Annotated in this window: 43 protein-coding genes (1 of these 43 running past the window's edge); 17 read left to right on the top strand and 26 right to left on the bottom strand. The window is 49.3% G+C overall.

Translation table 11 applies throughout. The annotated features are described in order from the left end of the window. From ACLUXO_RS04570 to ACLUXO_RS04545, 6 genes are all read right to left on the bottom strand, one after another. Positions 1-9,163 carry the 5' portion of a SpaA isopeptide-forming pilin-related protein gene (locus tag ACLUXO_RS04570; protein ID WP_412136504.1) on the bottom strand. It extends 3,839 nt beyond the left edge of the window, so the window shows 9,163 of its 13,002 coding nt (coding positions 1-9,163); the start codon lies at positions 9,161-9,163; the stop codon falls past the left edge of the window. Positions 9,164-9,601: 438 nt separating this feature from the next. Then, entirely contained in the window at positions 9,602-10,399 is a 798-nt protein-coding gene (locus ACLUXO_RS04565; RefSeq protein WP_412136503.1) for a hypothetical protein, read from the bottom strand. A 13-nt stretch (positions 10,400-10,412) separates the two neighbouring features. Further along, positions 10,413-11,243 carry a class C sortase gene (locus ACLUXO_RS04560; protein WP_412136502.1) on the bottom strand — a complete coding sequence of 277 codons (831 nt, stop codon included), beginning with the start codon at positions 11,241-11,243 and terminating at the stop codon, positions 10,413-10,415. Next, positions 11,233-12,846, bottom strand: coding sequence for an isopeptide-forming domain-containing fimbrial protein (locus ACLUXO_RS04555; protein WP_412136501.1), 1,614 nt, complete (start codon positions 12,844-12,846; stop codon positions 11,233-11,235). Before ACLUXO_RS04555 ends, ACLUXO_RS04560 begins: the two co-directional genes overlap by 11 nt. A 39-nt stretch (positions 12,847-12,885) precedes the next feature. Further along, entirely contained in the window at positions 12,886-15,876 is a 2,991-nt protein-coding gene (locus ACLUXO_RS04550) for a SpaA isopeptide-forming pilin-related protein (RefSeq protein ID WP_412136500.1), read from the bottom strand. 614 nt (positions 15,877-16,490) lie between these two features. Beyond that, positions 16,491-16,904 (bottom strand): cupin domain-containing protein, encoded by a 414-nt coding sequence (locus ACLUXO_RS04545; RefSeq protein WP_412136499.1) that lies wholly within the window; start codon positions 16,902-16,904, stop codon positions 16,491-16,493. Between the two features lie 144 nt (positions 16,905-17,048). Here ACLUXO_RS04545 and ACLUXO_RS04540 point away from each other — a divergent pair, with 144 nt between their 5' ends. Both ACLUXO_RS04540 and ACLUXO_RS04535 read left to right on the top strand, forming a co-directional pair. Further along, positions 17,049-17,924: a LysR family transcriptional regulator gene (locus tag ACLUXO_RS04540; RefSeq protein ID WP_412136498.1), complete on the top strand. Its 876-nt coding sequence runs from the start codon at positions 17,049-17,051 to the stop codon at positions 17,922-17,924. Positions 17,925-17,996: 72 nt separating this feature from the next. Continuing rightward, positions 17,997-18,182 (top strand): hypothetical protein, encoded by a 186-nt coding sequence (locus ACLUXO_RS04535; protein ID WP_412136497.1) that lies wholly within the window; start codon positions 17,997-17,999, stop codon positions 18,180-18,182. Between the two features lie 57 nt (positions 18,183-18,239). Here ACLUXO_RS04535 and ACLUXO_RS04530 read toward each other — a convergent pair whose 3' ends face one another. Next, a complete protein-coding gene (locus ACLUXO_RS04530) occupies positions 18,240-20,114 on the bottom strand; it encodes a beta-glucoside-specific PTS transporter subunit IIABC (protein WP_412136496.1) in 1,875 nt (624 codons plus the stop codon). Positions 20,115-20,327: 213 nt separating this feature from the next. On the opposite strand from ACLUXO_RS04530, the gene treR reads away from it, so the two are divergent. From treR to ACLUXO_RS04515, 3 genes are all read left to right on the top strand, one after another. Continuing rightward, on the top strand, positions 20,328-21,035 hold the full coding sequence (gene treR / locus ACLUXO_RS04525) for a trehalose operon repressor (protein ID WP_412136495.1): 708 nt from the start codon (positions 20,328-20,330) through the stop codon (positions 21,033-21,035). 10 nt (positions 21,036-21,045) lie between these two features. Next, positions 21,046-22,701 (top strand): alpha,alpha-phosphotrehalase, encoded by a 1,656-nt coding sequence (treC, locus tag ACLUXO_RS04520; protein ID WP_412136494.1) that lies wholly within the window; start codon positions 21,046-21,048, stop codon positions 22,699-22,701. Between the two features lie 290 nt (positions 22,702-22,991). After that, positions 22,992-28,145 (top strand): mucin-binding protein, encoded by a 5,154-nt coding sequence (locus ACLUXO_RS04515; protein ID WP_412136493.1) that lies wholly within the window; start codon positions 22,992-22,994, stop codon positions 28,143-28,145. 65 nt (positions 28,146-28,210) lie between these two features. Here the strand turns inward: ACLUXO_RS04515 and ACLUXO_RS04510 are convergent, their stop codons facing one another. Continuing rightward, positions 28,211-29,260: a P-loop NTPase family protein gene (locus ACLUXO_RS04510; protein WP_412136492.1), complete on the bottom strand. Its 1,050-nt coding sequence runs from the start codon at positions 29,258-29,260 to the stop codon at positions 28,211-28,213. Positions 29,261-29,980: 720 nt separating this feature from the next. Here ACLUXO_RS04510 and ACLUXO_RS04505 point away from each other — a divergent pair. Genes ACLUXO_RS04505 through ACLUXO_RS04495 form a run of 3 tightly spaced genes read left to right on the top strand, consistent with a single transcriptional unit; the run spans position 29,981 to position 32,761 of the window. Next, positions 29,981-30,970 (top strand): ABC transporter substrate-binding protein, encoded by a 990-nt coding sequence (locus tag ACLUXO_RS04505; protein WP_412136491.1) that lies wholly within the window; start codon positions 29,981-29,983, stop codon positions 30,968-30,970. A 46-nt stretch (positions 30,971-31,016) separates the two neighbouring features. Next, positions 31,017-31,964, top strand: coding sequence for an ABC transporter permease (locus tag ACLUXO_RS04500; protein WP_412136490.1), 948 nt, complete (start codon positions 31,017-31,019; stop codon positions 31,962-31,964). 2 nt (positions 31,965-31,966) lie between these two features. Then, a complete protein-coding gene (locus ACLUXO_RS04495; protein ID WP_412136489.1) occupies positions 31,967-32,761 on the top strand; it encodes an ABC transporter ATP-binding protein in 795 nt (264 codons plus the stop codon). A 52-nt stretch (positions 32,762-32,813) separates the two neighbouring features. Here the strand turns inward: ACLUXO_RS04495 and msrB are convergent, their stop codons facing one another. Continuing rightward, on the bottom strand, positions 32,814-33,239 hold the full coding sequence (gene msrB, locus ACLUXO_RS04490) for a peptide-methionine (R)-S-oxide reductase MsrB (protein ID WP_412136488.1): 426 nt from the start codon (positions 33,237-33,239) through the stop codon (positions 32,814-32,816). A 242-nt stretch (positions 33,240-33,481) separates the two neighbouring features. Between msrB and ACLUXO_RS04485 the strand changes: the two genes are divergently transcribed. Beyond that, positions 33,482-33,670 (top strand): HAD hydrolase-like protein, encoded by a 189-nt coding sequence (locus ACLUXO_RS04485; protein WP_412136487.1) that lies wholly within the window; start codon positions 33,482-33,484, stop codon positions 33,668-33,670. Between the two features lies 1 nt (position 33,671). On the opposite strand, the gene ACLUXO_RS04480 is transcribed toward ACLUXO_RS04485, so the two are convergent. From ACLUXO_RS04480 to rfbB, 5 genes are all read right to left on the bottom strand, one after another. Then, positions 33,672-34,955 carry a Fic family protein gene (locus tag ACLUXO_RS04480; RefSeq protein WP_412136486.1) on the bottom strand — a complete coding sequence of 428 codons (1,284 nt, stop codon included), beginning with the start codon at positions 34,953-34,955 and terminating at the stop codon, positions 33,672-33,674. A gap of 414 nt (positions 34,956-35,369) precedes the next feature. Beyond that, positions 35,370-36,344: a dTDP-4-dehydrorhamnose reductase gene (gene rfbD, locus ACLUXO_RS04475; protein WP_412136485.1), complete on the bottom strand. Its 975-nt coding sequence runs from the start codon at positions 36,342-36,344 to the stop codon at positions 35,370-35,372. A 13-nt stretch (positions 36,345-36,357) separates the two neighbouring features. After that, the gene (gene rfbC / locus ACLUXO_RS04470; RefSeq protein WP_270448701.1) at positions 36,358-36,966 is read right to left on the bottom strand and encodes a dTDP-4-dehydrorhamnose 3,5-epimerase; all 609 of its coding nucleotides are present in this window, start codon (positions 36,964-36,966) and stop codon (positions 36,358-36,360) included. Between the two features lie 26 nt (positions 36,967-36,992). Further along, on the bottom strand, positions 36,993-37,877 hold the full coding sequence (rfbA, locus tag ACLUXO_RS04465; RefSeq protein ID WP_412136484.1) for a glucose-1-phosphate thymidylyltransferase RfbA: 885 nt from the start codon (positions 37,875-37,877) through the stop codon (positions 36,993-36,995). A 19-nt stretch (positions 37,878-37,896) separates the two neighbouring features. After that, complete coding sequence (rfbB, locus tag ACLUXO_RS04460; protein WP_003620254.1) at positions 37,897-38,934, bottom strand: dTDP-glucose 4,6-dehydratase; 1,038 nt, start codon at positions 38,932-38,934, stop codon at positions 37,897-37,899. A gap of 149 nt (positions 38,935-39,083) precedes the next feature. On the opposite strand from rfbB, the gene ACLUXO_RS04455 reads away from it, so the two are divergent. Beyond that, entirely contained in the window at positions 39,084-39,383 is a 300-nt protein-coding gene (locus ACLUXO_RS04455; protein WP_412136483.1) for a hypothetical protein, read from the top strand. Here ACLUXO_RS04455 and ACLUXO_RS04450 read toward each other — a convergent pair. From ACLUXO_RS04450 to ACLUXO_RS04405, 10 genes are all read right to left on the bottom strand, one after another. Then, positions 39,367-40,539 carry a MerR family transcriptional regulator gene (locus ACLUXO_RS04450; RefSeq protein WP_412136482.1) on the bottom strand — a complete coding sequence of 391 codons (1,173 nt, stop codon included), beginning with the start codon at positions 40,537-40,539 and terminating at the stop codon, positions 39,367-39,369. The two genes, ACLUXO_RS04455 and ACLUXO_RS04450, sit on opposite strands and share 17 nt — an antisense overlap. 86 nt (positions 40,540-40,625) lie before the next feature. Continuing rightward, on the bottom strand, positions 40,626-41,150 hold the full coding sequence (locus ACLUXO_RS04445; RefSeq protein WP_412136481.1) for a TetR family transcriptional regulator: 525 nt from the start codon (positions 41,148-41,150) through the stop codon (positions 40,626-40,628). Between the two features lie 11 nt (positions 41,151-41,161). After that, complete coding sequence (locus ACLUXO_RS04440; protein ID WP_412136480.1) at positions 41,162-41,866, bottom strand: MIP/aquaporin family protein; 705 nt, start codon at positions 41,864-41,866, stop codon at positions 41,162-41,164. A gap of 1 nt (position 41,867) precedes the next feature. Beyond that, positions 41,868-42,245, bottom strand: coding sequence for a dihydroxyacetone kinase phosphoryl donor subunit DhaM (gene dhaM / locus ACLUXO_RS04435; protein WP_270448708.1), 378 nt, complete (start codon positions 42,243-42,245; stop codon positions 41,868-41,870). Position 42,246: 1 nt separating this feature from the next. Beyond that, positions 42,247-42,828: a dihydroxyacetone kinase subunit DhaL gene (gene dhaL / locus ACLUXO_RS04430; RefSeq protein WP_412136479.1), complete on the bottom strand. Its 582-nt coding sequence runs from the start codon at positions 42,826-42,828 to the stop codon at positions 42,247-42,249. A gap of 13 nt (positions 42,829-42,841) precedes the next feature. Then, entirely contained in the window at positions 42,842-43,837 is a 996-nt protein-coding gene (gene dhaK / locus ACLUXO_RS04425) for a dihydroxyacetone kinase subunit DhaK (protein ID WP_412136478.1), read from the bottom strand. Positions 43,838-43,946: 109 nt separating this feature from the next. Next, the gene (locus ACLUXO_RS04420) at positions 43,947-45,389 is read right to left on the bottom strand and encodes an oligosaccharide flippase family protein (protein WP_412136477.1); all 1,443 of its coding nucleotides are present in this window, start codon (positions 45,387-45,389) and stop codon (positions 43,947-43,949) included. 49 nt (positions 45,390-45,438) lie between these two features. Further along, positions 45,439-46,677: a polymerase gene (locus ACLUXO_RS04415; RefSeq protein ID WP_412136476.1), complete on the bottom strand. Its 1,239-nt coding sequence runs from the start codon at positions 46,675-46,677 to the stop codon at positions 45,439-45,441. A gap of 1 nt (position 46,678) precedes the next feature. Then, positions 46,679-47,641: a DUF6625 family protein gene (locus ACLUXO_RS04410; RefSeq protein ID WP_412136475.1), complete on the bottom strand. Its 963-nt coding sequence runs from the start codon at positions 47,639-47,641 to the stop codon at positions 46,679-46,681. Continuing rightward, entirely contained in the window at positions 47,634-48,626 is a 993-nt protein-coding gene (locus tag ACLUXO_RS04405; RefSeq protein WP_412136474.1) for a capsular polysaccharide synthesis protein, read from the bottom strand. The genes ACLUXO_RS04410 and ACLUXO_RS04405 overlap by 8 nt, the downstream gene beginning before the upstream one ends. A 300-nt stretch (positions 48,627-48,926) precedes the next feature. Between ACLUXO_RS04405 and ACLUXO_RS04400 the strand changes: the two genes are divergently transcribed. From ACLUXO_RS04400 to ACLUXO_RS04370, 7 genes are all read left to right on the top strand, one after another. After that, positions 48,927-49,739: a LicD family protein gene (locus ACLUXO_RS04400; protein WP_412136473.1), complete on the top strand. Its 813-nt coding sequence runs from the start codon at positions 48,927-48,929 to the stop codon at positions 49,737-49,739. 124 nt (positions 49,740-49,863) lie between these two features. Continuing rightward, positions 49,864-50,754 carry a phosphotransferase gene (locus ACLUXO_RS04395; RefSeq protein WP_412136472.1) on the top strand — a complete coding sequence of 297 codons (891 nt, stop codon included), beginning with the start codon at positions 49,864-49,866 and terminating at the stop codon, positions 50,752-50,754. Beyond that, a complete protein-coding gene (locus ACLUXO_RS04390; protein WP_412136471.1) occupies positions 50,754-51,644 on the top strand; it encodes an NTP transferase domain-containing protein in 891 nt (296 codons plus the stop codon). Before ACLUXO_RS04395 ends, ACLUXO_RS04390 begins: the two co-directional genes overlap by 1 nt. An 18-nt stretch (positions 51,645-51,662) precedes the next feature. Next, positions 51,663-52,598: an EamA family transporter gene (locus ACLUXO_RS04385; protein WP_412136470.1), complete on the top strand. Its 936-nt coding sequence runs from the start codon at positions 51,663-51,665 to the stop codon at positions 52,596-52,598. Next, positions 52,598-53,233 carry a sugar transferase gene (locus ACLUXO_RS04380; protein ID WP_412136469.1) on the top strand — a complete coding sequence of 212 codons (636 nt, stop codon included), beginning with the start codon at positions 52,598-52,600 and terminating at the stop codon, positions 53,231-53,233. The genes ACLUXO_RS04385 and ACLUXO_RS04380 overlap by 1 nt, the downstream gene beginning before the upstream one ends. A gap of 6 nt (positions 53,234-53,239) precedes the next feature. Then, positions 53,240-54,427, top strand: a complete 1,188-nt coding sequence (cps2T, locus tag ACLUXO_RS04375; RefSeq protein ID WP_412136533.1) for a beta 1-4 rhamnosyltransferase Cps2T — start codon at positions 53,240-53,242, stop codon at positions 54,425-54,427. Between the two features lie 132 nt (positions 54,428-54,559). Then, the gene (locus ACLUXO_RS04370; protein WP_412136468.1) at positions 54,560-55,129 is read left to right on the top strand and encodes a Panacea domain-containing protein; all 570 of its coding nucleotides are present in this window, start codon (positions 54,560-54,562) and stop codon (positions 55,127-55,129) included. Positions 55,130-55,141: 12 nt separating this feature from the next. Here ACLUXO_RS04370 and ACLUXO_RS04365 read toward each other — a convergent pair whose 3' ends face one another. Together ACLUXO_RS04365 and ACLUXO_RS04360 are read right to left on the bottom strand one after the other, a co-directional pair. Beyond that, positions 55,142-55,870: a restriction endonuclease gene (locus ACLUXO_RS04365; protein WP_412136467.1), complete on the bottom strand. Its 729-nt coding sequence runs from the start codon at positions 55,868-55,870 to the stop codon at positions 55,142-55,144. Between the two features lie 306 nt (positions 55,871-56,176). Continuing rightward, the gene (locus ACLUXO_RS04360; RefSeq protein ID WP_412136466.1) at positions 56,177-57,289 is read right to left on the bottom strand and encodes a hypothetical protein; all 1,113 of its coding nucleotides are present in this window, start codon (positions 57,287-57,289) and stop codon (positions 56,177-56,179) included. Positions 57,290-57,671: the final 382 nt, after the last annotated feature.

The following is a 57,671-nucleotide window of genomic DNA, read 5'->3' as shown; positions in this document are numbered from 1 at the left end:
CTTTCTTGACTGAGTAGCCGTCTGGACCAGTAATCGTGAACTCAACGCCCTTGACTGGCTTTGAAGTATCGACCTTGCTGTCTTCGCCCTTAGCGTACTTGCTGATTTCCAGGTTACCCTTCATCAGCTTGTCGCTAAACTGCACCGTTGACGTTTCCTTAGCCTTAACCGTTACGTTTTGGCTGGATTCAGCAGCGGTTGGAACTTCAACTACCGGACTAGACTTGAGCGTTGACGTTTCCTTGACTTGGTATTCACCAGGAGTCAGGCCAGTCAAGCTGATCTTGCCTTCAGCATCAGTCTCTTTCTTGACTGAGTAGCCGTTTGGACCAGTAATCGTAAATTCTACTCCGGCAATTGGCTTGGTCGTGTCAGCTGAGCCATCGTCTTTCTTAGCGTACTTGGTAATTTCCAAGCTGCCCTTGACTTGCTCATCGCTGAACTGGACTTGCGCCACTGCCGTCTTGTCCGCGGTAACCGTTACCTCCTGGCTCTTCTCAGCTGCTGATGGTTCTTCAACTGCTGGACTTGAGTCCTTTACGTTGCTTTCGGTTACCGTGTACTTGCCTGGGGCAAGCCCGGACAGGTTGGCCTTACCGTTCTCATCCGTCGTCACCGTCTTAGAGTAGTTATCTCCAGTTACGGTAAATTCAACACCTAAGACTGGCTTGCTCGTGTCGGCCTTACCGTCTGCGCCTTTGACGTACTTGGAGATTTCAAGGTTGCCCTTGGTCAGTTCGTCGCTGAAGGTTACGCTCGCGGCCGTTGTCTTGTCGGCCTTGATCGTTACCTTCTGGGACTTGTCGGCTTCCGCTGGTTCTTCAACCTTTGGAGCTGACTTGGATACATCGGTTTCAGTGACCGTGTATTCACCCGGAGTCAGGTTGGTCAGGGCCGCTTGCCCGTCTTCGCCAGTCGTGACCGTCTTAGAGTAGTCATCTGGACCGGTTACCTTAAACTCGACACCGGAAATCGGCTTGGTCGTGTCGACCTCGCCGTCCTTATCCTTGGCATACTTGTGGATAAGCAAGCTGCCCTTGGTTGCCAGGTCGCTGAAGACCAGAGAGGCCGTCTTAGTCGTGTCGGCTTCAACGGTGATCTTCTGAGTCCGCTCGCTGGCTGCTGGCTCTTCAACGGCTGGCTCTGCCTGACTTACGTCAATTTCAGTTACGGTGTATTCGCCTGGAGTCAGATCGCTCAAGCTGATCTTGCCGTTGGCACCAGTCGTGAAGGTCTTAGCGTAGTTGTCTGGGCCAGTGATCAAGAACTCAACACCCTTGATTGGCTTCGACGTGTCCGCCGTGCCATCGTCCTTCTTGGCGTACTTGGAAACTTCCAGGTTGCCAGTGACTTGCGTGTCGCTAAAGACTGCCTTGGCAGTTGCCGTTTCATCTTCCTCAACCGTGACTTCTTGAGTCTTTTCTGATTCAGATGGTTCCGCAACTACTGGGTCGGCCCCAGCCACGTTGATTTCTTCAATCTTGTACTTACCGGCCTTGAGGTCAGTCAGTACGATCTTGCCAGTCGCATTAGTCGTTCTGGTTACGGACTTGCCCGTAGACTCGTTCGTAATCTTGAACTCAACGCCCTTGACCGGCTTTGAGGTATCGGCTTCGCCATCTTCCTCCTTAACGTACTTGGAAATTTCCAGATCGCCGTGAGTTAATACGTCACTGAACTGAACCTTGGTTGTCGCCGTCTTGTCCGCGGAAACTGTCACCTTCTTCGTCTTCTCAGACTCGGCGGTTGGCAGTTTAACCTTTGGACTGGCATTAGCCACGCTCGTTTCAGTAATCGTGTAATCGCCTGGCGTTAAGTCGGTCAAGCTGATCTTCCCATTCTCATCCGTTTCTTTCGTTACGGAGTACTTGTTAGGACCAGTAATCGTAAATTCAACGCCCTTGATTGGCTTGGAAGTATCGGCCTTGCCTTCCTCAGTTTCCGCGTACTTGCTGATTTCCAGGTTCCCCTTCATCAGCTTGTCGCTAAACTGAGCCGTTGCTGTTTCCTTAGCCTTCACTGTTACGTTCTGACTGGATTCAGCAAGACTTGGTACTTCGACTACCGGACTAGACTTGACCGTTGAGCTTTCCTTGACCTGGTATTCACCAGGAAGCAAGCCAGTCAAGCTAATCTTACCGTTTGCATCCGTTTCTTTCGTCACAGAGTAACCAGCTGGTCCGGTAATCGTAAATTCAACACCGGCAATTGGATTAGAAGTATCCGCAGATCCATCCGCCTTCTTGGCGTACTTGCTGATTTCCAGACTGCCTGTGCTTTGCGTATCACTGAAGACTGCCTTGGCGGTTGTCGTCTCGTCTTCTTCAATCGTAACCTCTTGGGCCTTCTCTGAATCTGCCGGTTCTTCAACCACTGGATTTGCTTCAGCTACGCTGATTTCTTCAATCTTGTACTTGCCAGCCTTGAGGTCTGTAAGCAGGATCTTGCCAGTCTCGTCAGTCGTTCTCGTTACGTACTTGCCCGTAGACTCGTTCGTAATCTTGAATTCAACTCCAGAAACCGGCTTGGTAGTATCTGCCTTGCCGTCTGCTCCCTTGACGTACTTGGAGATTTCTAAGTTGCCATGGGTCAATACATCACTGAACTGAACCTTGGTCGTTGCCGTCTTGTCCGCGGAAACTGTCACCGTCTTCATCTTTTCAGACTCGGCGGTTGGCAGCTTAGCCTTTGGACTGGCATTAGCCACGCTCGTTTCGGTGATCGTGTATTCACCTGGAGTCAAGTCAGTCAAACTGATCTTGCCGTTCTCATCCGTTTCTTTCGTTACGGAGTACTTGTTAGGACCAGTAATTGTGAACTCAACGCCCTTGATTGGAGTTGCTTCATCAGCATCCCCATCATAATTCTTAGCATACTTGCTGATTTCCAGGTTCCCCTTCATCAGCTTGTCGCTAAATTGGGCCGTTGCCGTCTCCTTAGCCTTAACCGTTACGTTCTGGCTGGATTCAGCTGCAGTTGGAACTTCAACTACTGGACTGGACATAACCGTTGACGTTTCAACAACTTGATATTCACCTGGCGTCAGGCCAGTCAGACTGATCTTGCCGTCAGCGTTGGTCGTTGCCGTCTTTTGGTAGCCATCTGGGCCAGTAATCGTAAATTCAACGCCCTTGATTGAGTTGGACGTATCGGCAGTGCCATCGTCTTTCTTGGCGTACTTGGTAATTTCCAAGCCGCCCTTACTTTGCGTGTCACTGAAGACGGCCTTGGCAGTTGTCGTCTCATCTTCCTCGATCGTGACTTCTTGAGTCTTCTCTGATTCGGATGGTTCTTCAACTACTGGGTCAGCTCCAGCTACGCTGATTTCTTCGATCTTGTACTTGCCGGCCTTGAGGTCAGTAAGCAGGATCTTGCCAGTCTCGTCAGTCGTTCTCGTTACGTACTTGCCCGTAGACTCGTTCGTAATCTTGAATTCAACGCCCTTGACCGGCTTTGAAGTATCTGGTTTGCCGTCGGCACCCTTGACGTACTTGGAGATTTCCAAGTTGCCATGGGTCAATACATCACTGAACTTAACCTTGGTCGTTGCCGTCTTGTCCGCGGAAACTGTTACCGTCTTCGTCTTTTCAGATTCAGCAGTCGGCAGCTTAGCCTTTGGACTGGCGTTGGCCACGCTCGTTTCAGTGATCGTGTACTCGCCTGGGGTCAAGCCGCTCAGGCTGATCTTCCCGTTCTCATTCGTTTCTTTCGTCACGGAGTAGCCGTCTGGACCAGTGATCGTGTACTCGACGCCCTTGATTGGCGTGCTTTCATCGGCTTCGCCATTGTAGTTCTTAGCGTACTTGCTGATTTCCAGGTTCCCCTTCATCAGCTTGTCGCTAAATTGGGCCGTTGCTGTTTCCTTAGATTTAACCGTTACGTTTTGGCTGGATTCAGCAGCGGTTGGAACTTCAACTACCGGACTGGACATAACCGTTGACGTTTCAACGACTTGGTATTCACCTGGCGTTAGGTCAGTCAGACTGATCTTGCCGTCATCGTTGGTCGGTACCGTCTTTTGGTAGCCGTTTGGACCAGTAATCGTAAATTCAACGCCGGCAATTGGCTGAGACGAATCAGCGGATCCGTCATCTTTCTTGGCGTACTTAGAGATTTCCAAATTGCCCTTGGTCAATTCATCACTGAATTCGACCTTGGCTACTGCTGTTTTATCCGCAGTAACAGTAACTTTTTGGCTCTTGTCAGCAGCTGCCGGTTCTTCAACTGATGGATTGGCGTTCTTCACATCAGTCTCAGTCACCGTGTACTCGCCTGGGGCAAGCCCAGATAAGCTGGCCATACCGTTTTCGTCCGTCGTTACAGTCTTGGAGTAATTATCCCCCGTTACTGTAAATTCAACGCCAGAAACTGGTTGGGCCGTGTCCGCCTTGCCATCTGCGCCTCTGACATACTTGGAGATTTCCAGGTTGCCCTTGGTCAGTTCATCGCTGAAGGTGACGGTTGCAGCCGTGGTCTTATCAGCCTTGATCGTTACCTTCTGCGACTTGTCAGCTTCCGCTGCTTCTTCAACCTTTGGAACTGATTTAGATACATCAGTTTCAGTGACCGTGTATTCACCTGGAGCCAGGTTCGTCAAAGCTGCCTGGCCGCTTGAATCGGTCGTAACAGTCTTGGAATAACCATCTGGACCAGTAACCGTAAATTCAACGCCAGCAATTGGCTGAGACTTATCTGTCTTGCCAGCTTCGTCCTTGGCATACTTGTGAACAATCAAGCTGCCCTTAGTAGCCAGGTCACTGAAGACTAGAGAGGCCGTCTTGGTCTGGTCAGCTTCAACGGTGATCTTCTGGGTCCGCTCGCTGGCTACCGGTTCTTCAACAACTGGATCAGCTTGACTCACATCCGTTTCAGTAACGGTGTATTCTCCTGGCGTCAGATCGTTCAAGCTGATCTTGCCGTTGGCACCAGTCGTGAAGGTCTTGGAGTAATTGTCTGGGCCAGTGATCAAGAACTCAACGCCCCTGATTGGCTTCGACGTGTCAGCTGAGCCATCGTCTTTCTTGGCGTACTTGGAGACTTCCAAGTTGCCAGTGACTTGCTCATCGCTAAAGGTCAGCTGCTTCTTGTCCTTGGAATCCAAAGTGAAGGTTTGAACCCGGTCGCTTTCAGCTGCAGGCAGCGATACTACCGGGCTAGCGCCAGCAACGCTGGTCTCTTCAACCTTGTACTTGGCTCCCAGCTTGAGGCCGGTCAATTCGATCTTGCCGTCTTTATCAGTGGTTGCGGTCGTGCTCGTCCCCGTTTCCGTGTTGGTGATCTTAAATTCAACCCCGGAAACTGGCTTGCTCGTGTCGGCCTTGCCATCTTCGCCCTTGACATACTTAACGATTTCAAGATTGCCCGTCGTCAGCTTGTCGCTAAAAGTGACAGACGCTGTCGCGGTCTTGTCGGCTGAAACGGTGACCGTCTTGGTCTTTTCTGATGCTTCAGGCTCTTCAACCTTTGGATCTGCTCCAGACACATCACTTTCCGTGATCGTGTATTCACCTGGCGTCAGGTCAGACAGGTTGATCTTCCCCTTTTCATCAGTCGTTGCCGTCGTCTCGTAATTCTCAGGGCCGGTGATCGTGAATTTCACGCCTTTGATTGGCGTACTTTCATCAGCCTCGTTCTTGTAATTCTTCGCGTACTTACTGATTTCAAGGTTCCCCTTCATCAGCTTGTCGCTAAATTGTGCCGTTGCCGTTTCCTTAGCCTTAACCGTTACGTTCTGGCTGGATTCAGCAAGGGTTGGTACTTCAACTACCGGACTGGACTTGATCGTTGAGCTTTCCTTGACTTGGTATTCACCAGGAAGCAAGTCAGTTAAGCTGATCTTGCCATCGGCCCCAGTCTCTTTCTTAACTGAGTAGCCATCTGGGCCGGTAATCGTAAATTCAACGCCGGAAATTGGCTTACTCGTATCAGCTGAGCCGTCGTCTTTCTTGGCGTACTTGGCAATGTCCAAGCTGCCCTTGACCTGGTCATCGCTGAAGGTCAATTGCTTCGTTGCGCTGGAGTTCAAAGTAAAGGTTTGGACCCGGTCGCTTTCAGCTGCAGGCAGCGATACTACCGGGCTAGCGCTATCTACGCTGCTTTCTTCAACCTTGTACTTAGCGCCTAATTTCAAGCCGGTCAACTCGATCTTGCCGTCTTTATCAGTGGTTGCGGTCGTACTCGTCCCCGTTTCCGTGTTGGTGATCTTAAATTCAACCCCGGAAACCGGCTTGCTCGTGTCGGCCTTGCCATCTTCGCCCTTGACATACTTGACGATTTCAAGGTTGCCCGTCGTCAGCTTGTCGCTAAAAGTGACAGACGCTGTCGCGGTCTTGTCGGCTGAAACGGTGACCGTCTTGGTCTTTTCTGATGCTCCAGGCTCTTCAACCTTTGGATCTGCCCCGGATACGTCACTTTCCGTGATCGTGTATTCACCTGGAGTCAGGCCGGACAGGTTGATCTTCCCCTTTTCATCAGTCGTTTGCACGCTCGAGTAGTTGTCAGGACCAGTGATCGTGAACTTCACGCCTTTGATTGGCTGTGAAGTATCGGCCTCATTCTTGTAATTCTTCGCGTACTTACCGATTTCCAGGTTCCCCTTGACCAGTTCGTCGCTGAACTGAGCCTTGGCTGGGGCCTTGCCGGTTTCATCCGCCTTGACTTGGATCTTTTGGACCGTCTTGGTGGTGTCAACCTGACCGTCAACCGTCGGCAGAGCTACCAAGGGACTGGACAGGATTGCTGAAGTTTCACTGACTTGGTATTCACCAGGCGTCAAATCGCTCAGCAGGATCTTGCCTTCGGAATTGGTCGTGGCCTTTTGGGAGTAGCCATCTGGGCCAGTAACCATGAATTCTACGCCGGAAATTGGCTTATCCATATCAACTTTGCCGTCAGCACTCTCGCCATACTTGGATATCTCCAAGCTGCCTTTAACCGCTTCGTCGCTAAACTGGACTTTGTCCGGGTCAGCTGCTTCTGATTTTTTGTGGGCAGTGACGGTGACTTTCTTAGCAGCATCATCCCCGGCCGGCAATTTAACCACCGGATTTGAAGCAGTCACATCAGTTTCAGTAACCGTGTATTCGCCCGGCAAAAGATTCTTCAGCGTGGCTGTCCCGTCAGTTCCGGTCGTAATGGTTTCTTCAAAGCCCAGCGCCGTGCTGGTAACCTTGAATTTTACGCCAGAGACTGGCTTTGACTTATCCGCTGAGCCAGCGGCATCCTTGAGGTACTTGGCGACCTGCAGGCTCCCTGTTGCCAAGCTGTCGCTGAAAGTTACCACGACCGGTTCAGTTGAATTGGTAATAGTAACTTCCTGCGTTTTTTCAGTATCGCTTGGCTCATCAACCTTTGGGTCAGCCTTGGAGACGTCAGTTTCAGTGACCTTGTACTTGCCAGGTTTCAAGCTGTCGAGACTGATTTTACCGTTCTTATCAGTGTAAAAAGTAGTCTCTCCCTTGCTGTCCTTGATCAAGTCGCCATTTGCATCAGCAATGGTAAAGCCCACGTTGGCAATTGGCTTGGACTTGTCTGGGTCACTGGCATCATTGGTCTTTTTGGCATATTTGTAAATGTCAAGGTTGCCTTCGGTCAGATCATCAGTAAAGGTGACTTCAGCTGGACTGTTTTTGTCAGCAGTAACAGTTGCCGTTTGCGTCGTTTTGTTGAGTTCGACCTTTGGACTGGAATCAGTGACGTCAATTTCAGTGACCGTGTAGTCGCCCGGCTTCAAGCCTGTAATCGTCGCCGTCCCGTTTTCATCGGTGGTGACGGTTTGAGTCTTGGTCGGGTCATCCTTGCTGGCCACGCTGAACTTCACGCCTCTGATTGGCTTGGAAGTATCTGCCTTACTGTCAGATCCCTTAGCATACTTGTGGATCTTCAAAGCACCTTCGTACTTGACACTGTAGTCAGTACTTGTGGACACGCTAGCTGTAGCAAACCTTGCCCCAATCATTGACTGGTGCTTCGTATCCGTTGCCTCAGGGTGATAGATATTCGTTTCCGTCAGATAGATGATGTTAGCAGAAGCAGACAGGTTTAAGGAAGTAGCTGGTTCATAATCTGCGACCAGCTGAAATTCCTGTCCGCCTTTTACCGTCGTACCACCATCCTTCAGCTCCATCCCCAGTTGCATGAGGTTTAAGTTGTAGACCCCATTGTAGCCAGCTGGTTCTTCAATCTTGAGCTTGCCGCTGACCCACTTGCCATCTTGGTAAGTAAAAGTCTTATCCCCGGTGATCTTAATATCTGCCGAACTCGGCTTTGACTCTAAGACACTCAGTTTAGCCGCTTCATCAAGAATCTGCTGGCCAAAAGAATTCAAGCCGACATTGCCGTCATTCTGCTTGAAACCATACTGGTTCATCAAGGTCCAAACCGCTGCCTGCGTTTGCTCAGCTGCTGCCTGCGCGCTCATCACTGTCCCAATTGGGAAAGAACTCTGGTATTCAGAGATAGCCAAAGGATTCTTATTGTTCATGACCAGTAAAGCAGCTTTATAAAACGCTGTGGCATAAATTTGACTGAGTGTATGCCCAGATGCAGTCTTTCCACCAGTAAAGTAAAGATTAAACAATTCCGCTTGAAATTCTTGCAAAGAATCGTAGTTACTTACGCCACTTCCCTTAGTATAGGTGAAAGTCTTCGACCCAATGCTATCTGGAAAGTCCGTTCTGATGAAGTCCGGCGGAACCAATTTAGCATTCAGCTCAGCTTCTGACACTTCACCGTCATCTGAGCCCAAGGTGTACATGTCCAAAGCATTGTTTGGATAACCCAAAATCAAGATAGCTTTGAGCTGCTTCCAGAAGGTATCCTTGTTCTTCTGGAAGGCATCATAATCCGCTTGACTCTTAAAGTCCGCGGGAGTAACCGACTCATCACTTTTGGTGTATTTCACGCCGCCGTCATAGTCAGGCCACTTCAGCTTATTGTTCATACAGTAAACATAGAACGGATCATCATCGGTGCCCACATAATAACTGCCAGATCCCTTGTCCAAGTTAATGTAAAAAGGATCATCGTCAGCCGCTTTCGCCGTCGCCCCTTCACTCAGCAGCAAAGCCAATGAAGTTGGAAAGAGCGTCATCACTACAGTGAGAAGAGTGACGGCTTGGTGGACGAATTTCTTCATCTTACCTTTCAATTTGATATTATGCATACCTTTCCTCATTTCTATTGACTACAACATCACAACAATAAGTATTCCCCCCTTTTCTTTCTATAACACATGTTAAATAATTAACTTGATTTTTAATCCACTTTGTATAAGTAAATTCAAATCAACCCGATACTTATATTTTATCAACAGCTACCGGTTCTTTCCAAGAAAGCGCTTTTGTTTTTTCGTTAAAAACCGCCATTCTCCCCGCTGCTATTGACCTCTTTAATTATAAATCCATTCCTATCGCAATAGCAGGTCCTTGTTTATTTTTGTTCTATTTTTCTAATGGTAATATATCAATGCTTAATTAAGCACTTGATAATAAAAAGTAGTTTGCAAATAAAATAACACTTACTTTTGTATCGTAAAAAATATGCAAGAATTAAAAAAACAATCCCGAAGGATCGCTTTTCCACATGTCATATTCTTGCAATTCTACTGCCACTTTCTCTCCTGGGCCCAGCCCCACATAAAAAGGGTCATGCCTAAGAGGGCCAGAAGCGGGATCGGCCAGTTCAACTGCCCCGTCTGCGGCAATCTTGGCGATTGCGGCAGGGTCGGCACGTTTTGCCGGCTGCTAGTAGAACTAGATGACGTTGATGCCGTCACAGTCGGCGTATTAGGTGTCTGCGGCTTGGTGCCCACCTTCTTCCCCGAGCTGACAGATGAGGAAGATGATGAATTTGGCACGGACGGAGTCGACGGCGTTTCTGGCTTAGACGGTGTCGTCTTCTCCAGCTTCGGCTTGGCAATGATCTGACTCATGCTCTGCCCGTCCTGCACATACGGCAAGACCAGAGTAAAAGGCTTGATCTTTTCATAGCCGTTAGCCGCAGTCGTCTGCGTTACCAGGTAAACCGCCTGTTCGTCAGCAGCAAGCGTAGCCTCCCCGCTGCTTGAAATCTGGCTGGTCTGCCCGCTAACTTCATTAGCGGCCGCGTAAGATGCCAGGCTCTGGGCAAAGGACTCAGTCATGACACTGCTTTGCGTCTTTGCCGAGATATCCTCGTCCATTTTGGCAAAAGCCGCCGTGTACTGGTACTTTCCAGCTTTAACTTCAGCCACCTTGTAGACCGACAGCTGGCCGCCGGCAACCGCGTTTCCGCTCGTATCCTTCATCTGGACAGTGATCGAAGCCTGGCCGGCTGCCTGGACCGGGCTGATAGCAAAGGAAAGCAGGCCCAGCAGGCTGACGATGAGGCTGAAAATTTTTGCCAGGTGTAAATGTCTCATGTGCTCCCCCTCCTTATTCAGCCGGCTTCTCTTTTCTGCTCCGCCGGATCAAGGCGATCAGCCAAATTACGACCAGCAGGCCCAGCAAGGCCATGGTGCCGTAGTAGATCAGCTTCTTCGGGGAAATGAAGAAGCCTGACTTGCCCTTCTTATCTTCCGGCAGGTTCTTTACTCTGACCCCTCTGACTAAAAGCCGTTCGGTGTTGATCCCGTAAGGCGTGCAGGTGAGTAGGGTGCAGTAGTCCTTACCTTTTTCAATCTGTAAATACTTGACATTGTTGGGCTTGACGACATGGATAGCGTCAACCTTGTAGGTGATCTTTTTGCCTAAAGTGGTGACCGTAAAATAGTCCCCCTTCTTCATGGCATCCAGGTCGGTAAACAAGGTCGCGCTTGGCAGGCCCCGGTGGCCTACCAGTACCGAGTGGGTCGACTTGCCCCCGATCGGCAGACTGGTCCCCTTCAAGTGACCAATCCCGTCACCCAGGACGCTGTTGGCTGTCCCATGGTAGACCGGCAGATGGACTTTGATTTTAGGAATGTCAACGATAGCCATCACGTCCGTGTCCGCTACTTTAAGCTGACTCGCGTAGCCCGGGACCAGGTTTGGGTGGTAAAAGGTTTCCGGATCTTTAGCCAAGGCCTGGTTATAGGCTCTGGCCTTTTTAAAAAGCTGCTGGCGCTGCTGTTTAGTCGCTTTTTTAACGGAGCCGGCATAACTGTTGACCGCGTTGCCGCTGTTTTGCGTATTTACATAGTCACTAATGACCGGGTACAAAAGGATGATGAAGCCGGCAAGGATCACCAAGAGCCGGATGATCAGTGACTTTTTGCTAGTTTTCACGCTTCTTCTTCAGGCTTGGAGCGGCGATTGCCAGAACAACAACGAGGGCACCCAGGCCTAAGAAGATGTAGCGGCCCATCCCACCAGTACTTGGCAGAACAAAGGCACTGTCGGACTTGTTGTTCACAGTCGTTTCGATCACGCCTGAAGCCGCGTCAGCTGACAAAGCGGTGTTGTCAACGCTCAAAGTCTTCAAAGCAGCATCAGCTGAGTTTTGGTTTTCAAAAGTTGCTGAGATGGTGAAAGTGATGTCGTCAGCCTTCTTGTAGCCCTTTGGCACAGTACTTTCCACGATCTTGTATTCACCTTGGTCAAGGCCAGAGAATTCGAACTTGCTGCCGTCAACGATCTTGGCAACAATGCTGCTGTTGTCAGTCGTGTGGTCCGGGTCAATAGTCGCGATAGTCTTGTAAGTGTCGCCGTCCTTCTTTTGCAGGGTAAAGCCCGCGCCAGTCAATGGCTTATTGTCATTACCAGTCTTGTTAACAACCAGTTCGTAAGTGTAAACCTTGGCATTTCTTTCAGTAGTCGTGCCAGTGCCATCACTGTACGGGTTGTTGGAGTAAGTCAGCTTGACCTTGTTGATGTTGCCGGCCTGGCCAACTACGGCGTTTTCGTTCAGCTTGGTGTTGTAAGTTACAACGATGGTGTCGCTGGTCTTAACCTTGCCGTCAGTAACCAGCTTCTTAAGGTCAGTCAATTCTACCTTGAAAGTAGTCGTACCATCGTTATTCTTAGTCGTAGTAACGGTGTAGTCAGTATCCTTAGTCAGCTTAGTGGCGTCAGTTGCCTTGATGCCTTGAGCGTAACCGGAAGTTACGTTTTCAGCTTGAACGACGATTGAGCTTTCGTCCAAAGTCAGGCCCTTTGGCAGGGTGTCAGTGAAGTAGTAAGTGTACTTGTCGTATGACTTGATCTGGCTGGAAACAGTCCCAGTGATCATGAAGGGCACAGTGTCGCCGATGTTGTAGTCAGTAGCGTCTTCGTACTTAGTGCCTTCACTGTTCATGACCTTCTTGTGGACGTCTGGAGTAGTAGACTTAACGTTCAAAGTCACATCCTTGTTGACCAAGGCAGTCAGCAGAGTTGCTGAATAGTTGTGCGGAGTATCTGCACTGTCCGCGGTTGCGTCAGCCAGCAGGTAGTAACCAGCGTTGTCAGTAGACAGGGTGTTTTCCCCGCTCTTGAAAGTCTGGTCAGCTGCCAACTTGGCTGAGCTGATCCCCTTGTAAACAGCGTCGGCGAACTTCCGCAAAGTAGCGTCTTCACCGGCAGTTGAGTTGTCAGACTTAGTGTGGTCCTTGATGAAGTCCTTCAAGCCGTCAAAGTCGCTGACGGTTGAACCGCTGGCATCAGTTGCAGCCTTTAAAACGATATCCTTGTACTTGCTGTTCAGAGTGTAAGTTACGGCATCGTCAGAACCAACGTCAGCCTTTAAGAGCTGGTAGCCGCTGTAGTCTGAACCAGTGCTGTTGATCGTCACCTTGATTGAGCTGGCCGCGTGAGCAGTGCTGAGGCTGCCTGGAATTGCAGCCAGCAAGCCGAACAGGAGAACCAGCGCGCTGAACAAGCTGCCCAGCTTTTGCGTAAGTTTTTTAGTCATCTTCCTAATCTCTTTCTATTCTTTCTGTACTATATTCTACTATTTTTTCAAAAAATTAAACTTCCGTCCTAAGGCAAAGCCGCAGATTACGGTGCCCAGGCCGATAATCAAGTACAAATACAGGCCCGGCCCGCCAGTTGCCGGCAGGGTGTAGTCGATATTAGACTTCTGCTTGTTCTTGATTGTAATTTCACCGCTGGCAATACCGTCATTATTGCTGTAGCTGGTGATGTAGCCAGAAACGGCTTCTTCTTTAACCGTGTAAAGGAGGTTATTGCCGTTTTCGTCCTGCCGGGCCAGCTTGGACCAGGTGTACTGCCAGTTGTTAGCATCTGACAGGCTGACCGTGTCCACCAGGGTCTTGTCACTTGCGACAGTCGCGTCGGTCTTGGTGACTTCCGGGTCGCCCAAGTCGCCGGAGGACTTGACTACAATAGTTGTGTTTTCGTCCAGCTTGTCGCTGGTAAAAGTTTTAGCGCCGCTGGCCAGCTTTTGTTCTTCGCCATTGACAGTGACGGAGGACAGGCTGCTGGACCAGGAAAAGCCGATAGTAGTTCCCTTCTTGACTGAGTAGTCCTTGCTGGTCGTCTTGCCGCTGGCATCAGTCATATAGAGCTTAACGTTAACCCCATCAGTAGTCTGCTTGTAAAGGTTGACCTTGACGCTGGAGGCGCCGGCCTTGCTTGACTCTGAGCCATCGCTGTTCAGCCACTTTTTGGTCACCGTAAGATCAGTTGCGGCGTTCGGCACGTAGAGGGAGGCCGCGGCTTCTGTAAAGAAGCGGATCTTGCTCTGGGTGCCGATCTCCTTGCTGATTGCATCTGGCAAAGACGAGTAGATAGAATCTGCCGTCTTTTTCCCGCCCAGCCAGACCAGGTAGTAAGGCTGACTGTTGACCGTATAGCCGGCCGGAGCGGCAGTTTCAGTCAAGCGGTAGACCGCGTTCTTGGCCAGTTTAGCCAGGTCCAGCTGGCCCTTGCTGTCCGTCGTCAAAGTTGCCGCAGAGGAAACTGAGCTGGCGGAAACCTCCTTCCAAGTTGAGCCGGAAAGTTTTTCCAGCTTGAAGCTGGCTCCTGGCAGGGTCTTGGTGTAGTCATCGCTGTCGACCTTAGTGATGGTCAATTGGCCGTCGTCGCTTTCATCGCTGAAAGTGGCCTCAGCCGGACTGGATGCCGTGTTTTTGACGGTAACCGTCACCTTTTGGATCCGGTCACTGGTATCCGGCAGGATAACGACTGGGTCGGAATCTTCAACGCTGGTTTCTTCAACCGTGTATTCACCAGGCGCCAGACCAGTTAGGGTTGCCGTCCCGTCTTCGCCGGTTTCAACTTCCTTGGTCGTCTTGTCCGGGTAGGTCACCTTGAACTTAACCCCTTTGACTGGCTGGGAAGTATCTGCTTTTCCGTCTGCTCCCTTGACGTACTTGTAGATCTTCAGAGCTGATTCGTAGCCTTCGTCGCTGAAAGTTACAGACGCCGCGTTGTCGTCAGTGTTGCTGGCCTTGACCGTCACCTTTTTGATCCGGTCGCTTTCCTTGCTTGGCAGGACAACCTTAGGGTTAGCCCCGTCAACGCTGACTTCTTCAACCGTGTATTCACCAGGTTCCAGGCCGGACAGGCTGGCCACCCCACTGATGTTGGTCGTGATTTCCTTGGTCGTCTTGTCCGGGTAGGTTACCTTGAACTTGACGCCCTTGACTGGCTTAGAAGTATCTGCCTTTCCGTCTGCTCCCGTGACGTACTTGTAGACCTTTAAGCCAGCCGTGTTCTTAACACTGTAAGAAGTAGAGGCCGTGACCTTCTTTTTGCCAAACTTAGCCCCGACCATGGACTGGAATTCCGTCTTCTCTAGCTCATTGGTCGGTTCGAAGAGGTGGAAGTCAGTCAGGTAAAGCAGGTCTGACGTAGCGGTAATGGTCCCGCTCTTCGGCGGCTCAGTTGCTGAAATCAGCTTGAACTCGGTATTGCCGGCAACCTTGGTCTTGCCGCTATCCGTAGTCACCCCGCTTGGCAGGGTCAAAGTGTACTGACCGTGGTAGTTGCTTGGTTCGTTGACCTGCAAAGTTCCAGTTTCCCAGTGGCCGTTCTTGTAGGTAAAAGTCGCGTCACCAGTAAGTGAAACTTCGCCTTCATTTGGTGCTTCTTCCAGGAAATTCAGAGTCTTGGCCTTTTCGTAGATCTCCTTGCCAATCGTCCCTAAGGATACGGGGTTATTGTTGTTGTACTTAAAGCCATATTCCTTGTAGAGTTCCCAAACCGCGTTCTGGGTTTCGTTAGCCGCTGTTTTCCCGGTGATGACATTGCTGTCTTGGAAAAAGGCCGTGTAGGTGCTGTAATCAAGCGGGTCAAAATTTAACAGCTGGCAAGCCTTATAAAAATCAGTACCGATAATATCTTCATAGGTGTGGCCTGATGCTGTCGTCCCCTTTGACTTATAGAGTTCACTAACCTTCATTACGAAATCAGAAACCGCGTCCGCGTAGTTCACCTTTTGGCTGCTGGCATCGTAGGTAAAGACCTTGTCACCGATGATGGTCGGAAAATCGCTCCGCAGCCAGTCGGTTGGCACCAGCTTGGCGTTGAAGCGGTCAACATCGATTCTGGAACCAGAATTTTCGATTTGGAAAAGGCCCAGGGCATTGTTGGAATAACCCATGATCAAGATTGCCTGGAGTCTTCTCCAGAAAGTCGACTCATTCTTTTTGTAATTCTCGTAGTCGGCTTCGGTATTAAAGTAATCTGCCGTGTACTCCGGCTTGATTTCTGTATAGTCGTGGTCTTTTCCCTCATATCTCGGCCAGTGCAGGTCGATGTTCATACAGAAAACGTAGTAGGGATCACTGCTGTCGCCAATGTAGTAAACTGCATCGTCGTCGTTGTAACCGATCTTGATTGAATCAGCCGCCCCGGCTACTCCTCCTCCACTCAGCAATAGTGCCAGAGAAGTCGGGAGTAAAGTCACCAAAACGGTGAGAAGAGTGACGGCTCGGCAGACGAATTGGTTCGCCTTACTCTTAAACTTTTTTCTCATCTTGCACTCTCATTTCTACCATCCAATAACTAAAAAATTACAGTTTTCTCCAAGTCCACATCCTTTCATTTTCTTCCTCACTAAGTAATTTAAGTTCTTATTTACGGGTGTATAAGAAAATAAGAATCTCAACTTCCCTTGTAGGATAGCATAAAGGCGTAATTATTTTTTAACGTATTATTTGATAGCTATAAGGTTATAAATACTGATTTTTTGTTAGTAATCATTCTCCTTTAGCACTAGCAATTTTTGGCTAAAACTTATTTAATAGAGTTTTCATCCTTTTCTGAAATAATTGATTAACAATTAATCCGGTATGGAATATAAAATAAAAGAAATAAGCATCATTAACCGCCCGCTTTTCCCTTTAAAAACCGCAAACATTTGGCAAATCTTTTAAAGTTTAACCAGCAGTTTTTCTAAAATAATAAATATCAGCATGGAAAAATTAGAAAAAATCTTCCAAAAAACTGTTTTTTCTTTCTTTTGTTTGTGAAAGCATTATATAAGTCTAGCTATTTTGATTATGTTTAACTTATACAAATATAATTGTTATTATATTTAACCGATAAAAAAAGAATGCGACGCCTTAGCGCCGCATTCCTGCTTAGCAATTATTTTTCTCTGGTGATTTCGTCGTAGTCAGCGACTTCTTCCAGCCATTCGGTCTTGCCCTTGGTTACTGCCAGGTGGCTGAACCAGGAGTCCGGGCTGGCCCCGTGCCAGTGCTTAACGCCATCAGGCACGATCACTACATCCCCTGGCGTCATCTTCTGGGCCGGCTGGCCTTCTGCCTGGTACCAGCCTTCCCCAGCCGTGCAGATCAAGATCTGGAAGCCGCCCACATGCCGGTGCCAGTGGTTGCGGCAGCCTGGTTCAAAGGAAACCTGGCCCACGCCAATCCCGCTGTCTTCATCACTGGCCAAGCCCTTTAAAAAGCTGTCGCCTTCAAAATACTTGGCGTAAGCGGAGTTCAAATCCCCAAAACCAAACAGATTCTCTTTAACTTCTTGTTCGTTTCTAGCCATTTTTTGCCTCCCGCAAAAGCTGCTTAAATTTCTCTTTTTGTCTACTCTAAGTGTAGGCCGAGGGGTTAAAATTGAAAATTGCCGCTTGTTTATGCTAGTATACGTTTAAAGCATAGTAAGCTAAAACAGATACAAGAGGAAAAAATGATCGATCCACGACTACTTGAAGAACTCGTCAGTTTCGCTGAAACCGGGACCCTCAGCGGGGCGGCGGAGAAGCTGCACCTGACCCAGCCAACGGTGACGCGGGGGATGCAGAAGCTGGAATCAGAACTGGGCGTCGCCCTCTTCAACCGGTCCGGCAACAACAAAATCACTTTGAACACCACCGGGCAACTCGCCGCTAAAGAGGCCGCCAAACTTATCGCCATGGACAGCAGCATGCGGGAAAAGGTCCAGAACTTCGCTAAAGGCCAGCAGCGGTTCCTGGTCGGTTCAGACGCGCCTGGCCCGCTATTAATCAGCGGACGCTTGCAGCACAAATTACCGATCAAGGTTGAAATTGACAAGAACTTGCTTGAGGAAAAAGATCTCCTCCCTGCTGTCGAAAATTACCATTACCAAGTCGCCTTCAGCAGCCAGGAATACCAGACTGAGACTTGTGAATCCCGCTATGTTGGCTATGAAGAGCTTTTTCTCATGTGCGACAAGGACAGTCCTTTAGCCAAAAAGAAGTCAGTTACTTTCAAAGACCTGGCCGGGGTCAGCTTTATCGTCCTGCAGGACATCGGCCCTTGGAAGCAGATCAAGGAAAATGCCATCCCCAACGCCAACTTCATCTACCAGGACGACATGCATTCGCTAGCTGAACTAACCAAGTACTCCCAACTGCCAGTTTTTAGGTCCAACCTGTCTAGTCCCGACTATCCGGCACAGGATAACCGGGTTCCGGTCAGAATCGCTGACCCCAAGAACCGGATCGACTTCTACGCCGTCTACCGGAAGGACCAGAGAAAGTCGGCTGCCCCGCTTTTGGATCTTTTAAGCAAAAACTGGCCAAGCGACAATTTTTCAGATTAATTTTCAATTATCAGACTATTCCTGCTTTTTTAGAGTTAAAATTAAATTAACTTTGGGAGAGGAGGAAAGACTATGCAATTTACCAAGCAATTTGAAGGCACTTTTGCCCAAGTCAAGGAACAAATCGACAAGTTCGTTGCTAAAGGTGGCCACATCGACGCGGTCATCAGCAGCAACACTGGCGAAAAGGTTACCGAAGACCATACCTTTAGCTACAAGATGCGGGTCATCGCTATCTGCAGCGAAGAAGAAAGCTAAACAAGCGCAAAAGACGCCATCCCCAAAAGGAGGGATGACGTCTTTTTTGTCTATAAATTATTCAACGCTTGGTAACTTAATGTCTACGTCATGCTTGTCAGTAACTACCGTCATGACCGTTGGGTCGTAGCCGGCTTCCTTAATGCCGTCCAGGTCAAACTCGATCAGAGTCTGCCCGGCCTTAACCAGGTCACCTTGCGCAACCTTGACGTTAAAGCCCTTGCCCTTAAGCATAACCGTGTCGATCCCGATGTGGATCAGCACTTCCGCGCCGGCTGTAGTCTTCAGGCCAATCGCATGGCCAGTTTCAAACAAGGCTGCTACTTCACCGTCAACCGGAGCCTTAACCACGCCCTCAGTTGGCACTACCGCGAAGCCTTCACCCATGGCACCGGTTGAAAAAACTGGGTCGTTGACGCTTGACAAGGCAATCACCTTGCCAGCTACTGGAGCAGTCAAAGTTTCGCTCTTTGGCTTAGCTTCACTGCCTGGCCGTTGCTTCTTTTCAACCTTCTTACCGGCAACCATTTCGTCATTGTAGCCCCAAACCCAGGCCACGATGAAGGAAATTACCAAAGCTGCCGCGCTGGACAGAAGGAAGGCATAGAAGCTGGTCAAGTCACTTGGATTCTTCGGGTTGAAGAAGGATGAGAAACCGATCAAAGAACCGGTAAAGCCGTACATGGTCCCGTGCATCAAGCCAGTGATCAAACCACCGACTGCTGACCCGATCAAACCGGAGATAAAGACCTTCTTAAAGCGGAGGTTGATCCCGTAAATAGCTGGTTCAGTAACCCCGCAGAAGGCTGAAACAGCTGCAGAGATCCCCAGAGTCTTAGTCCCCTTCTTTTTAGTCTTCAAGGCTACAGCCAAAACTGCCGCCCCTTGGGAAACCATAGTGACAGAAATAATCGCGTTCAATGAACTCTGGCCGCTTTGGGCAATCTGCTGGGCAACCAGCGGCACAACGCCCCAGTGCAGGCCGAAGATAACCAGAACTTGGTAGAAGGCACCGATCAACAAACCGCCGATCCAGCCAGAAGCTGAAACAACCCAGTTGATCAAGTCCGCGATCCCGTTGGCCACGCCCTGGATCACCGGACCGGTAACCATCAAGGTAACTGCTGAAACCAGCAAGATGGTAATCATCGGCGTAAAGATCATCTGCAGGTAATCCGGCAGGTGGTCTCTCAGCCAGTCTTCTAGTTTCTTAGCCAGCCAGGCAGCCAGGATCATCGGGAAGATTGAGTAAGTGTAGTTCAAGAACTGGAAGTTGAAACCGCCCAGGCTGAACATGGTCTTGTACTGCCCGCCCCAAGTAACCAGCTGCGGGTAAGTTAGGACCCCGCCGATTACCGCGGCCACGATTGGATCACCGTTCAGCTTTTTAGCAGCGGCGAAGCCAACCAGAATTGGCAGGAAGTAAAAGGCTGAGTCCGCCATGGCACTGACTGTGATGTAAGCCGTGCTCTTCACGTTCAAAAGGGCGCCTAATTGCGGCAAAGTCAAGAGGGCCAGGATCCCCTTGATGATACCGGAAGCAGCAATAACGCCGACCACCGGGCTCATGGAGCCAGTAATGAAGCCGATCAAGTTGCCAAAAGCTTTGGAAACCGGGTTCTTGCCGTCATCTTCCTTAGCTTCGGCAGTTTCGGCTGCTTCGCCGCCTTCTGGCAGGCCGCCCAGTTCCGCCATCACGGCGTCGTAGACCTGGGTAACCGCGTTGCCGATGACCACTTGGTACTGGCCGGAAGCGTGCATTACGTCGATAACGCCGTCAGTTTCCTTTAAAACTTCATCGTTGGCCTTGCTTTCATCCTTAAGGTAGAAACGCAGGCGCGTGATGCAGTGAATCAAGCTGTTGATGTTCTCCTTGCCGCCGACGTTGGCGATGATCGTCTTCGCCAGGCCGCTGTAATCTTTCTTTGCCATATTCATTCTCCAAAAACTTTAGCGGCTGGTAACCGCTTTCTCTTAACTGTCTCTATCTTATACTTGTGCATACAGGTTGTCAACAACTTTTCTAAAATCTTTTATTGCCGGGTTTGTTTCCGGTTTCCATTTTCAGACCATCTTGTCCATACATGTTGAAAAAGCAGCTCCGCCCGGCTATAATGGAGGCAGAAAAGAATTTGGAGGCAAAAAATGACTGCCAAGCAAGACATGATTACCCAAGACCTGGCCGGCAAGATCCGGCACGGGATCTACCCACCCAAGAGCTTTTTGCCCAGCGAAAACGAACTGGCCAATCTCTACGGGGCATCCCGGAACACGGTCAGAAAGTCTCTGGAAGACTTAACCAGCCTGGGACTTATCCAAAAGATCAAAGGCAAAGGCTCGATCGTCCTCGACTTTTCCCGCTTGAGCTTTCCGATTTCCAGGATTACGACTTTTAACGAACTGAACCAGTCCCTGGGCTTAAAAGCTGAGACCAGGCTTTTGGAAATTAAGGAAGTCAAGGAAGTTCCCGACGACTTCAGCTGCGACAACACGGAGCCTTTTATCAAGGTCAAGCGGCTCAGAATCATTGACGGTGAGCCGGACGTTTTAGACGTAGACTACATCTCCACCAAGTACGTCAAGGAAATCAGCCCGTCTGTGGCGGAACATTCCTTATATGACTACTTTGAAAACGAGCTGGGCCTCAAGATTTCCTATGCGGTTAAAGACGTCAGTGTGCAGACCGTGAGCGAGGAACTAGCCAAGATGCTGGAATTAGACCCCGACCGGAAAGCCGTTTTAGTGAAAAGCATGGTCTACTTAGAGGACACCTCCCTCTTCCAGCTGACCGCCTCTTACCACAATCCCAACCGTTTCAGATTTATTGACTTTGCTCGCCGCAGCAAAATATAGGAGAAAAAACATGCAAAATTTAGGTCAAAAAGTCATCTACCAGATCTACCCAAAGTCCTTCTACGACGCTAACGGCGACGGGATCGGGGACCTCCGGGGGATTATCGAGAAGATCGACTACATCAAGAAGCTGAACGTAGACATGATCTGGTTCAACCCCTTCTATGTTTCCCCGCAAAATGACAACGGCTATGACATCGCCAATTACAGGGAGATCGATCCCCTTTTTGGCACAATGGCTGACTTTGAAGAGTTGCAGGCAAAATTAGCGGACATCGGCGTGGGCGTGATGCTGGACATGGTTTTGAACCACTGCTCAACTGAACATGAATGGTTCAAGAAGGCTTTAGCCGGGGATGAAAAATACCGGAAGTTCTTCTACCTGCGGCCCGGCAAGCCTGACGGCAGCCTGCCAAACAACTGGCAGTCCAAGTTCGGCGGCCCGGCCTGGTCCAAGTTCGGCGACACTGACCTTTACTACCTCCACCTCTATGACCCGACCCAGGCTGATCTGGACTGGCACAATCCGGAAGTCAGAAAGGAACTGGAAGACGTGGTCAACTTCTGGCGGGGCAAGGGGGTCCGGGGATTCCGCTTCGACGTCATCAACGTGACTGGCAAGAGCGAGGACCTGGTCGACTCCACTGACCCGACTGAAGAAAAGACTCTCTACACCGATACGCCAGTGGTTCACGACTACTTAAAGGAACTGAACCGGACGACTTTTGGCCAAGACGAGGACTCGATCACGGTTGGGGAAATGTCTTCAACGACTATCCCCAACAGCGTCCGCTACACCAACCCTAAGGAAAAGGAACTGTCCATGGTCTTCACCTTCCACCACTTGAAGGTCGACTACAAGGACGGGGAAAAGTGGACTAAGACGCCGTTTGACTTCATGAAGCTGAAGAGCCTGCTCAGTTCCTGGCAGACAGGGATGACGGCTGGCGGCGGCTGGAACGCGGTCTTCTGGAACAACCACGACCAGCCTTGGGCCTTGAACCGCTTTGGCGACCCGGTTCACTACCGGGAAAAGTCAGCTGAAATGCTGGCGGCCACGATCCACTTTTTGCGGGGAACGCCATTCATCTACCAGGGAGAAGAACTGGGGATGGTCGACCCGGACTACCAGTCAATGGACGAATACGTGGACGTGGAATGCAAGAACGCCTACCACGAATTGCTGGACAAGGGCATGAGCGAGGATGAGGCTTTTGCCATCATCAAGGCCAAGTCAAGAGACAACTCCCGGGTGCCAATGCACTGGGACGATAGCAAGTACGCCGGCTTCAGCCAGGTTAAGCCGTGGCTAACGCCAACCCACCAAGACGAAATCAATGTCAAAAAAGAACTGGCTGAGGGAGAAGTTTTCGCCTTCTACCAGAAGCTGATCGCTTTAAGAAAACAGGAATCAGTAATTTCTGCCGGCAGCTTCCGGGAAATTCTGCCGGATGACCAGCAAGTCTTTGCCTATGTCAGAGAGCTGGACGGGGAAAAGCTTGTTGTCTTCAACAACTTCTATGGAAAAGAAGCCGTGGTCTCCGTGCCAAGCGACCTGCAGGAATGCGGCCAGGTTCTTTTGGACAACTACCAAAGAGAGCTCAGCTGCCTGCCAGGTGAATTGAGCCTGCGGCCATACGAAAGTCTGGCCTTTAGAATTCAATAAAAATGAAAATACCTTGCAATATTTAGACAAAAGTCTCATGTTTGCAAGGTATTTTTACTAATATTCGTTATTTTTGGTATTTGATCATCTATTACGATGATTTTTTGCTAAAATCATTTATAAGGACTTACTTTAATATTGTTCATTTTGATTATAAGTAGAGGAAGTCCTTTTCTTATACCCAATTGAGTGTAATTTACAGAACTGTATATCGTTATTTGAACGGTATATTTAATTTTTTACCATAATGTATTGTTGTTTTAAGATAAAAGTATAGAGGACTGATAATTATGAGCCATAAACACGATCCCAATTTCAACGCCAAATTAAACGGGAAAGAAAAGTTTGGCTTTCGAAAATTATCGATTGGCCTGGCGGCAGTCGCGTTAGGCACCAGCTTTTTCGTAAGTAACGGGCAGCTGGTACACGCGGCTGACGATACGGCCACTGAAACTGTTGCGCAACAAAGCAGTGCGAGTGACAACAGCTTGGCTGAAACAAGCTCTAGTACTGCGGTTACGGAGAGCACAACTACAGAAAAAGTTTCTGCAGGGAAGACTAGCAGTGAAACTACTACAGAAACTACTCCTGCGGAGAAGACTAGCAGCGATACTGCCACGGAAGAAACTACTCCTGCAGAGAATACTAGCAGTGAATCTACTATAGAAGAGACGGCCCCTGCTGCTAATGAGCAAAAGCAAGCCGCTGTAACAAGCAGTCAGACTGCTTCAGCAGAAACTGCGGACAAGCAGGCGGCTGAACCAGCAAAAGCCAGCACGGCGGCTACGGAAACCAGCATCCCGGAAAAGCAGGCAAGCACTTCCCAAAGCAAGGCTGAAGTCCAGGAGGACAAAGAGAGCAGCGTCAACTACGACATCACTGTTTACGACAGCGCGGAAAATGCCAAAAGTGCCAACCCTGCTGGCAAAATCGAAAGTTCTCCGGACAAGCCGGCGAATTTGACGCCAGGCAATCAGAACATCTATCTGCGCTTTAACATTTCTGGCATAAAGGAAAGCGACAGCCCGCTCACGATTTCTTTTGACAACGCGGGCGGCTTAAGAAACAGTAGCAAGGATTTTGTCATTTCCTATAACGCGGGCACTACCACCCTGCTTGAGCAGCAAAAGGCGGTTTGGAAGCTGATTAACAACGGTGACGGCAGCCTTACTTTGAGCCGGGTTGAAAATACCAACGCTACTAGTGCGGATTTTTATATCCCTGTTCAAGCCAACCGGGCAATTAATCCCGGCTTAAGTGACGAAGGGAAAGACAGCAGTTTAACGCCGGTGATTACTACTAGCAACGGTTCAGTAGTTTCTCCAGCCACTTCCGGCCCGATTCTGTACGCTAAAATCACGCCGGCCAAGGATTTCATTCAACGTGCTGATATTCTGTACGGCTTTTCCATGGAAGAAAAATCCCTGACCGCTGAAATGGAATATAATCCAGGCTCAAGTGATGGCGACTCTACTGATATTTCGCTTGAACATGAATTAGAGCTGCTGAAGGCCAACAGCGATGACGATGTTAAGCAGTTTATCGACAGCGCGGTTGCTAATAATACTGTTTACCAGTGGGGCTACTACTTCAACTACCCTAAGACCAGTTTGGACAACGCGGCCTTTAGGTCATATTTTGACAAGATGCAGATCCCGCTTTACTCAACGCTTAAAGTTTTTGCAGTGCCTGATGATTTAGTCAGCTACACTAATAGCGCGGGTCAAACCCTCAGAATTGGAGAAGACCAGAAGTTAAGCGAGCTTCCAGAAGAAATTCAACAGCACTATATCGATGGCAAAAATATTACCAGGGACACGACTGTCTACAGTATCATCACTTCTACGCCGACTGTCACGGGCCTGCAAGACTATTTAAGAAGCTTGATCAAAAAGCAAACCAGAACGGCAAGCGATGGCTATGATTCAAGCATCCCTACTGAGGAGAATGGTTTTACCTACGACCAGACTGATTTGAGTCAGTACGCGGGCAAGGCCTACTTTTTCCAATTAGACACCCTGCCTTCTGCCGGGAGCGGCACTAGCATGCACTTTGAGGATGGCCGGGCCGCGACTTATAATGTTCCCCTGAACAGAAACGGGGATGCTGGCGGTTTTGGTGGTGGCAGCACGATCACGACCAGAGAAAGAAAGACGATCACCGAGCAGATCAAGTACGTTGACGAAAACAAGATCGGAACGGACGCTACTGCTGAGGAAATTTTTGACACAGCTTTTGGCAAAAATGGTGACCAATACTCGATCAGCAGCGACTACAAGTCTGGCACGGTTACTTTGACTAGAGAAATTATTACTGAGGAAGCAACCGGGATCCAGACTTACGGTGATTGGACTATTTCTAGCGGCTTTAGTGAGGTAAGCAATCCGGACCTTGCAGGCTATAAGATCGATGCAAGCAAGATCTACGAGCAGTTCATGGGGGCAGTCAGCGCTTTAGCATCAACTAGCGCAGACAGCGTCGGCAGTGTTCAAGCTGACGCAATCCTTAAGTCAGCCGATGACATTACTGACGGTGCAGTTCTGCAGATCGTTGTTCCATATAAGCAGAACATCTCTGTTTCCCAGGAAACTAAGACCCTTAGTGAACAAATCAAGTATGTCGATGAGGACAAGATCGGAACTGACTCTACTGCTGAAGAAATCTTCAATGCAGCCTTCGGCAAAGATGGTGACCAATACTCTATCAGCGGTGACTATAAGTCTAGTCCGGTAACCCTGACTAGAGACGTTTACACTAATGACGTCACTGGAGAAAAGACTTACGGTGACTGGACCGTTTCTGGCGGTTTTAGTGCGGTAAGCAACCCGGACCTTGCAGGCTATAAGATCGATGCAAGCAAGATTTACGAGCAGTTCATGGGTGCAGCCAGCGCTTTAGCAACGACTAGCGCAGAAGCTGTTGGCAGTGTTCAAGCTGAGGCATTCCTTAAGGAAGCCGACACCATCACTGACGGTGCTATCCTGCAAGTTGTCGTTCCGTATAAGCAGAACATCTCTGTTTCCCAGGAAAGCAAGACTCTCACTGAACAGATTAAGTACGTCGATGAAGACAAGATCGGGGCTGATTCTTCTGCTGTGGAAATCTTCAATGCGGCCTTCGGCAACAACGGCAACCAGTACTCGATTAGCGGTGACTACAGTTCTAACGTAGTTACCTTAACCAGAGACGTTTACACTAATGACGTCACTAGTGAAAAGACTTATGGTGACTGGACTGTCTCTAGCGGCTTTAGTGCAGTAAACAACCCAGATGTTGCCAACTATAAGATCGATGCAAGCAAGATCTATGAACAGTTCATGGGGGCGGCCAGTGCTTTAGCATCAACTAGCGCAGAAGCTGTTGGCAATGTTCAAGCTGACGCACTCCTTAAGTCAGCCGACACCATTGCTGACGGTGCTATCCTGCAAGTTGTCGTTCCATATAAGCAGGCGATTTCTGTCTCACAAGAAACTAAGACTCTCAGCGAACAAATCAAGTACGTTGACGAAGACAAGATCGGGGCTGATTCTACTGCTGAGGAAATCTTCAATGCAGCCTTCGGCAACAACGGCAACCAGTACTCGATTAGCGGTGACTACAGTTCTAACGTAGTTACCTTAACTAGAGACGTTTACACTAACGATGTTACTGGCGAAAAGATTTACGGTGACTGGACTATCTCTAGCGGCTTTAGCGCAGTAAACAACCCAGCCATCGATAGCTATAAGATCGATGCAAGCAAGATCTACGAGCAGTTCATGGATGTAGCCAGCGCTTTAGCATCAACTAGTGCAGACAGCGTCGGCAACGTTCAAGCGGACACGATCCTTAAGGAAGCTGACACCATTACTGACGGTGCTATCCTGCAAGTTGTCGTTCCATATAAGCAGAACATCTCAGTTTCTCAAGAAACTAAGACGCTTAGTGAACAAATCAAGTACGTCGATGAGGACAAGATTGGGTCTGATTCTACTGCTGAAGAGATCTTCAATACGGCTTTTGGCAACAACGGTGACCAGTTCTCTATCAGCGGTGATTACAAGTCTAGTGCTATCACCTTAACTAGAGACGTTTATACTAACGACGTTACTGGCAAAAAGACTTACGGTGACTGGACTATTTCTAGCGGCTTTAGCGCGGTAAGCAACCCAGCTATCGCTAACTATAAGATCGATGCAAGCAAGATCTACGAGCAGTTCATGGGAGCAGACAGTGCTTTAGCATCAACTAGCGCGGACAGCGTCGGCAACGTTCAAGCGGACACGATCCTTAAGTCAGCCGACACCATCACTGACGGTGCTGTCCTGCAAGTTGTCGTTCCATATAAGCAGAACATCTCAGTTTCTCAAGAAACTAAGACGCTTAGTGAACAAATCAAGTACGTTGATGAGGACAAGATTGGGTCAGATTCTACTGCTGTGGAAATTTTTAATGCGGCCTTCGGCAACAACGGTGGTCAATACTCTATCAGCAGTGACTACAAGTCTAGTACGGTAACCCTGACTAGAGACGTTTACACTAATGACGTCACCGGTGAAAAGACTTACGGCGACTGGACTATCTCTAGCGGCTTTAGCGCGGTAAGCAATCCAGCTATCGCTAACTATAAGATCGATGCAAGCAAAATCTACGAACAGTTCATGGGGGCAGCCAGTGCTTTAGCGTCAACTAGTGCGGAAAACATCAGCAGTGTTCAAGCCGAGGCAATCCTTAAGCAAGCTGACACCATTACTGACGGTGCTATCCTGAAGATTGTCGTCCCTTACACGGCAGTACCAACTAAGCCAGATAAGCCGACTACGCCAACTACGCCGACTACACCAGACGTGCCGACTACGCCGACTACACCGGACGTACCTACTACGCCAGACGTACCTACTACACCGACCACGCCGGATGTACCAACTACACCGACCACGCCAGACGTGCCGACTACGCCGACTACGCCAACTACACCGGACGTACCTACTACGCCGACTACGCCAGACGTGCCGACTACGCCGACTACACCGGACGTACCTACTACGCCAGACGTACCGACTACACCGACCACGCCGGATGTACCAACTACACCGACCACGCCAACGGTGCCTTCGAAACCAACTACACCGAATGAACCTACTACTCCAACGGTGCCTTCGAAACCAACTACACCGAATGAACCTACTACTCCAACGGTGCCGTCGAAACCAACCACACCTAACGAGCCTACCACTCCAACGGTGCCTTCGAAGCCGGCTACTCCTAACGTACCTACTACCCGGCAGCTTAGTCATGGTAGTGCGCCAAGTAAGCATAAACATGCCACTACCAGCAAGAGCAATGAAACTACTTTGCCACAAACTGGTGAAAAGAAGTCTAACTATAATCTTGCAGCAATGATTCTGACTTTGCTTAGTGCTCTTCTTTTTGTATTCACTGGCAAAAAGCACAAGAACGATTAGTTAAGTTAAAATTATTGAGATAAAAAAATCGCAGTACCGATAATGGTGCTGCGATTTTCATTTGACTAATAAGTTTCAAAACGAACAAATTCCGCAAATCTTGGCAGAGTAAAAGAGATGGTTCCATATTGACGGGTATCGATCAAACCCTGGTTCTTAAGCCGGCGCCGGTATTGGTTGAATAAGTTGGGATTCATTTCCAAACGTTCACGGAACTCCTTCACCTTCCCGCCTTCGTTTTCAGCAATCACGCTCAAAACACGCTTATCCAATTCAGACAGCTCACTCCATAACTTGGCGTATGAAGCATCAGCTAAGAGCTGATCGTATTCCTGCAGAGTATCCTCACCAAACTCACAATTTCCTTGTTCCCAGCAAACATAGCCCAGAGTCTGAAAAGCAAAAGGATAGCCCCGGGTCAACTTGGCCATTTTTATACTCTGCTCTTGATCAAGCTTGAAGATGCTGGCATACGCATTGGCCACCGCCATTTGGTTCAAAGGTGCCAACACAATTTTTGGCGACCGGTAAAGGAAAGTCAGATTTTTAACATCCTGCAGAGACATTATTTCATCATATAAACCAGTTGCCAAAAAGTACAAGGGACGATTATTGCTGATGAAAAATTGGAAAGCACTAGCAAATCTTTGCATCTGCGGGGTGTTGGTTGCTTCATCGATTGCTACTAACACTTTAATCCCCTGCTTTTGAAAGACGGCCAAAGTCTTGTCAATGGCATCTACCAAATTAAGCTCCGGCCGCTGGTGGTTAACCGTAACACTTGCGCCAAATAATGAAAGACCATAACTTGCTTCGTAATTGCTAGGATTGAAATAACGGCTGTTTTGCAAGTCGCTATACAAAGCTTCCAGAATATCATCTAAAGGACTAATCTTGATTACCAGCCAGTTTTTCATTCGACCGATTCGTTCACAGATGTCAGTCAAAAGCACCGTCTTACCGCTACCTCTGATACCCATCAAAATATATACTTGATCAGTTACAGGTGGCTGAGTAAACGTTGTAATTACTCTGTTGCTATCACTTAAACGGGTGATATATTCTACTGGTTTTCGTCCAAAAGAAATACTAAACGGTTTTTTACCTAAATACATGTCTACCCTCCCTCGAATGTTTGCCTTTTTATTAATTCTTATTATACAAGCTTTTACAACTGTATACAACTGACTACAACTTTTGATTTCTTATACAACTAGCTACAACTGTATACAACTTTTTCCGCAAAAATAGCAGCATCCCCGCGATGCTGGTTATGTCCCTTTCATCGCTGGCGACTGCTTGGTTGCCCTCTCCTTCGGCCTCTTCATGCCATGCGTTATGTCCACGGTCAACCGCAATTCTACCAAGGAAAACTCTGCCGGCTTGACCGATCTGGCCTTGCCAGCTTGATCTGTAGCCAACTTCGCGTCGACCTACTTCTACGCTGCTTTCGGGAAGATTGTCGGTAATAGCAGCTCCCAGTTTGGCTTTATCTTCGGCGGCATCTGCTGCGTTCCCCTGGTTATTGAAATGAGTTTCATGCTCAAGAAGATGATGCTGAACTAGCCTCTCCTTGATTCTTTTATTATCAATTTCTTTATCACCTTATTTATTCTCAGAATACAATCATTCAGAAATGCCGCTAGAGAGCTATTCTTTAGCGGTATTTAATTTTTCTTTCGAAATAATCAAGCAAGCTAATCAATAGAATCATTTTTTGTAATTAACCCCAAAAATCTATTGACACCAAGCAAAGTTCCTTTAAAATTAATACTATGAAATAAAGATTATAGAAATATTAAACCGCTTTTTGTCTGATATGGGAGGAAATCATCATGAAAGAAGTCAAGCGAATTATGGTCGCCGCTGCCGCTGCCGTCATGGCGCTCACGGCAGCTGGCTGCAGCTCATCATCGTCATCATCATCCAGCAAGTCTTCTTCCAAGGTCTACAAGATCGGTATCTGTCAGCTGGTCCAGCACGAGGCTTTGGACGCGGCGACTAAGGGCTTCAAGGAAGAAATTACCAAAGAGCTGGGCAAGAGCCATGTCAAGTTCGACACGCAAAACGCCCAAGGCGACTCTTCAACCGCCACTACGATCTGTAATAACTTCGCTTCTGAAAATGAAGACTTGATTTTGGCCAACGCTACTGCCTCCCTGCAGGCAGCCAGCGCGGCTACTAAGTCAATTCCAATCTTGGGGACGGCGGTCACCAACTACCAGGTGGCTTTGAACCTAAAGAAGTTCAACGGCACGGTTGGCGGCAACATTTCCGGGACTTCTGACCTTGCTCCTTTGGACAAGCAGGAAAAAATGATCAAGGACTTCGTTCCTAAGGCTAAGAAGCTGGGCATCCTCTACTGCTCTGCTGAGCCAAACTCCAAATACCAGGCTGATGAAGTGGCCAAGTACGCCAAGAAGGACGGCTTGAAGGTCACCAAGTACACTTTCTCTGACACTAACGACGTCAACTCTGTTACCCAGCAAGCTACTAGTGCCAGCGACGTCATCTACATCCCAACTGACAACACGGCTGCATCCTGCGCCAAGACCATCAACAACGTGGCTCTGAAGGCTAAGGTGCCGATCATCGCCGGTGAAGAAGGGATCATGAGCAAGTGCGGGGTTGCTACCCTGTCTATCGACTACTACGGCCTGGGCAAGCAAACTGGCAAGATGGCCGTGCAAATCCTTACTGGCAAGAAGAAGATCGCCCAAATGCCGGTTCAGTACTACAAGAACCCGGTCAAGGAATACAACCCAACCATCTGCAAGAAGCTGGGCATCAAGGTTCCAGCCGGCTACAAGGCTTACAAGAACTAGTTTTTAGTTTTCTTTTGTAAAAAGCTGCTTGAGACTGGAGGACATTATGGCAGGATACTTATCATCATTGAGCTTTCTCGACTTGGCTGGCCGTTTGCCAGCATCAGTCGCGCAAGGGCTCTTCTGGGGCATTATGGCCCTGGGCGTTTACATTACTTTCCGGATCTTGGACATCGCGGACCTGACGGTTGACGGGACTTTCGCTACAGGCGGGGCAGTCTCAGCCGTCTTGATCATGAAAGGGGTCAACCCCTGGCTGACAGTTCTGGTAGCCCTCGTAGCAGGCCTTTTGGCCGGCGCGGTTACCGGCTGGTTGCACACCCTCTTCGGGATTCCGGCAATCCTGGCCGGGATTTTGACCCAATATGCCCTCTACTCCATCAACTTAGCCATCATGGACTTCAAGGCCAACACGGCCATCAGTTCTATGACCCCTGGCCTGGTTATCTCAGGCTTAACGGTTAACGAGTCTATCTTGGTCTGCGGCTTGATCGTCATTGCCTTGGTGGCTTTGATGTACTGGTTCTTCGGGACTGAACTTGGGTCATCCCTTAGAGCGACCGGCTGCAACCCGGAAATGAGCAAGGCGCAAGGCATTAACATTAACCGGATGAAGGTTTTAGGCCTGGCCATCTCCAACGGCTTAGTTGCCGTGGCAGGTGCCCTGTCCTCTCAGTACTCTGGTTTTGCCGACGTCAACGCCGGCCGTGGGTCCATCGTTATCGGCCTGGCGGCTGTCATCATCGGTGAAGTTTTAGGCGAAGCTATTTTGGGCAAGAAGCTCAACTTTGCCGGCCACCTGGCCTTCGTAGTTATCGGGGCGATCATCTACTACATCGTCTACACTTTGGTTCTGTGGCTGAAGATGAACCCGAACATGATGAAGCTATTCACGGCCATCATCGTTGCCCTCTTCTTGGCGGTGCCATACCTCAGAAGCCGGGCCAAGAACTCCTTTGCCAAGGCGGGCAAGAATGCTAGAAAAGGGGCTTAAAAATGCTAGAACTGACCAACATTACCAAGACTTTTAACCCCGGAACCATTAATGAAAAGCATGCCTTGAACGGGGTCAACTTGAAGCTAGAAGACGGCGACTTCGTGACGGTCATCGGGGGCAACGGGGCCGGCAAGTCAACCACCTTGAACGCCATCGCGGGCGTTTGGCCGGTTGACACGGGTTCCATCGTTATCGACGGCCAAGACGTAACGGGCCTGCCAGACTTTAAGCGGGCGCCTTTGATCGGCCGGGTCTTCCAAGATCCAATGACCGGGACGGCGGCAACCATGCAAATTGATGAAAACTTGGCTCTAGCTGCCCGGCGGGGCAAGCACAGAGGGCTCAAGTGGGAAGTTACCGCTAAAGAACGGGCTGAATACAAGGAAAAGCTGAAGGTGCTCAACCTGGGTCTGGAAGACCGGTTGACTGCTAAAGTTGGCCTTTTGTCCGGCGGGCAGAGACAGGCTTTGACCCTGCTGATGGCAACTTTGGTCAAGCCAAAAGTTCTCCTCTTGGATGAACACACGGCGGCACTAGACCCGAAGACGGCAGAAAAGGTCTTGAAGGCAACTGACCGGATTGTTGCAGAAGGCAAGCTGACCACAATCATGGTAACCCACAACATGCGGGATGCCATTGCCCACGGCAACCGCTTGATTATGATGAACGACGGCAAGGTCGTTTTGGACATCAAGGGTGAAGAAAAGAAGAAACTGACAGTGGAGAAATTGCTCCACCAATTTGAAGTCGTATCCGGCGAGGAATTCGCCAGCGACAAGGCAATTTTAGGCTAGAAAAGACGAAAACTGACGATTTTCCAATCAAGGAAGTCGTCAGTTTTTTCGTTTATTCGAAAAGCTGCCGGTATTCGCCGTAACCTGCTGCTTCCAGCTGGTCGTAAGGGATGAACTTGAGGGCAGCAGAGTTGATGCAGTAGCGCAGACCGCCTCTGTCCAAAGGACCGTCGGTAAAGACGTGGCCCAGGTGGGAGTCAGCTTGACGGCTGCGGACTTCAGTTCTTTCCATGCCAAAGGACTGGTCCCGGCGCTGGGTCAGCTTGGTGAGGGGCTTGGTAAAGGCTGGCCAGCCGCAGCCGGAATCGTACTTGTCCAAAGAGGAAAAAAGGGCTTCCCCACTGACCACGTCGACGTAGATCCCTTTTTCAAAGAAGTCGTCATACTCACCTGTATAAGGCGGTTCAGTCGCCGCGTTTTGGGTCACGGCATACTGCATTGGCGTCAGCCGGTCTTTCAAATCTGCTTTTTCGTTCATCTTGGTCACCTCATCTTTAGAATAAGGCTATTGTAGCTTGGATGGATTCACGAGGCCTTGATCTGGATCAAGAAATTACTTGTTTAAACTTCGGTATATGGCTTAATAACTGATAATTCAGTGCTGAGCTTTTTCTTGGCATCCCCAAAAGAACTGTAAAATGGGCACAATTCTTGTCATAGTTTCCAAAAGCCGCTCTACTTATAATGAAATCCATGAGTAATAAAACGGAGGATTGTTATATGACTAAAGCAGCTTTATTTGACTTAGACGGCGTGATCGCTGACACGGCAGTTTACCACTTGCAGGCTTGGCGGAAATTGATACAAGACCACTTTAACCAGGATGTTCCAGCTGACTTGCTGGCCCAAACCAAAGGATTGAGCCGGGTGGACTCCTTAAACGCGAGCATATTCCAAGAGGGCGTTTAACTTAATCGATATCAAAAGCAAGGATATGTTGCTTTGGCCGGCTAGCAATTTTTTTGATCAAGCCAGACTCCTCAAGAGCCTTCAGCTCCCGCTTTATCTCCCGTTGAGACGAGCCTTCTTTTGAGACCAGTTCAACAATAACCCGGTCTTGAATACCCAAAGACGGGTTATTACCCGTAAATAGCTTGGATTCAGCCAGGTAAAATATAATACCGTAAACCGTTTTTTTATCATAACCCACTTCGGCAAGTTTGTTAGCCTTAGCACTGGCAGCTGATTTAACGCGGTTCAACTTCTCTTTAGCTGTAATCAAGGCATTTAAAACCTTATCTTGTTGGTCCGTCAAGATCTGCAACATTTTTTCAATGAAAAATGTCAGCTCTGCCCTATTTTCTTCTTTGTCAGCTTCTTTAAAGATCCGATAGTAGCTAGACACTTGAGCATGAATAGCAGTAGCAACCGAAAATCCCGTAAAGCGGTCATACTTGCTAGAAAGATATGTTGACAAAAGATAACGGCCCATCCGGCCATTGCCGTCCAGGAATGGGTGGGTATTTTCAAAAAAGAAATGAGTTACCAAAGCTTTGTAAACCGCCGGCAGATCATCCTTGCTCATAAAAGCAATCAAGCTGCTTAGTGCTTCAGAGATAGCCAGTTCAGAAATCGGTGGGACATGCACTGTTTTAGTCGCTGAGCCAACTCTGAGAACTCCATCTACTAACGTGTCTCGGAAAAGCTGACCGTTTGGCTGCTTTTCTACTGGAATTTCACCCTTCAGCAGTTTGTCATAGATATTACGGAAATCCTGCAGGCTCTCAATCTTGAGAAGATTACCTTTTTGAACTTCTCGATACATGCGAATGGTCGACCAAAGACGTTTTTCCTGTCCTTTTGGATGGCCATCTATGCTTCTAATGATCGTGCTGATTTCAGCCGCATCTGTTTTAATTCCTTCAATGCTGTTGGTATAGGTGATTTCACCCAGAAGGAGAGAATCCAAAAATTGATCAAGTGCGACTGGCGGCAGTTTCCGGCTGGCTTCTTTAATTTTTTGAGAATTAAGAAGAAACCGATTAAATAAATTGACCATGTTTGGCGTGTACACAAAGAAGATTGGGTACTGCTTGGTCTGTTCGTCACTCTTTTTAAAATTAAGCAAGGGATGCAGGTTAGTCACAACGGATGATACATTAGCCAACCGTTGTTGGTATTCCGCATCTAAAGAAAAGTTTGGATCATAGCCATGCTGATATTTAACGATTTCCAAGGGCTGATAGTGCTCCATTTGACTGCTCCCCTCTTTTTGCTCAAAATCACTTTTTTGTCAATTTATAATACCATTTCTAGTACTTTTTATCCTTATTTTTTGTCAAAAACGCCATTTTGATAAAAAAGGAATCGAAGTCCCCCCTCTTTTTCCCGCAAAAATGCAATTTTAAGATTTTTGGGCAAACGAAAACCCCCTTGGAAATTGAGAGCATATTCCAAGAGGGCGTTTATATCTTTTAGCAGCATCATGCTTAGCGCATGGTGCGCTCGGCGCTATCTACCTCATTACCTATAATATCATATTTTGCCTGTTTAGTCCTACGGTGTGCACTATTTTGATGCCGCTTGGACGATTACCATGAATAGGTGGATAAGCCTAAAAACAAGCAAAAAAGCACCGGATTTCACATCCAGTTCTCTTAAAAATTGCTTAGTCAAAGAAGCCGTCAGCCTTCAAGGCTTCCAAGTAGCGGTGCACGGCATCTGGCCAAGTTGGCAGCGGCTTGAAGCCATTCTCTTCCAACTTGCTCTTGTCCAAACGGGAGTTAAATGGCCGTACAGCCTTGGAGAGGCCGTATTCTTCCGTGGTAACCGGAGTTACCCTGGTCTTGTAGCCAGCCTGGCGGTAGATTTCCTTAGTGAAATCGTACCAGCTGATGTAGCCGGTCTTCGTGCCATTTTCGTCATAACCGCTCTCAGTTGCCGGCAATTCCGCGTTAGTTGCGTGGTAGTAGCCGTACTTGTCAGTTTCGATCATGTCGACCAAAAGCCGGGCCAAGTCTAAAGTATAAGTTGGCGTACCAATTTGGTCGCTGACCACCTTGACTTCATCATGGGTCTTGCCCACGTTGAGCATAGTCTTGATGAAGTTCTTCCCGTTCAAGCCGAAGACCCAGGCGATCCGGACGATGAAGTACTTGTCCAAAGTTTCAGATACGGCAAGTTCCCCGCCCAGCTTGGTTTCCCCGTAAACGTTCATTGGCTTGTAGCCCTTGAAGTCCGGGTCCCATGGAGTAGTGCCCTGGCCATCGAAGACGTAGTCAGTGGAGATGTAAACCATTGGCACGTCTAATTCCTTGGCTACGTTGGCAATGTTTTGGGTACCGTCAGTGTTGACCTTGCGGACAGCCGCAACCTTGTCGTCGTCTTCAGCCAGGTCAACTGCAGTCCAGGCAGCACAGTGAACGATCACGTCAGGGTTAACTTCAGTGATGGCCTGCTTTACGCCTTCCGCGTTAGTAATGTCCAAAGAAACGTAAGGAGCAGTAGTAACAGCTGAGCCGTCAGCGATCCCGCTGTATTCCGGAGCCAAGTCGCTGCCAACGCCTTCGTAGCCGCGCTTAGCCAGTTCGTTCATCACGTCGTGGCCCAGTTGGCCGTTGACGCCAGTTACGAAAACCTTCATTTTTTCCTCCTAATTAAAACTTGAAAGTGTCCTTAAGGCCCAGCCACTTTTGGTCCTTGTCGGACAAAGTCAGCTTAGTACCGTCTTCCAAAGCGTAGCCGCTAGCATCAGCTGAGCCCGGGTATTCGCCAACCAATTGCGGCCATTCAATCCCGATTTCAGGGTCGTTCCAAGCCATGCCGCCTTCATCGTTTGGGTGCCAGAAGTCGTTAACCTTGTAGCAGAATTCAGCCACGTCGCTCAAAACCAGGAAGCCGTGGGCGAAACCTTCTGGAATCAAGAATTGCTTCTTGTTTTCAGCAGTCAGTTCCACCCCGTACCACTTGCCGTAGGTCTTGGAGTCGCTTCTCAGGTCAACGGCAACGTCGAAGACATCCCCGCGAACAGCCCGGACCAGCTTGCATTGCGGGAAGTGCTTTTGGAAGTGCAGGCCCCGCAAAACGCCCTTGGTTGAGCTTGATTGGTTGTCTTGGACGAAGTTGATGTCAAAACCAGCTTCCTTCATGTCGTTTTCGTTGTAGGTTTCCATGAAGTAGCCACGGTCATCCCCGTGAACTGCTGGCGTAATCACTGCCAAACCTTCAATACCGCCGACATTCTTTTCAACTTTGATTTGACCCATTTTTTCTGACTCTTCTTTCTAAAAAATTAATACTTCAGCTTGCCTTCAGCCACTGCCTTGAGGTGCTGGCCGTAAGGGCTCTTGCCGTAGTGCTTGGCAGCTTCCATCAACTTGTCTTCGTCAATCCAGCCGTGCACGTAGGCAATTTCTTCTGGGGCTGAGATGCTTACCCCAGTCCGTTCTTCTACCATCTTAACAAAGTTGGAGGCGTCAACCAGGCTCTGCATCGTCCCGGTATCCAGCCAGGCGTAGCCCCGGCCCAAAAGCTGAACGTCCAAGGTGTTGTCGTTCAAGTACATCTCGTTCAAAGAAGTGATTTCCACTTCCCCGCGGGCACTTGGCTTAACCTGGGCGGCTCTTTCGCTCACGCCAGCTGGGTAGAAGTACAAACCAGTTACGGCGTAGTTGCTCTTTGGCTGAGCCGGCTTTTCTTCGATGGAAATCGCGTGGCCGTCCTTGTCAAATTCCACAACCCCAAACCGTTCCGGATCGTTGACGTAGTAGCCAAAAACCGTTGCCCGGCCAGCTTCCGCGTCCTTGGCGGCGTTTTCCAGCATGTCAGTAAAGCCGTTGACGTAGAAGATGTTGTCGCCCAAAACCATGGCGCAAGGTTCACCGTTGATGAAGTCTTCGCCCAAAGTAAAGGCTTGGGCCAGGCCGTCTGGACTTGGCTGAACCTTGTAAGAGAGCTTGACGCCGAATTGTGACCCGTCGCCCAAAAGTTCCTTAAAGCGCGGAGTGTCAGCTGGCGTGGAGATAACCAAGATGTCCTTGATCCCGGCCAGCATCAAAGTTGACAACGGGTAGTAGATCATTGGCTTGTCATAAACAGGCAAAAGCTGCTTACTGGTAACCAGGGTTAATGGATACAGACGAGTGCCTGAACCACCTGCTAAGATAATTCCCTTCATTTTTTCTCTTCCTTGCCTCTTACTTTTCGTCTAAAACCTGCTTCTTGCCATACATTTCCTGGTAGTAGTTCTGGTAGTCACCGGAGATGATGTTTTCCCACCATTCCTTGTTGTCCAGGTACCATTGGATGGTCTTCTTGATACCGTCCTTGAACATGGTTTCCGGCAACCAGCCGAGTTCGTCGTGGATCTTGGTTGGGTCGATAGCGTAACGTTGGTCGTGACCCTTGCGGTCAGTAACGTGTTCGATCAAGGAGTAAGGCTTGTCCAGGTAGTCACAGATCAGCTTAACGATGTCGATGTTGTGCATTTCGTTGTGGCCGCCGATGTTGTAGACTTCACCAACCGTCCCCTTTTCCAAAATGAGGTCGATGGCCTTGCAGTGGTCTTCAACGTAAAGCCAGTCGCGGACGTTTTGGCCTTCACCGTAAACTGGCAAAGGCTTGTCGTCCAAGGCTCTTTGGATCATCAATGGGATCAGCTTTTCCGGGAATTGGTAAGGGCCGTAGTTGTTTGAGCAACGGGAAATAGTTACAGGCAGGCCGTAAGTTCTGCCGTAAGCCCCGACCAAAAGGTCAGCGCTGGCCTTTGATGATGAGTATGGGCTGGAAGTGTGCAGCGGAGTGTCTTCGTGGAAGAAGAGGTCTGGCCGGTCCAGCGGCAGGTCGCCGTAAACTTCGTCAGTTGATACTTGGTGGTAACGCTTGATCCCGTACTTGCGGCAGGCGTCCATCAAAACAGAAGTACCGATGATGTTGGTTTGCAGGAAGATTTCCGGGTTTTCGATTGACCGGTCAACGTGGCTTTCTGCGGCGAAGTTAACAACAACATCCGGGTGTTCTTCTTCAAAAAGCTTGTAGACGCCTTCGCGGTCGCAGATGTCCAGCTTGACGAAGCGGAAGTTTGGCTTGTCCATGACATCCTTCAAGGTTGACAGGTTGCCCGCGTAAGTCAGCTTGTCCAGGCAGATGATCTTGTAGTCTGGGTGCTTCTTCATCATGTAGAAGACAAAGTTGGAACCGATAAAGCCGGCACCACCGGTAACGATAATTTTCATGTAATGAACCTCCGAGTTCAAACTAAGCAATTTTTCTTGACTGACTCAAAGTATAAAACATGACGTTACGTAAGCTTCAATAGAAAAAATAAAATAACCGTCGTTTTTTAAAAAGCTTTAAAGACTTGAGATGGAAAAATTACGTAGCCATGGCGATATTCGCAAAGTTCAGCCCCGTAATTTACGCAGCCATGACGATATTCGCAAAATTCTGCCCCATAATTTACGTAGCCATGGCGATATTCGCAAAGTTCAGACCCATAATTTACGTAGCCATGGCGATATTCGCAAAATTCTGCCCCATAATTTACGTAGCCATGGCGATATTCGCAAAATTCTGCCCCATAATTTACGCAGCCATGGCGATATTCGCAAAATTCTGCCCCATAATTTACGCAGCCACGCTAAATTCATCAGTTGCACAGCTGCCCGCTATTTGCGGCAGATAAAGGTCCCGGCGTCTTTAGTGATGTGGAAGCCCCCGGCAACCTCAGCTTCAACGAATTGCTTAAATTCCTGGTAGCGGTCCAAGAGAAGGGCGTTCTGGTTGCCGTGGCAGGACAAGATATAAGAAATAACGGGTTCAGCTTCGTCTAATTCGATGGCGTCCTCGTAGCACCGACAGGTCACTTGGGCAAAAAACGGAGCGAGGATCTCTTCCCCGTTGTCTAAGCCGAAGCGATCATAGAGGTTGACGGAAGAGAGGACGATTTGGGAGTTGAACTCCTGGACCAAGTCAGTGATTTCGTGCATGTGGCGCTGGCTGTAGGTTGACGCGCAGAAGCGGCCCCCTTTTTTCAAAACCCGGCGGACTTCTTTAAGGACCTGGGGGATGTCGTCGCAGTAAAAAAGCATGTGGTTGGCGACGACCAGGTCAAATTCTTCGTCGGCAAAAGGCAAGTGGGCCGCGTCGCATTGGTTATAGGAAAAGCGGCTGTCTTCACCGATTTCCTTTTTGGCATCGGCCAGCATCCCTTCTGAAATGTCGGTCAAGATGACCTGGCAATCCTTAGGCAGGCGGTCGTGGCTAGTAGCCCAGAGTTCGCCATTCCCGCAGCCGATCTCTAAAACTTTTAAGCCGGGAACTAAGTCGAGCTGGCAGAAAAGCCAAGGGAACCAGCCCTCCTTGTTCATGGAGTAGTCCCGGTGCAGGCGGATCCGGGCGGAGATGTTGGTGGCGTTCTGGTACTGGGTCTTGAGGCTCTGGGTCATGGTTGACCGGTGGAGCAGTTCCAGCATCCGGCTCCAGTCAACGGGCTTGCCAGCTTCCAGGGTTTGGGTGGTTGAGTCGATGGCGGCTTCAACAGCGGTCATTTCTTCAATCCGCTCTTCCACTAGGCGCCGCTGGATTTGGAGGGAATCCAGGAGGCGGCGCCGGTCGCTGGCCCCCAGGGTCAGGCCGCGGATTTCCCCTAAGGAAAAGCCCAGGTATTTTAACAGGAGGATCTGCTGGAGCTTGGCGAAGTCAGCGTCGCTGTAGCGTCTGGCCCCGCCCTTGCTTCTGGCTGAAGGTTTGAGGAGGTTCTGCTGGTCATAGTAGCGGATCGTTCTGACGGACACGTGGGCCCGCTTGGCAAATTCGCCGGATGTGTAGTAGTCGGTCATGGGAGCTCCTTTCTGCCTTAGATTATAACCGATTTTTTCTGGACAAAAATACCCTTGAGCTCAAGCCGGAGTTCAAGGGTAAATTTTTACAGATTCAAGGTGAAGTGAAGGGCATTGTCGACCTTGCTGGCGATAACATCGTATTCCAGCGGATGCGGCCGGAAAAGATTGTCAATCATTGTATAAGTCAGACCCAGACAAAAAGTTTCCACAAAGTCCTTGGCCTGCTGATCAAAATCCGCTCCTTCTTCTTCAATAATCTGCTTAAGCAAGACGGCGATATGGCTGGAAATTTCCCCAACCACATCAACCTCCGTCTGGCTTTCATAGACGCTCTTATAGAAACTTTTATTCAGTTCGATCCCGTAAAAGACCAAAAAGATGATGCCTTCCCAGTCCAGGTAGCCGATATTGCTCTCGATATCGTTTTCCATCATTGACTTGATCGTATAGTCCAAAAGATCGAACTTGTCCTTAAAGTTCTCGTAAAAAGTCTGCCGCCTAATCCCGCTTTGCTTCATGATCTTGGCAACACTTACATGGTTAAAGCCGTTTTTGGCCACCTCATCTTTAAAAACTTGCGAGATGTGCAGCTTTAAACATTCTGACATTGGCTAACACTCTACTTTAACAGAGCTTGCAGGCCGCTAGCTAAAAGACCACCGGCGATTGGCCCTAAGACTGGCACCCAGGCATAAGCCCAGTTAGCCCCGCCCTTGTTTGGCACTGGCAAAATCGCGTAAGCCAGACGTGGTGAGAAATCCCGGGCCGGGTTCAAGGCAAAGCCAGTCGTTGAACCCAGAGCTTGACCAACCACCATAATCAAGAAGCCAACAATTAATGGCTTCAAGCCTTGGGTGAAGTTGCCCAGGTTGAGCAAGGTGAAGATGAAGACAAAAGTCGCGATCGTTTCACTCAAGAAGTTGAAAACAGGGTTACTGATGGCTGGGCCAGTCGCAAAGATCCCCACGCTGTTGCCTTCGTCAGCCTTGGTTGCCTTGAAGTGCGGGTAGTAGTGCAGGATTACCAGAGCTGCCCCGACAAAGGCGCCCAGGAATTGCCCCAGCAAGTACGGCATTACCTGACTCCATGGGAAGAAGCCGAAGGCCGCGAAGCCAATAGTTACCGCTGGGTTGAGATGGCCTTGTGAGCCAAATTGGCCAGCCACGTAAACACCGAAGGTTACCGCCATACCCCAGGCCAGGGTGACAAACAGCCAGCCCTGCCCCTTGGCATAAGCCTTATTCAAGCTGATCCCGGCCCCGCAGCCGACACCCAGCACGATCAAAATCATCGTTCCTAAGAACTCTCCTAAAAAGCCGTTCATGTTAGTTATCTCCTTTAATCTTCAAAGGCGCCAGCTGGCTTTCAAGTTCAGCCAAGCCAACGCCGGCCTGCAAAAGTGAAGCCGCCACATAAGAGCCTTCGATCAAGGCCACATCATAAACGCGGACCTTTTTCTCGGCAAACTCCCCAGCCATATCCAGATTCATTCTAGCACTGCCCAGGTCGTAAAAAGCCAGTAGCTCGTCAGCCGCATTTTCTTCAATTGCCTGCCCAATCTTTTCCATACTGGTCCCAATATCGCCGTCATCAGTACCACCAGCAAAGGTAATTGGCACGTCAGCCGCTACCTGCTTAAGCAGTTTAGGCAAACCTGCCGCGATTTCGGGCACATGGGACACGATCAAAATACCGTAAGTCATCTTAACCCTCCGCTTCCAGCAAAGCGGTAAAGAGGTAGCCGCTAGATACTGAGCCTGGGTCCAAGTGGCCAATTGACCGCTCACCTAAGTAAGATGCCCGCCCCTTCTTGGCCTGCATCGGCTTGGTGCTTTCAACTGCCTCTTGAATGAGTTCGTTAGTTAAGTTTCCTTTAGCTAAAGCCGGTACGACTGCTGACCAGACATCAACCATGGTCTTATCGCCAGGTTCAGCGCCGCCCCGCTTCTTGATTCCCAAAAGGGCCGCTTCAGTCAATTTCGCCAGGTCAGTTTCACTATTGCTCAGCTTGGCCATTTCCAAGAAGGCTGTCCCATAGAGGGGACCTGAAGCCCCGCCGACCTTGCTGATCAGAGACATTGCCACCAGCTTTAAAGCTGAGGTCAAATCAGCTGGCTTTTTAGTCTGCAAGGCTTCTTCAACCGCGGCCATCCCTCTGGCCATGTTATTGCCATGGTCCCCGTCGCCAATCGGAGTGTCCAGGTCACTTAAGTAAGCCTTGTTGGCTTCGATTTTTTCTGCAAAAATTGCCATCCACTTGTCTAAAAGTTCAGTCGTCAGTTCCATTTTTTGCTCCCCCTTACCAAGCAATCGTCTTAACTGGATAGTTCAAGTAGTCCAGCCACTTGTCATCCGCGATTTCCATCACCGTCAAGGAAATACCAGCCATGTCGATGGAAGTCATGTAGTTGCCGGCCTTGGTGAAGACAGGCTTAATGCCTTTAGCACCCAGCCAGTCCAGGATATCCTTGCTAAAGATGTATTGTTCCATGAGTGGAGTTGCCCCCATCCCGTTAACCAAGATGGCGTACTTCTTGTCAGCAGACAGCTTCAAGCTATCATCGATCTTGCTGAGCAGTTCCTGGGCCAGGTCCTTAGATGGCTTGATCTTTTCTCTGCGATAGCCTGGTTCGCTGTGAATCCCGACCCCGTATTCAATTTCGTCATCAGCTAAAACGAAGCCCGGCTTGCCAACTTCTGGAACCGTAGCTGCTGACAAGGCAACACCAATCGTGTTAATGTGCGGCAATACTGCCTTGGCTAATTTCTCAATTTCATCCAAGCTAGCACCTTGGTCAGCAGCCGCACCTAAGATTTTATGCATGAAGACAGTCCCGGCCACCCCGCGCCGGCCTTGAGTATAAAGGCTGTTTTCCACGGCGATGTCGTCGTCAACCACGATAGAGCGGACTTCAATGTCGTCCATAGCTGCTAAGTCCTTGGCCATGTCAAAGTTCATCACGTCGCCAGAATAGTTCTTGACGATCAAGAAGACGCCCTTGCCTTGGTCGGCTGCCTTAATAGCTTCATAGATTTGGTCTGGAGTCGGGGAAGTAAAGACTTGCCCACAAACAGCCGCAGTCAGCATCCCTTTGCCAACATAACCAGCGTGGGCTGGTTCATGGCCGCTACCACCGCCGCTGACCAGACCAACCTTGCCGGTCATTGAGTCCTTGTCGCTGCGGACTAAAGCGGCCGTAGCCGGGATCCGTTCAACGTATTGCGGGTACATTCCGGCTAGGCCAGTTACCATTTCTTCAACAACATTGCTTGGGTCATTAATGATCTTTTTCATCGGAAAATCCTCCTTACTTCTTCCAACTTGTTTAACCACATCATATATTGTAAGCGTTATCTTTTCAACGGACAGTTTTCAGAACTTGTCCGGTCAAGTGGATTAATTCTTACTCCCATCTACTTCCACGCTTAAATTCCAGCAAGACCCGGTTGCCAAGCAGATATAAAATCACAAAGTAGCCGGGGATGGCCCAGAGAGCTGCCCAAAAGACCGTCGCTCCTGGCCCCATTCCTTTAGCTAAAGCGGCTTGGCAAACCAAGTAAACATAAAGGCAGCCGAGCAGGCTACTGGCCAGCTTTTTCATGCTGGGCAAGAGGCGGGCCGACTTTTTCGCCAAAAAGTAACAAGCCAGACAAGTCACCAGGTCCGCAAGCAAGGTTGCTAAAGCTGCCCCCGCCTCCTTAAAGGCCGGAATCAACAGGAAGTTCAAGCAAATATTGACTACAGAAGCGATGCTGATTGCAAGCAAAGCCACCTTCTCCTGCCTAGCCGGAACCAAAACCGCCGCCATGTAAAACCAGGCCAAGAGCGAGAAAACTAAGGCCAGACCCAGAAGCTTCATGGCCCCTGCAGCCGGCGCAAAATCTAAGTCCGCGGTTAAAATGACGACCTCCTCGCCTAAGGCAAACAAGGCGCAGGATGCTGGCAAAGCTAGCGTCACTAGCAAATCCGCAATCTGCCGGGCCAATTTTTGAAAAAATTCTCCGCCCTTTTGCCCATATAAGCAGGCCAGACGCGGCACGGTCACAACGATCACAGCACCTAACAATTGCTTAAGCAGGGCCGTAACCTTGCTGGCCACCGAGTAAAGGCCTACATAATAGTCGCCGGTCATCACTCCCAGCTGGGCTACATCCGCGCTTACGTAAAGCAAGTTGACCAGAGAGTTGGCGAATAAGACGAGGATGGGCAGGAGGTGCTTTTGCCAGGAAAAGCGCCAGGTCAAAGACCAGGTGCAGTACTTACGCAGCCGCAGAAAGTTGATCAAGTTGGCCCCCGCGCTGCCCGCCACCGTAGTCCAAGCATACAGCAATAGATCGCTTTCATCCTTGACATATGTCAAGAGCAGGATCAGAGACAAAACTTGAAAGCAGATGTTCCGCAGAGCCAGGTAGCCATATTCCTCGTGAATCGCGTAAAGCCACTCGCAGCCCAAGGTCGTAAAAATAATGCCGGAGCTAAGCGTCCAAATCAGCGGTCCATATTCCCGCAGCTTACTTGAAAAAAGCAGACAGGCCGCCAGGCCCAAATAGGCCAGCAAGGTCGAGGCCAGGTTGATGACCAGGACTTCCGAAGCAAAGCGGGACAGCTCTTCCGGGTCATCCCGCTTTTTTGCCCCTTCCCTGGTCGCGTAGGCGTAGATGCCCAGGCCTGCCACTAGCGCCGCCCAGCTGACAATGGTGGCCGCGAAGTCGTACTGGCCCAGTTGGTCAACCCGCAAGATCCTGGCCAAATAAGGGTAAGTCACCAGGGCACAAACTAAGCGGGTCCCCGTCTGCAGGCCGCTGGCCAGGGCATTGCGCGGCAGCGATTTCTCAACTTTTTCCATCCGTCACCTTCTCTCTATTCTCTCTATTTTCTTCTCTCTATCTTTCTTGTTACTTTTGCAAAAAATCACTGGTCAAACCCAAGGCCACCGCCAGAAAGACCCCAGAAGCACTGGTAAAAATCGGGTTGCCCACCGAGCTGATTAGGAAGAAGGCGATGAGGCCCAGAGCCCCGGCCCGCGGCTGACCCGGCGGAGCTTTTTTCAAACAATAGCCCAGCTGGACGACTAACCAGTACACATATATGAAAGCCCCAAAGAGGCCGAACTGGGCGAAAAGCATAGGCCAGAAGTTGTCGTTCATGGCAAAGCCCGTTTCCTGGGCCAAAGCGTAGTCGTGGTGGAAACCAAAGCGGACATATAGGGGCGAATAATGCTTAAAGGCCTGGTCTGACCCGTAAGTCGCGAAGCCGCTGCCTAAAGGAAAATAGTCCCGCAAAACGAGCAAGGAATGCCGGAGCAATTTCGACCTGACCGTTTCGCTGAAAAAGTACTCCTTGACCTGGGGATAACCCAGGCAAAAAGCCACGAAGGCCGCACTGACGCCTTTTCTCCAAGTCAAGCGGACTCCCTTTTTCTCAAAGTGCAGGCCCACAAGCAAAATCCCGCTGGCCCCGATTCCTCCGGCCCGCAAGGTCATGGCCACAGTTAACAAATATAAAAGGAGCCAGGCCTTGCTATAGCTAAGTCCGCGCTTATTTTTCTTACTCTTTTTTCCAATCCCATCCCCCAGCATGATCAGCACTAAAGAGACCAGCAGGACCTCATTTAATGCCGCTGGGTTCTCATAGATGAACTTATAAGACCGGATCCCATAGCGGAGGTCGTAGCTAAAGCCGACGTCAACCGCCAAATTGATGATACCGCCGAGAAAAGCCAGCAGAATAAAGCATTTACTGGCCAAAAGCAAGTTGGCCACAAGCGTCCTTTTTTCCCAAGGGCGCAGACAACAGCTGACGTAAAAGAGGACCAGGGGCAGCTTGACCAATTTAAAGGCGTCGACCAAGACTGGTGTCCCGCTGATTAGCCCCGACATCCAGTTAGAGATTATCCCCAGGCTTTCCACAAGAGCCAGGGCAAGGCAAATTTTTAACAAAAGCCCCTCTTTTTCTTGGCCCAGCCGCTTACTTATTAGTGCCCAGGCAATCCCGATCAGGCAAAAAACGGCCAAAATTTCATCTTGGCTGTCGGCCAAAGGCATTGGACAGACTTGATTCAAGCAGGCAAAACAGACCATCTGCCCGCTTAAGTAGAGGGTGACCAGGTTCTGCCGGCGCAGGCGGACTACCATACTAGCGCTTAAGGACGTACTTGCGGTAGCGCCGGGTCCAGATGAAGGTCCAATAAGCCAGCTTCACCCGGGCTTCCCCCAGCAGACTGAAGCCGTTATAGCGCTTGATCTCCCCCATGGTCACATTAAAACCCGGCTCTTTAGCGTAGAAGCCGTCCTTGCCGATAAAGTAGGAGTCGCTCTGGTAAAAATTCTGCCGCATCTGCCTTTTGGGAAAATGCAGGTAGGCCAGCTCTTCATAGTTCATTTTCCCGCCGGCAAAGTAGGCCCGGTAGACCCGGCCTTTTTCATAAAAGAAGACCTGGCGGGGGCTGTTCAGCTTTTTCTTCTCCCGCCCCCGTAAATAGGACTTGGTCCGCCGCATCTGCTCGCGCCAAGAATAGATATCAGCGAAATCCCGCTTTAAACAGCACTTGGCGCCCAGCCTGGCAAACTTTTTCTGGATTCCTTCCACCTCGTCAAAGACGCAGGGCAGGTCTGTCTGGAAAACCTGCCGGTAGTTCTGTCCCCCCTTGGCCACGAAGCGGAGGTTGTTAACCAAAGTATTGCGGAAGACGGTCAAATGGCCGTGCTGGTAGACCTTGTCGTATTTTTCCAGCAATTTCTCCGGCAAAAATTTCTCCAAATCCCCCATGACCTGGTCCAAATCGCAGTGGCCCCAATAGCGGTAGTCCTTGAGCCAGTCGGACAGGAGCCAGCCAAAGGCCGGCCGGTAGTCGCAGATTTTATAAGGCGCATGCAGCCGGATCGCGAAGCCCAGCTTCTTTTGGAATTTCGTCCGCAAATCCGCCAAAGTCAGATACTTGACCTTGAGATTGGCCGGGGGATTCTTGACCAGCTGGTCGGTCGCCAGAATAAAGTCAGTCGTCGGGTTTTCTTTAACTGACCTAAAAAACAAATCCGCGTAGGCCGGCAAAGGCCCAAAGTAGCAAATTACCAAAGCCAGTTTCTTCTCTTTAGCCATTTTTGCCTCCTTGCGCCACAACTTTTGCAAAATAAGTCCCCTTTTGCAAAAACATCCCCGGCGGGAACTTGTATGACAGCTTGTGGATACTAGTTTGCTCCTTAATCGCCTGCCAAAAATCCGGTTCAAACTGGTCAAATAAGCGCTGGCCTAACAGGTGGGGGGCTCCGCTGTCCACAGGGATTACCTCCGCCCAATCACCTGGGCAGGCCTCAGCCGCCAGCTGGAAAAAGATGTGGAAAATGTAGTAGTCAAGCAACTTGTCATGCTTTCTCCAGTAAGCGTAGAGCAGGTCCCGGGTGATCAAGAGCAGCCGGTTTCTTTTCGGGGAAACCAAGAGCCAGTTAGACATGGGGATGGCTTGCCCGTCCCTGCCCGGCTTGACGATCTGGTAGGCAAAGAGGCGGTTTCTGAGCAGAAAATCCGGCAAAGCCCCACTGTAAAAAACAGTCGCGTCCGTCCAGATGCCCCCGTAATTGATCAAGAGCTCCAGCCGGATCAAATCAGCTAAATGCGCGCCAGCTATAATTCCGCGCTTAATTTTCGCCTGGATTTCCTGGGGAAAAGTCACATAGTCCCGGTAGTTGTCTTCCGTGATCAAGGTTACTTTCCCCTTCCCCGCGTAAGCCGCCAAAGCTGATTTATAACAGTTTCTGACGACTTGCGGGGCTTCAGCCAAGCCTTGCAGCCAGCAAAACCAGACATAGGGCTGGTCATTTTCATTATTGCTTTTCATCTTCTCTTTTTCCCCGGCATCTTTGTGCAGCTTAACTAAGTGGCCAAGCTCCTTCCGGTACTGCCTGGCCAGCTTCTCCTTGACCCGGTACTGGGCGCTGAGGCGGAGGATCTCCAGGGCCTTTTCTTTTCTTCCAAGCAGCAGCAGTTGTCCTGCCGCCAGGGGCAGGTTACCGGCCGCGGCGTACTGGCGGACCAGGTCCCAGCCTCCTTGCTGTTTAATGAGCTTGCGCAGGTTGCGTGTTTTCATTGGTCATCTCCTTCGCGTAAAATTTTGTAAGCAATAAATTAGCATACAAGTGCAGGATTGTACAAGACTATTTCCCGCTCTTCCGGATTTCGTGCTTGTTTTTTACCGACTTTGTGAAAAAATCCCCCGCCTTTTTGCGGCTGTCGCCTAATAGGAAAAAAGCTGCTCTTTAAAAATTTCCAGCAACTTTTTGCACGAGGGGGAAAGAATTTCTTAAGTTTTCCAGACTTGACGGGGCATATTTTGGCCTGCTAAATTATTTGACTACAAAGCAAAAACCGAATTTTGAAGGAGGCAGACATGCGAAAACTCACAATTAGCGAGATACAAGCGGTCGAACTGGACAATCTCCAGATAATTGACCGGATTTGCCAAGAGCAGGACCTGACCTACTACCTGGCCTACGGGACCCTCTTAGGCGCCGTCCGCAACCAGGACTTTATCCCCTGGGACGACGACACCGACATCTGGATGCCCCGGCGGGACTACGAGGCCTTCATCGCCTACTGCGAAAAAGACCTTCCTGCTCCCTACCGGATCGCGACCCGAGAAAACAGCCCGGGCTATCCCTATGGCCTGGCCCGCTTTAGCAATCAGGACTATGAGTTCGTTTCCACCAAGCCCGCCGAGCAGTTTTCTGCCGGCATTTTCACCGACATCTACCCCTTGGACGAAAACGGCTCTTCCTACCCAGTGGCCCGCCAGCTCTACCGCCGCTGCAAACTGGTCAACATGGCCTACTACGCCTACGCGGCGACCTGGCCGCAGAACTTTTTGACCAAAAGTGCCCACCGGCTTTACAAAAAGGCGGTTGACCGGATCTGGGGCGAGGGCTTTGCCCAGGCCGTTGATGAAAAAATCCAGCGGATCATTTTTGCCAAAACAAAAGAGGGCCAGCAGAAGGTCGGCGTCCCAGCCTGGCCGGACGGCGGGGTCCATCTGCTGGACAAAAAACACTTCGGGGAGGGCAAGTACGTCCCTTTTGCCGGGTCCAACTTCCGCGTTCCGGCTGATCCTGCTCCTATCTTGCGGGAATACTACGGGGACTATGAGAAATTGCCCCCGGCCGCGGACCGCTATCCCCACCACGACTACAAGATTTATCCCAAATAGTCTTGCAACCATAAGCAGAATTTTTAGTGCAATTAAAAGATGTCATTTTATCTTATCTATCAGCCATGCTAAGCTGTTAGGACAAGATATTTCACGAGTTTTTTTAGAAAAAGAAGGTGACCACATGTCCTACTTAAGTCAGCGGGCAGTCACGACGATTGCCATCTTTTTCCAAGCTGACCCTGATGAACTGAATTTCGTGCCTTTAAACAAGGGCATGACCAACCACTCCTTCCGCCTGGATTATGGCGGAAAAAGCTACCACTTCCGCCAGCCCAGGCCTGGCCGGCAAATTATCGACCGGACCCGGGAAGCCGCTGTCTACCAGGCCATCGCCCCCTATAATTTCTGCGACTCCCCCCTTTACCTGGATCCGGAAACCGGCTATAAGCTCAGTCCCTTTTTACCCCAGGCCCGGCCCTGTAACCCGAAAAAAGAAGGCGACCTAGTCCGCTGGGTAGAAAAAATCAAGGGCCTGCACCAGGCCAAGATCGAGCTCCCACATAGCTTCGACCTTTTTGCCCAGATTAAGGATTACGAGCAAATCCGGGGCCTCCGGCCCTCCCTTTTCCCAGACTACCGGGAAACTAAAGGGCAGATTTTTAGCTTAAAACCCTACTTAGACACAGTGCCAAAGGAAAGCTGCCTGACCCACCTGGATCCGGTGGCTGACAACTGCCTTTTTTACCAGGAAGGCGGACAAAGCAAACTGCAATTAACCGACTGGGAGTACGCGGGGATGCAGGACCCGCACGTGGACCTGGCCATGTTCGCCATCTACGCCGGCTATGAAAGAGCGGAACTTGACCACTTGCTGGATTTATATTTTGGCCAAAAGTGCCCGGAAAATATCAAGAGCAAGATCTACTGCTACATGGCCATCTGCGGCCTGCTCTGGTCCAACTGGTGCGAGGCCTTCCAGCCGGAGCAGGCCCTGGCTCCTTACGGCCGGCGGCAGTACCGCTATGCCAAAGAGTACGCGGCAATAGCTTTAAAGAGAACGGGGGTGGCCTGATGACGTGCGTCGACAACGCGGTAATCTTGGCCGGCGGGACCGGAGCCCGCTTTGCCCCTTTGTCTTATGAAAAGCCCAAGGGCCTGATCGAGGTTAAGGGGGAAATTATGCTTGAGCGGCAGATCCGCCAGCTCCAGGCGACCGGAGTTAACGATATCTACATCGTTACCGGCTACAAGAAGGAGCAGCTTTTTTACTTAAAGGACAAGTACGACGTGCAATTGATCGACAATCCCGCCTATACCCGGCAAAACAGCGCGGCCAGTCTCTGGCTGGCCCGGGACGTGATCAGAAACAGCTTCATCTGCTCAGCAGACAACTACTTTTTGTCCAACCCTTTTCGCCTGGGCCTGGAGAAAACCGGCAGCTACTATGCCGGCCAGTACAGCCAAGGTGAAACTGACGAATGGGGCATCGCAACTGACCAGGAGGGCTATATTAACCGCGTGACCAGGTCGGCTAAAAATTCCTGGTACATGCTGGGCCATGCCTTTTGGCGGGAGGACTTTTCCCGGCGCTTTTTTCAAATTATGGAGAAAAAAGGCAACGCGGCCAGCGGCAAGTATTGGGAGGAGATTTTTGCCGAAAACTTAGACCTGCTCAAGATGCGGGTAGCCAGGTTCCCGGCCGGCTATATCAAGGAATTCGACAGTCTGGAAGACTTGCGCCAGTTCGACAAGTCCTACCAAGAGGATTCCCGGTCCTATATCCTGAAAAAATGCGCCAAAATGCTAGCTACCGATGAAGGAGAACTGGACCGGATCAAGCCCATCAAGGGCCGGGGCAATGAGGCGATTGGCTTCCACTTCCGCCATGACGGGCGCCTGTATTGCTACCTCTACCAGCTGGGCCGGGTCATCCGCTGCCAGCGGATGGGGCATCCCTATTAAATAGGAAGGAAGGCGATCATGTTAGCGGGAATTTTAGCTGGCATCACTTGGGCCGTAGAAACCCTGCTCTTAGGCGGGGCAGTGGCTCTGCCGGTTTTCAGCCGGGATTTAGAGGCCGCCTTTTTAGCCCCCTTCGTCTGCGCCTTTTTCCATGACACCCTCTCCTGCTTCTGGCTCTGGGGGCAGAGGCTGGCGACTGGGGAAAGGTCGGCCTGGAAAAATTGGCAAAAAGGCGGCGGCTGGATCGTTTTAGCCGCGGCGGTTGGCGGCCCGGTCGGGATGACGGGCTATGTTTTAGCGGTCAAGTTCATGGGGCCAGCCTTAGGGGCCGTAGCCTGCGCCCTTTTTCCAGCGGTTGGGGCCCTCCTGGCCCAGCTGCTATTGGGAGAAAGACTCCCCCTCTCCCGCTGGGCCTGCCTTTTGGCGAGTTTAGCCGGAGTATATGGCTTGACTACCAGCGGGCAAGTGACTGAGGACAATATAATCTTAGGCCTGGCCAGCGCTATTATGTGCGCCGGCGGCTGGGGACTGGAGGCAGTGATTTTGGCCAAGTGCTTTAAGGGCGGGATCAAGACCGGGCAGGCCTTGCAGATAAGGCAGACTACGGCTGCGGTAATTTCAGGGATGCTTTTAATTACGGCCCTGCAAGCGGGAGACTTTGTGGGCGAGCTGGTGACTAAAGGGCCGGGCAAGCTAGGATTTTTGCTCGCCGGCGCCAGCGCTATGGCAACGGCCTCCTACTTCTGTTACTACAAAGCCATTGAGCAGGTGGGGCCGAGCAAGGCGATGGCCTTGAACGTGACCTACGCGGCCTGGGCCTTTCTCTTTACAGTCCTGGCGGGCGGCTGGGATTTGGTCAACTGGCGGACCATCTTTTTCGCCGGCCTGGTCTTTGCCGGCAGCATTTTGACGGCGGCAGACTGGCGGGCTTTGTTTAAGCGAGGTGATGACTGATGGAAAAAATCAACTACCGGAAAGTAAAGGGGCGGCCGGTCTACCGGACAGCCAGCCGCTTGCTGGATTTGGGCTTGAGCAGCTTAGGCCTGGCCCTCTTCTCTCCCCTTTTTTTATATTTGGCGATAAAAATAAAATTAGAAGACGGCGGGCCAGTTTTATATTCGCAAACCCGCCTGGGCCAAGGCGGACAAACTTTTAAAATCTGGAAGTTCCGCTCCATGATCGAGGGGGCGGACAAAATGAAAAAAGATTTACTGGAGAAAAATGAGATTGCGGGCGCCATGTTTAAGATCAAGGATGACCCGCGAGTGACCAAAATCGGGAAGATGATGCGGCGGCATAGCTTGGATGAACTGCCGCAGCTGGTCAATGTGCTTAAGGGAGAGATGGCCTTGATTGGCCCCCGGCCGCCCCTGCCAGAAGAAGCCAGGCAGTACAGCGCATATGACTGGCAAAGGCTCTTAGTCAAGCCGGGATGCTCGGGCCTGTGGCAGGTGGAGTGCCGGAACGAAGGCGATTTCGACCAGATGGTGCAATTAGATATCAAGTACATCAACCAGCGGTCCCTGTGGCTGGATTTGCGGTTGATTTTTAAAACCCTTGGCCTGCTTTTTAAGCCAACAGGGATGTGAGGAGGGATTTTTCTGAAAGAGAGACATGTATTTATTATCGGTTCTAAGGGCCTGGGCTCTTATGGGGGCTACGAAACCTTCGTCAAGCAGCTCCTGGACCAGCACGCGGGTCATAAAAAGATCCAGTACCACGTGGCCTGCAAGGAAAACGGGGATGGCGCCATGGAAGGCAGCCGCATCCGCTTTAAGTACCGGGGGGCGAATTGCTATAAGATCCGGGTACCGGAGAAGCTGGGCCCGGCGCAGGCGATCTATTATGACCTGGCGGCTCTGGACTATGGGATCGATTATTGCAAGCAGCATGAGATTGAGGGGGCGATTTTTTACATCCTGGCCTGCCGGATCGGGCCTTTTATGAAGAAGTACGCACGGCAAGTCCACCGCTTAGGCGGGCAGGTCTTCATCAACCCGGACGGGCATGAGTGGCGGCGGGGCAAGTGGCCCTGGCTAGTCCGAAAGTATTGGCAAGTGTCAGAGAGATTGATGGTGAAAAACTGCGACCAGGTGATCTGCGATTCGATTGCGATTGAGCGCTATATTTTAAAGAACTACGGCAAGTACCGGCCAGAGACTGCCTTCATCGCTTATGGCAGCCAGCTGGCGGCTAGTCCTTTAGGCGACAGTGACCGGCTTTTTAACAATTGGCTGAAGGAGAAAAAATTGCGGACGGGGCAGTACCACTTGATTGTGGGCCGGTTTGTGCCGGAGAATAATTTTGAGACGATGATCAGGGAATTTATGGCGAGCAAGAGCCGGAAGGATTTGGCCATTATCACGACGGCTAACGACCGTTTTTTGGCAAAATTGGAGGAGAAATTGCACTTCAAGCGAGACCCGCGGATCAAGTTCGTGGGCACGGTTTACGACCAGGATTTGCTTAGAAAAATCCGGGAGAACGCCTACGCCTACTTGCATGGGCACTCAGTTGGCGGGACCAACCCGTCCCTTCTGGAGAGCCTCAGCAGCACCAAGCTTAACCTGCTTTACGACGTTGCCTTCAACCAGGAGGTGGCCAGACAGGCTGGCCTTTACTGGAGCAAGGAGCCGGGAAGTTTGCGGCGGTTAATCGAGAAGGTTGAAGGCTTCAGCCAGCAGGCAGTTGAAGACTTTGGCCAGGCGGCCCGGAGGCGGGTCGCGCATGCCTACAGCTGGCCCGCGATTGCCGGGGAATACGAGGAATTGTGGCTGAAATGAAGAAGGCCCGCATCCATGATTGGGTGCGGGTCTTACTGTTGCTATTTAGTGTAAGGAAAATCGTTTACTCTTTCGGAAAATTTGAAGCCAAGGTAATAACATAATGTATACCAAGAGGAAGGAGCGATTAATATGGACAAGGGATTTGATGTCTTTAGAGTTTCAAACTTTGTAATTGATACAGCTAAGGAAAACAATGTCGAACTAACCAATTTAAAGCTTCAGAAGATTTTGTTCTTCTTGCAGGGATTCTACCTGCACAAGTACAAAAAACGCTTGATAAACGGAGAATTTGCCAAGTGGCAGTATGGCCCCATAGAAAGGGAGGTTTACGACTGCTTTAAATCAAATGGGTCTTCACCGATTCATGATGAAGCTTTTGACTTTTCACTCGATACTTTGACGATTATACCTATTCCTCCTATTTCTGCGGCTGACGTTGGCCGTGATATTTTTCCTAAGCTTAAATCAGAACTACTGAAGTTGCTTGAGATCCCGACTTGGAGACTGATCGAATTGACTCATAACGATCCTAGTTGGTCAAACTATCAGGATGAAATAAAGAACTATTCAGCTGCTGACTATACCAACCAAGAGATCGAAAGCTGCTATATCAACAACCTTGAGGCGAATATTACTTTCCATACTAAAAATCCCTATATTTGCAATAATGCGAATACAGGGATTTTTCTTTGCTTCTAACGCTAAATAAACTTACTCTGGTGACGATAGATTGTCAATTTCAATTTCATGTTTCTTAATAAGAGACTTGTATGAAATATCAGTTTTTAAAGCCAGATATTTGTGTTCTAACAGAGTAAAAATGTTGGTCTCTTTTTGGCGTATCTTCTTCAGATCAGCTTTAGTAAGGACTAAAATATACTTTTTTTCACCTAAAGCCAGCTTCTTCACCAAGCCAACCGCATCATTCCAAGAATTATCAGAACCCGTAATTCCATTCCAAGCAATAAACACGCCTAGTTTGGTATCGGTATAACACATTAGCGAGAAAAACTTTCCCAAATACGTTACTCCCACTTTATTATTATAGTTCTTGCACTCAACAAGAAAATACGAACCCATTTCATCTTCCAGTAGCTGTATCCCAGACTGAGTGGCACTTTTTGACCAATTGACCAGTATATCGATTTCGTTACTACTAGTTAGCATATTCTTTCTGATATCGAGCATTGTGGGATAACCTTCTTCAAAAAGAATTGCTATTAAATCTTCAAGAAGTTTTCCCTTCTCGACTTGAGAATAGTTTCCACTATCTATTCGATCATATAACGATGCAAAATTTGCAAATACTTTATCTGAAAGTCCCAATGATGGCGAATTTGTTTCTGCTAACATTTGAAACAATTCTGAAAAGAGCAGTCCTTGATTGCTCATGTCATCAGCAATCCGATTTAGTTTTTCACGCTTACCATCATCCTTCATACCTTATTCACCCGGTAAACTACTATAGCATGGTTAATTGGATCCGTAATTTCATAATCACAATTTGGACAACCGATTTCACTCGGTATTTCACCAATTGTTTTATAACAAAAGCCAGTATATCTTTTACAGTTTGGGCAATAGATCTGCAAATATGGTGTCAAGTAATTTTTTGCGGTTAAAAACTCCATTAACTCGTAAACCGTTTTGATATCCATCTGTAACTTACGGTGAATTACGCTTGGGTAAACCCACTCACTTGCATGGTAGTGACTCATGAAGTCAACAAAGTCATCTATACTAATATTAAAGTTCTTCTCCTTTAATAAAGGTACCACTTGTGCAAAGATATTTGATTGCATCGTTCATTCGCCCCATTTCTAAATCTTTACAAGTTCCTGTCAAGTGTTGTAGTACTGTGTATTCTCGATTAGAGAAGTCAAAAGTGATCTTAACCAGGTAACTCTGTGAAACGACGGGATTTTCCCATTGCACATATACATAGGGATAATTAGCAGTAGTTTCTTTATCATCTAAATATCTAATCAACAATTCTTTGATTTCTGGTGCTTTGTTAAAGACTTCTTCATTTTCATCAATCAGTTCCCGCAATTCACCAATAAATGGTAGAACAGAGTCCTCATCCATTGCAGCTGTTAAATCAGCCGAACCACCAGAATTCAATAACATCATCTGACGATAAATCTTAACCGAGTCACTAGTTGCCGTCTTAAGCTTATCAATAGCCTGGGAGTGATCGCACTTAAACAATCTAATTTTCAAAACATCTTTCAACCACTTGATGCTGTAACTGACTACGTCGCTATAAATATCACCTGTATTAGGGTAAAAGCTCCGATTCTTTACAGCATCATATCTTATTTCGAGACACTTATTTTCCAAGTCGAAATAGATAACAACCGGATAACGGTAATCAACAGACTCATAAGTATCTCTATCCGGATATGACTTCTGCAAGACGAATTTTACCAAAATGGCTTGATTAGATACTTTGTAATAAATTGGCTGAGCATCCTTCAGTTCAGCTGGCAAAGTACGCGAAATCTGACTCTCCAATTTATGAACTTTAGCAACTTCCAATAGTTCTTCAACTGACTTGTCACTCTCAAAGAAGAAAGGAACTGAATACTTGTAAAGTTTGATTAATTCCCATTTCTCATAAAACTGGGAAAGCCTTGCATCAGTGGTTGTTTTAGCAATAGTCGCTTCAGTGTTATCTTTGTCAGATAAGAATAATGGGTAATCCTGTTGATTTTCTAGAGTAGTTTGTGGATCGAAGGTGATCAACTTCTCTTGCATTAATCGACGACTAATGGCCTTCTTCATCGCCACCGAATAATTTAAGGCAGTATTCTTGTAGAAATTCAAAAAAGTTGCTTCATCCATCTCTTTACTCATAGCTAACTCCTTCATCCAAAAGTACAATTTCTTAGAGTATATTATAATACCACATTGCTTTGGTAGCCTAGCGATTTATAACCAGCAACTGACAGAAAGTTATCAAACTGATATCAAAGTGATACATTTTTGCCATCAAGCTGTTGGACGCCTGTTTAAGCCTAAAAAATAAAAAAGAGCGCCTATTAAGCGCCCTTACCGGTTCGGCACAAGTAATCAGCTGGTACCATTTCTTGCAAACTCAATAATAAGATATGCAATTAGGGGGAATCCCCGATGAACCTGGTTCATTATCTTCGTACTTACATTATAGCACAACAGGTAAACCATCCCCTGCCCAGGTAACTTAGTGTTCTCTTGTGCTTTTGGCCTCTAGGTAATA

It is taken from the genome of Lactobacillus delbrueckii subsp. bulgaricus (assembly GCF_046938665.1).
GTDB classification, from domain to species: Bacteria; Bacillota; Bacilli; order Lactobacillales; family Lactobacillaceae; genus Lactobacillus; species Lactobacillus delbrueckii_C.
This window is presented reverse-complemented; position numbering and strand designations above follow the sequence as displayed.

Coding starts and splice junctions, on each gene's coding strand:
- dhaM (WP_270448708.1), bottom strand. CDS start 42,245: ATGACTTACGGTATTTTGATCGTGTCCCATGTGCCCGAAATCGCGGCA.
- ACLUXO_RS04365 (WP_412136467.1), bottom strand. CDS start 55,870: ATGAAGGATGATGGTAAGCGTGAAAAACTAAATCGGATTGCTGATGAC.
- ACLUXO_RS04550 (WP_412136500.1), bottom strand. CDS start 15,876: ATGAGAAAAAAGTTTAAGAGTAAGGCGAACCAATTCGTCTGCCGAGCC.
- dhaL (WP_412136479.1), bottom strand. CDS start 42,828: ATGGAACTGACGACTGAACTTTTAGACAAGTGGATGGCAATTTTTGCA.
- ACLUXO_RS04540 (WP_412136498.1), top strand. CDS start 17,049: ATGATCGATCCACGACTACTTGAAGAACTCGTCAGTTTCGCTGAAACC.
- ACLUXO_RS04420 (WP_412136477.1), bottom strand. CDS start 45,389: ATGGAAAAAGTTGAGAAATCGCTGCCGCGCAATGCCCTGGCCAGCGGC.
- ACLUXO_RS04530 (WP_412136496.1), bottom strand. CDS start 20,114: ATGGCAAAGAAAGATTACAGCGGCCTGGCGAAGACGATCATCGCCAAC.
- msrB (WP_412136488.1), bottom strand. CDS start 33,239: ATGAACGAAAAAGCAGATTTGAAAGACCGGCTGACGCCAATGCAGTAT.
- ACLUXO_RS04395 (WP_412136472.1), top strand. CDS start 49,864: ATGTCCTACTTAAGTCAGCGGGCAGTCACGACGATTGCCATCTTTTTC.
- ACLUXO_RS04445 (WP_412136481.1), bottom strand. CDS start 41,150: ATGTCAGAATGTTTAAAGCTGCACATCTCGCAAGTTTTTAAAGATGAG.
- treR (WP_412136495.1), top strand. CDS start 20,328: ATGACTGCCAAGCAAGACATGATTACCCAAGACCTGGCCGGCAAGATC.
- dhaK (WP_412136478.1), bottom strand. CDS start 43,837: ATGAAAAAGATCATTAATGACCCAAGCAATGTTGTTGAAGAAATGGTA.
- rfbA (WP_412136484.1), bottom strand. CDS start 37,877: ATGAAGGGAATTATCTTAGCAGGTGGTTCAGGCACTCGTCTGTATCCA.
- ACLUXO_RS04410 (WP_412136475.1), bottom strand. CDS start 47,641: ATGGCTAAAGAGAAGAAACTGGCTTTGGTAATTTGCTACTTTGGGCCT.
- rfbB (WP_003620254.1), bottom strand. CDS start 38,934: ATGAAAATTATCGTTACCGGTGGTGCCGGCTTTATCGGTTCCAACTTT.
- ACLUXO_RS04455 (WP_412136483.1), top strand. CDS start 39,084: ATGGCGATATTCGCAAAGTTCAGCCCCGTAATTTACGCAGCCATGACG.
- ACLUXO_RS04485 (WP_412136487.1), top strand. CDS start 33,482: ATGACTAAAGCAGCTTTATTTGACTTAGACGGCGTGATCGCTGACACG.
- ACLUXO_RS04480 (WP_412136486.1), bottom strand. CDS start 34,955: ATGGAGCACTATCAGCCCTTGGAAATCGTTAAATATCAGCATGGCTAT.
- ACLUXO_RS04360 (WP_412136466.1), bottom strand. CDS start 57,289: ATGAGTAAAGAGATGGATGAAGCAACTTTTTTGAATTTCTACAAGAAT.
- ACLUXO_RS04515 (WP_412136493.1), top strand. CDS start 22,992: ATGAGCCATAAACACGATCCCAATTTCAACGCCAAATTAAACGGGAAA.
- ACLUXO_RS04405 (WP_412136474.1), bottom strand. CDS start 48,626: ATGAAAACACGCAACCTGCGCAAGCTCATTAAACAGCAAGGAGGCTGG.
- ACLUXO_RS04535 (WP_412136497.1), top strand. CDS start 17,997: ATGCAATTTACCAAGCAATTTGAAGGCACTTTTGCCCAAGTCAAGGAA.
- treC (WP_412136494.1), top strand. CDS start 21,046: ATGCAAAATTTAGGTCAAAAAGTCATCTACCAGATCTACCCAAAGTCC.
- ACLUXO_RS04555 (WP_412136501.1), bottom strand. CDS start 12,846: ATGACTAAAAAACTTACGCAAAAGCTGGGCAGCTTGTTCAGCGCGCTG.
- ACLUXO_RS04450 (WP_412136482.1), bottom strand. CDS start 40,539: ATGACCGACTACTACACATCCGGCGAATTTGCCAAGCGGGCCCACGTG.
- ACLUXO_RS04400 (WP_412136473.1), top strand. CDS start 48,927: ATGCGAAAACTCACAATTAGCGAGATACAAGCGGTCGAACTGGACAAT.
- ACLUXO_RS04370 (WP_412136468.1), top strand. CDS start 54,560: ATGGACAAGGGATTTGATGTCTTTAGAGTTTCAAACTTTGTAATTGAT.
- ACLUXO_RS04495 (WP_412136489.1), top strand. CDS start 31,967: ATGCTAGAACTGACCAACATTACCAAGACTTTTAACCCCGGAACCATT.
- ACLUXO_RS04500 (WP_412136490.1), top strand. CDS start 31,017: ATGGCAGGATACTTATCATCATTGAGCTTTCTCGACTTGGCTGGCCGT.
- rfbD (WP_412136485.1), bottom strand. CDS start 36,344: ATGAAGGTTTTCGTAACTGGCGTCAACGGCCAACTGGGCCACGACGTG.
- ACLUXO_RS04415 (WP_412136476.1), bottom strand. CDS start 46,677: ATGGTAGTCCGCCTGCGCCGGCAGAACCTGGTCACCCTCTACTTAAGC.
- ACLUXO_RS04510 (WP_412136492.1), bottom strand. CDS start 29,260: ATGTATTTAGGTAAAAAACCGTTTAGTATTTCTTTTGGACGAAAACCA.
- rfbC (WP_270448701.1), bottom strand. CDS start 36,966: ATGGGTCAAATCAAAGTTGAAAAGAATGTCGGCGGTATTGAAGGTTTG.
- ACLUXO_RS04385 (WP_412136470.1), top strand. CDS start 51,663: ATGTTAGCGGGAATTTTAGCTGGCATCACTTGGGCCGTAGAAACCCTG.
- ACLUXO_RS04440 (WP_412136480.1), bottom strand. CDS start 41,866: ATGAACGGCTTTTTAGGAGAGTTCTTAGGAACGATGATTTTGATCGTG.
- ACLUXO_RS04390 (WP_412136471.1), top strand. CDS start 50,754: ATGACGTGCGTCGACAACGCGGTAATCTTGGCCGGCGGGACCGGAGCC.
- ACLUXO_RS04545 (WP_412136499.1), bottom strand. CDS start 16,904: ATGGCTAGAAACGAACAAGAAGTTAAAGAGAATCTGTTTGGTTTTGGG.
- ACLUXO_RS04380 (WP_412136469.1), top strand. CDS start 52,598: ATGGAAAAAATCAACTACCGGAAAGTAAAGGGGCGGCCGGTCTACCGG.
- ACLUXO_RS04505 (WP_412136491.1), top strand. CDS start 29,981: ATGAAAGAAGTCAAGCGAATTATGGTCGCCGCTGCCGCTGCCGTCATG.
- ACLUXO_RS04565 (WP_412136503.1), bottom strand. CDS start 10,399: ATGAGACATTTACACCTGGCAAAAATTTTCAGCCTCATCGTCAGCCTG.